General features: G+C 38.4%; 51 protein-coding genes and 1 other annotated feature (1 of these 52 only partly in view). Of the genes, 22 read left to right on the top strand and 29 right to left on the bottom strand.

The annotated features are described in order from the left end of the window. The 8 genes from A3H37_00645 to A3H37_00680 form a co-directional block, all read left to right on the top strand. Positions 1 to 84 carry the 3' portion of a hypothetical protein gene (locus tag A3H37_00645; GenBank protein ID OGL50247.1) on the top strand. It extends 1,086 nt beyond the left edge of the window, so only the last 84 of its 1,170 coding nucleotides appear in the window; its start codon lies off the left edge, out of view; the stop codon is at positions 82 to 84. 123 nt (positions 85 to 207) lie between these two features. Further along, positions 208 to 780 (top strand): hypothetical protein, encoded by a 573-nt coding sequence (locus A3H37_00650; GenBank protein ID OGL50248.1) that lies wholly within the window; start codon positions 208 to 210, stop codon positions 778 to 780. Positions 781 to 833: 53 nt separating this feature from the next. Beyond that, a complete protein-coding gene (locus A3H37_00655) occupies positions 834 to 2,738 on the top strand; it encodes a hypothetical protein (protein ID OGL50249.1) in 1,905 nt (634 codons plus the stop codon). A gap of 170 nt (positions 2,739 to 2,908) precedes the next feature. After that, positions 2,909 to 3,364, top strand: a complete 456-nt coding sequence (locus A3H37_00660) for a hypothetical protein (protein OGL50310.1) — start codon at positions 2,909 to 2,911, stop codon at positions 3,362 to 3,364. Positions 3,365 to 3,522: 158 nt separating this feature from the next. Continuing rightward, on the top strand, positions 3,523 to 5,007 hold the full coding sequence (locus A3H37_00665) for a cytochrome B6 (GenBank protein ID OGL50250.1): 1,485 nt from the start codon (positions 3,523 to 3,525) through the stop codon (positions 5,005 to 5,007). A 241-nt stretch (positions 5,008 to 5,248) separates the two neighbouring features. Continuing rightward, complete coding sequence (locus A3H37_00670; GenBank protein ID OGL50251.1) at positions 5,249 to 6,343, top strand: hypothetical protein; 1,095 nt, start codon at positions 5,249 to 5,251, stop codon at positions 6,341 to 6,343. Positions 6,344 to 6,535: 192 nt separating this feature from the next. After that, positions 6,536 to 9,325, top strand: a complete 2,790-nt coding sequence (locus tag A3H37_00675; GenBank protein OGL50252.1) for a hypothetical protein — start codon at positions 6,536 to 6,538, stop codon at positions 9,323 to 9,325. A 359-nt stretch (positions 9,326 to 9,684) separates the two neighbouring features. Then, positions 9,685 to 11,214 (top strand): hypothetical protein, encoded by a 1,530-nt coding sequence (locus tag A3H37_00680; protein OGL50253.1) that lies wholly within the window; start codon positions 9,685 to 9,687, stop codon positions 11,212 to 11,214. 197 nt (positions 11,215 to 11,411) lie between these two features. On the opposite strand, the gene A3H37_00685 is transcribed toward A3H37_00680, so the two are convergent. The 9 genes from A3H37_00685 to A3H37_00725 form a co-directional block, all read right to left on the bottom strand. Then, positions 11,412 to 12,338, bottom strand: coding sequence for a hypothetical protein (locus A3H37_00685; GenBank protein OGL50254.1), 927 nt, complete (start codon positions 12,336 to 12,338; stop codon positions 11,412 to 11,414). Between the two features lie 256 nt (positions 12,339 to 12,594). Beyond that, complete coding sequence (locus A3H37_00690; GenBank protein OGL50255.1) at positions 12,595 to 14,799, bottom strand: hypothetical protein; 2,205 nt, start codon at positions 14,797 to 14,799, stop codon at positions 12,595 to 12,597. Beyond that, positions 14,786 to 16,099, bottom strand: coding sequence for a hypothetical protein (locus A3H37_00695; GenBank protein ID OGL50256.1), 1,314 nt, complete (start codon positions 16,097 to 16,099; stop codon positions 14,786 to 14,788). The genes A3H37_00690 and A3H37_00695 overlap by 14 nt, the downstream gene beginning before the upstream one ends. Before the next feature lie 90 nt (positions 16,100 to 16,189). Further along, positions 16,190 to 17,581: a hypothetical protein gene (locus A3H37_00700; protein ID OGL50257.1), complete on the bottom strand. Its 1,392-nt coding sequence runs from the start codon at positions 17,579 to 17,581 to the stop codon at positions 16,190 to 16,192. A gap of 266 nt (positions 17,582 to 17,847) precedes the next feature. Next, positions 17,848 to 18,528: a hypothetical protein gene (locus A3H37_00705; protein OGL50258.1), complete on the bottom strand. Its 681-nt coding sequence runs from the start codon at positions 18,526 to 18,528 to the stop codon at positions 17,848 to 17,850. 314 nt (positions 18,529 to 18,842) lie between these two features. Beyond that, positions 18,843 to 19,100 (bottom strand): hypothetical protein, encoded by a 258-nt coding sequence (locus A3H37_00710; GenBank protein OGL50259.1) that lies wholly within the window; start codon positions 19,098 to 19,100, stop codon positions 18,843 to 18,845. Positions 19,101 to 19,112: 12 nt separating this feature from the next. Further along, a complete protein-coding gene (locus A3H37_00715) occupies positions 19,113 to 19,373 on the bottom strand; it encodes a hypothetical protein (protein ID OGL50260.1) in 261 nt (86 codons plus the stop codon). Between the two features lie 315 nt (positions 19,374 to 19,688). Beyond that, a complete protein-coding gene (locus A3H37_00720) occupies positions 19,689 to 19,889 on the bottom strand; it encodes a hypothetical protein (GenBank protein OGL50261.1) in 201 nt (66 codons plus the stop codon). A gap of 225 nt (positions 19,890 to 20,114) precedes the next feature. Beyond that, positions 20,115 to 20,735, bottom strand: a complete 621-nt coding sequence (locus A3H37_00725; GenBank protein ID OGL50262.1) for a methyltransferase — start codon at positions 20,733 to 20,735, stop codon at positions 20,115 to 20,117. Positions 20,736 to 20,816: 81 nt separating this feature from the next. Here A3H37_00725 and A3H37_00730 point away from each other — a divergent pair, with 81 nt between their 5' ends. Then, positions 20,817 to 21,026: a hypothetical protein gene (locus A3H37_00730; protein ID OGL50263.1), complete on the top strand. Its 210-nt coding sequence runs from the start codon at positions 20,817 to 20,819 to the stop codon at positions 21,024 to 21,026. Positions 21,027 to 21,112: 86 nt separating this feature from the next. On the opposite strand, the gene A3H37_00735 is transcribed toward A3H37_00730, so the two are convergent. The 14 genes from A3H37_00735 to A3H37_00800 form a co-directional block, all read right to left on the bottom strand. Then, positions 21,113 to 22,747 carry a hypothetical protein gene (locus A3H37_00735; protein ID OGL50264.1) on the bottom strand — a complete coding sequence of 545 codons (1,635 nt, stop codon included), beginning with the start codon at positions 22,745 to 22,747 and terminating at the stop codon, positions 21,113 to 21,115. Continuing rightward, on the bottom strand, positions 22,737 to 24,212 hold the full coding sequence (locus tag A3H37_00740) for a hypothetical protein (protein ID OGL50265.1): 1,476 nt from the start codon (positions 24,210 to 24,212) through the stop codon (positions 22,737 to 22,739). Before A3H37_00740 ends, A3H37_00735 begins: the two co-directional genes overlap by 11 nt. A gap of 113 nt (positions 24,213 to 24,325) precedes the next feature. Further along, positions 24,326 to 25,600: a hypothetical protein gene (locus tag A3H37_00745; GenBank protein ID OGL50266.1), complete on the bottom strand. Its 1,275-nt coding sequence runs from the start codon at positions 25,598 to 25,600 to the stop codon at positions 24,326 to 24,328. Positions 25,601 to 25,609: 9 nt separating this feature from the next. Beyond that, positions 25,610 to 26,851, bottom strand: a complete 1,242-nt coding sequence (locus tag A3H37_00750) for a hypothetical protein (GenBank protein ID OGL50267.1) — start codon at positions 26,849 to 26,851, stop codon at positions 25,610 to 25,612. Positions 26,852 to 27,023: 172 nt separating this feature from the next. Further along, positions 27,024 to 28,727: a hypothetical protein gene (locus A3H37_00755; GenBank protein ID OGL50268.1), complete on the bottom strand. Its 1,704-nt coding sequence runs from the start codon at positions 28,725 to 28,727 to the stop codon at positions 27,024 to 27,026. Between the two features lie 2 nt (positions 28,728 to 28,729). After that, complete coding sequence (locus A3H37_00760; protein ID OGL50269.1) at positions 28,730 to 29,899, bottom strand: hypothetical protein; 1,170 nt, start codon at positions 29,897 to 29,899, stop codon at positions 28,730 to 28,732. After that, on the bottom strand, positions 29,896 to 31,032 hold the full coding sequence (locus tag A3H37_00765; GenBank protein OGL50270.1) for a hypothetical protein: 1,137 nt from the start codon (positions 31,030 to 31,032) through the stop codon (positions 29,896 to 29,898). The genes A3H37_00760 and A3H37_00765 overlap by 4 nt, the downstream gene beginning before the upstream one ends. A 25-nt stretch (positions 31,033 to 31,057) precedes the next feature. Continuing rightward, on the bottom strand, positions 31,058 to 32,467 hold the full coding sequence (locus tag A3H37_00770) for a hypothetical protein (protein OGL50271.1): 1,410 nt from the start codon (positions 32,465 to 32,467) through the stop codon (positions 31,058 to 31,060). Between the two features lie 11 nt (positions 32,468 to 32,478). Beyond that, positions 32,479 to 33,270, bottom strand: coding sequence for a hypothetical protein (locus A3H37_00775; protein ID OGL50272.1), 792 nt, complete (start codon positions 33,268 to 33,270; stop codon positions 32,479 to 32,481). After that, positions 33,260 to 34,534: a hypothetical protein gene (locus A3H37_00780; GenBank protein OGL50273.1), complete on the bottom strand. Its 1,275-nt coding sequence runs from the start codon at positions 34,532 to 34,534 to the stop codon at positions 33,260 to 33,262. Before A3H37_00780 ends, A3H37_00775 begins: the two co-directional genes overlap by 11 nt. After that, on the bottom strand, positions 34,531 to 35,802 hold the full coding sequence (locus tag A3H37_00785; GenBank protein ID OGL50274.1) for a hypothetical protein: 1,272 nt from the start codon (positions 35,800 to 35,802) through the stop codon (positions 34,531 to 34,533). Before A3H37_00785 ends, A3H37_00780 begins: the two co-directional genes overlap by 4 nt. Positions 35,803 to 35,851: 49 nt before the next feature. Then, positions 35,852 to 36,547, bottom strand: coding sequence for a hypothetical protein (locus A3H37_00790; protein ID OGL50275.1), 696 nt, complete (start codon positions 36,545 to 36,547; stop codon positions 35,852 to 35,854). 35 nt (positions 36,548 to 36,582) lie between these two features. Next, complete coding sequence (locus A3H37_00795; protein OGL50276.1) at positions 36,583 to 37,935, bottom strand: hypothetical protein; 1,353 nt, start codon at positions 37,933 to 37,935, stop codon at positions 36,583 to 36,585. Further along, positions 37,932 to 38,900, bottom strand: coding sequence for an alcohol dehydrogenase (locus A3H37_00800; protein OGL50277.1), 969 nt, complete (start codon positions 38,898 to 38,900; stop codon positions 37,932 to 37,934). The genes A3H37_00795 and A3H37_00800 overlap by 4 nt, the downstream gene beginning before the upstream one ends. A gap of 261 nt (positions 38,901 to 39,161) precedes the next feature. On the opposite strand from A3H37_00800, the gene A3H37_00805 reads away from it, so the two are divergent. Further along, complete coding sequence (locus A3H37_00805) at positions 39,162 to 40,094, top strand: RNA pseudouridine synthase (protein ID OGL50278.1); 933 nt, start codon at positions 39,162 to 39,164, stop codon at positions 40,092 to 40,094. Here A3H37_00805 and A3H37_00810 read toward each other — a convergent pair. From A3H37_00810 to A3H37_00830, 5 genes are all read right to left on the bottom strand, one after another. Continuing rightward, complete coding sequence (locus A3H37_00810) at positions 40,080 to 41,042, bottom strand: hypothetical protein (GenBank protein OGL50279.1); 963 nt, start codon at positions 41,040 to 41,042, stop codon at positions 40,080 to 40,082. The genes A3H37_00805 and A3H37_00810 overlap by 15 nt on opposite strands. Positions 41,043 to 41,074: 32 nt before the next feature. Beyond that, on the bottom strand, positions 41,075 to 41,338 hold the full coding sequence (locus A3H37_00815; GenBank protein OGL50280.1) for a hypothetical protein: 264 nt from the start codon (positions 41,336 to 41,338) through the stop codon (positions 41,075 to 41,077). A 14-nt stretch (positions 41,339 to 41,352) separates the two neighbouring features. Next, a complete protein-coding gene (locus tag A3H37_00820) occupies positions 41,353 to 42,354 on the bottom strand; it encodes a galactose-1-phosphate uridylyltransferase (GenBank protein OGL50281.1) in 1,002 nt (333 codons plus the stop codon). A 189-nt stretch (positions 42,355 to 42,543) separates the two neighbouring features. Further along, on the bottom strand, positions 42,544 to 42,858 hold the full coding sequence (locus A3H37_00825) for a hypothetical protein (protein OGL50282.1): 315 nt from the start codon (positions 42,856 to 42,858) through the stop codon (positions 42,544 to 42,546). A 645-nt stretch (positions 42,859 to 43,503) separates the two neighbouring features. Then, on the bottom strand, positions 43,504 to 44,874 hold the full coding sequence (locus tag A3H37_00830) for a hypothetical protein (protein ID OGL50283.1): 1,371 nt from the start codon (positions 44,872 to 44,874) through the stop codon (positions 43,504 to 43,506). Between the two features lie 190 nt (positions 44,875 to 45,064). Here A3H37_00830 and A3H37_00835 point away from each other — a divergent pair, with 190 nt between their 5' ends. From A3H37_00835 to A3H37_00865, 7 genes are all read left to right on the top strand, one after another. Continuing rightward, a complete protein-coding gene (locus tag A3H37_00835; GenBank protein ID OGL50284.1) occupies positions 45,065 to 45,925 on the top strand; it encodes a hypothetical protein in 861 nt (286 codons plus the stop codon). Positions 45,926 to 45,968: 43 nt separating this feature from the next. After that, positions 45,969 to 46,074: a binding site (TPP riboswitch), on the top strand. Between the two features lie 124 nt (positions 46,075 to 46,198). Then, entirely contained in the window at positions 46,199 to 46,399 is a 201-nt protein-coding gene (locus tag A3H37_00840) for a thiamine biosynthesis protein ThiS (GenBank protein OGL50285.1), read from the top strand. A gap of 119 nt (positions 46,400 to 46,518) precedes the next feature. Next, positions 46,519 to 47,295 carry a thiazole synthase gene (locus A3H37_00845; protein OGL50286.1) on the top strand — a complete coding sequence of 259 codons (777 nt, stop codon included), beginning with the start codon at positions 46,519 to 46,521 and terminating at the stop codon, positions 47,293 to 47,295. A gap of 266 nt (positions 47,296 to 47,561) precedes the next feature. Then, positions 47,562 to 48,239, top strand: a complete 678-nt coding sequence (locus A3H37_00850; GenBank protein OGL50287.1) for a thiamine-phosphate diphosphorylase — start codon at positions 47,562 to 47,564, stop codon at positions 48,237 to 48,239. Next, positions 48,236 to 49,573, top strand: coding sequence for a bifunctional hydroxymethylpyrimidine kinase/phosphomethylpyrimidine kinase (locus A3H37_00855; protein ID OGL50288.1), 1,338 nt, complete (start codon positions 48,236 to 48,238; stop codon positions 49,571 to 49,573). Before A3H37_00850 ends, A3H37_00855 begins: the two co-directional genes overlap by 4 nt. A gap of 141 nt (positions 49,574 to 49,714) precedes the next feature. Continuing rightward, positions 49,715 to 50,995 (top strand): phosphomethylpyrimidine synthase, encoded by a 1,281-nt coding sequence (locus A3H37_00860; protein OGL50289.1) that lies wholly within the window; start codon positions 49,715 to 49,717, stop codon positions 50,993 to 50,995. 15 nt (positions 50,996 to 51,010) lie between these two features. Then, entirely contained in the window at positions 51,011 to 52,480 is a 1,470-nt protein-coding gene (locus A3H37_00865; GenBank protein OGL50290.1) for a hypothetical protein, read from the top strand. A gap of 3 nt (positions 52,481 to 52,483) precedes the next feature. Here A3H37_00865 and A3H37_00870 read toward each other — a convergent pair whose 3' ends face one another. Further along, on the bottom strand, positions 52,484 to 52,783 hold the full coding sequence (locus tag A3H37_00870; GenBank protein OGL50291.1) for a hypothetical protein: 300 nt from the start codon (positions 52,781 to 52,783) through the stop codon (positions 52,484 to 52,486). Between the two features lie 156 nt (positions 52,784 to 52,939). Between A3H37_00870 and A3H37_00875 the strand changes: the two genes are divergently transcribed. The 5 genes from A3H37_00875 to A3H37_00895 all read left to right on the top strand — a co-directional run bounded on the left by A3H37_00875 (position 52,940) and on the right by A3H37_00895 (position 57,619). Further along, positions 52,940 to 53,770 carry a transketolase gene (locus A3H37_00875; protein ID OGL50292.1) on the top strand — a complete coding sequence of 277 codons (831 nt, stop codon included), beginning with the start codon at positions 52,940 to 52,942 and terminating at the stop codon, positions 53,768 to 53,770. Positions 53,771 to 53,800: 30 nt separating this feature from the next. Continuing rightward, positions 53,801 to 54,763, top strand: a complete 963-nt coding sequence (locus tag A3H37_00880) for a transketolase (protein OGL50293.1) — start codon at positions 53,801 to 53,803, stop codon at positions 54,761 to 54,763. 12 nt (positions 54,764 to 54,775) lie between these two features. Then, positions 54,776 to 55,459 (top strand): cell division ATP-binding protein FtsE, encoded by a 684-nt coding sequence (locus A3H37_00885; GenBank protein ID OGL50294.1) that lies wholly within the window; start codon positions 54,776 to 54,778, stop codon positions 55,457 to 55,459. After that, positions 55,449 to 56,363 (top strand): hypothetical protein, encoded by a 915-nt coding sequence (locus tag A3H37_00890; GenBank protein ID OGL50295.1) that lies wholly within the window; start codon positions 55,449 to 55,451, stop codon positions 56,361 to 56,363. The genes A3H37_00885 and A3H37_00890 overlap by 11 nt, the downstream gene beginning before the upstream one ends. A gap of 62 nt (positions 56,364 to 56,425) precedes the next feature. After that, the gene (locus tag A3H37_00895; GenBank protein OGL50296.1) at positions 56,426 to 57,619 is read left to right on the top strand and encodes a hypothetical protein; all 1,194 of its coding nucleotides are present in this window, start codon (positions 56,426 to 56,428) and stop codon (positions 57,617 to 57,619) included. Positions 57,620 to 57,671: the final 52 nt, after the last annotated feature.

Below are 57,671 nucleotides of genomic sequence, written 5' to 3' on the forward strand. Positions count from 1 at the left end.
TATATGTATAGACCTGAAATCACTACCTACGGGGAAATGTCAATTGATATGTCTAAGGATAGTAAAAAATTAGGTGTTAAATAGAAAAGATTTAATATTTTTTTAAAAATTTGATTTATAAAAGAAGTTTAATAAAGATAAAGACATCAGGCAATAATAGGAATAAAGTTCTTATTTTAACAATATAAAAAATAAAAGGAGGAGATTATGAGAAAAAGAACAGCCTTGGTTTTTGTGTTTATATTTTTCTCTTTAATTTTAATTAGTAAAGTTCCAGGCGAAGAGACAAAATATAATTACATGGGTGTATTTAAATGCAAGACCTGCCATGCAAATGTAAAGCTTGGTGGAACTGAGCATCAGGTATGGGAAAAAAGTGCCCATTCAAAGGCATACCAGACTTTGGCAAGTGAAAAAGCTAAAGCAAAGGCAAAGGAGCGGGGCATTGATGATCCTCAGAAGAGTGAGAAATGCTATAAGTGTCATGTGACAGGCTATGGGGTTGATAAAAGCAGATTTGATAAAAAGTTTAAAATTGAAGATGGTATTCAGTGTGAAGAGTGCCATGGTCCTGGAGAGGGTTATTATCCCCGGTTTGTGATGCAGAAAAGAGATGAGTCAATAAAGAAGGGTTTGATAATTCCAGATGAAAAGGTATGTGTTAAGTGCCATAATGAAGAGAGCCCTTTTTATAAAAAATTTAATTTCAAAGAATTTTTTGCAAAGATGGATCACAAGGGCCTTGGAACAAGTAAAGTAGGAGGAGGGAGTAAGAAGTAGGGTAGAGGCAGGTCTCCTGACCTGCCATTTTCAAAGCAAAAAAATTTAATTCTATGAATGAAAAGAAATACAAAGTAGAGATTCCAGATTTAGAATATTACCAGCGTGTAATTAATTGCCAGTATGCCTGTCCAGTTAAAACTGCTGCTGGAAGCTATGTTACTGCAATTACAGATAGGGAATATGAAAAGGCTTATGATTTTGCAAGAATGCCAAATCCCTTTGTTTATGTCTGTGGAAGGATATGTGACCATCCATGTGAAACAGCCTGCAGGCGTGGTGCTATTGATGAGCCAATAGCAATATGCGCCCTTAAGAGAACAGCCACTGACCACCATAATTTGAGTTTAGGTCATTGGCTAGGCTTGCCTCTTGAAAAGAAAAGAGAGGAAAAGGTAGCTGTTATTGGCGCAGGACCAGCAGGTTTATCAGCAGCCAATGATTTAGCAAGGCTCGGTTATCAGGTTACTGTTTTTGAAGCATCACCTGTCGCTAGTGGAATGTTATATCTTGGTCTGCCAGGTTATCGCCTGCCAAGAGATATAATCAAATTAGAGGTTGATTCCATATTAAACCTTGGGGTTGAGCTTAAGACAAATACTCCTTTGGGTGAAGGGTTGAATTTAGAGGATTTAAAGAGGCAAAAATATAAGGCAATTTTTATTGCTACAGGATGCACAAAAAGCAGGGATTTAAATATAGAAGGAGCTAATCTTGACGGGGTCTTAAAGGGTGTTGATTTTCTCTTAAACATTAACCTCGGTTATAGGGTTGAACTTGGGAAGAGGGTCATTGTAATTGGTGGTGGAAATGTGGCAATGGATGTGGCTCGTTCAGCTATCAGAAAAGGAACAGAGCTTGAATCTTTAAGCCCTGAGGAGATGAAAGATGCTTTGGAAAAGGCAAGAAAGGCATTACAGCAATTGGTTGAGAGTGAAGAGGAGAGAGAAAAGGAGATGCACATTGCAATGGATGTTGCAAGGTTAGCTCTGAGAAAAGGGGCAAAGGATGTGCATTTAGTCTGCCTTGAATCAAGAGAAGAGATGCCTGCCCATGCTTGGGAGACAGAAGAAGCATTCGCAGAGGGGATTGTGTTTCATAATAGACTCGGGCCAAAAAGGATTTTAGGAAGAGATGGAAAGGTTACAGGCATTGAGACCATTAGATGCTCGTCGGTTTTTGATAGTGAGCATAGATTTAATCCAACCTTTATCAAAGGGACAGAAGAATTTATTGAGGCTGATTCAATTATTTTGGCTATTGGCCAGGCAGCAGATATCTCTTTTTTCAAGAAAGAGGATGGCATTTCAATAACTCGCCAGGGTTTGATAGAAGTTAATCCTGACACCCTCGCAACAACAGCAGATGGAATTTATGCAGGTGGAGATATAGCTTTTGGGCCAAGAAATGTTATTGCAGCAATTGCAGATGGACAGAAGGCTGCAAGGTCAATTGACTCTTATTTAAGAGGAGAGAGCAAGAAAAGGATTCGGGCAAGAATGGCAGTGATTAAGGATCATAAGATGCATGAAGGATATGAGAGAATCAAAAGGCAGAAAATGCCTACATTGCCACTTAATAGAAGGATTGGCATTGCTGAGGTAGAATTAGGTTTTTCTGATGAACAGGCAATAGAAGAAGGGAAGCGATGCCTCAGATGCAATATAAATACAGTCTTTAATGGTAATAAATGTATCCTGTGTGGTGGGTGTGTAGATATATGTCCTGAATATTGCTACAGAATGGCAAAAATTGAAGAGTTAGAAGAGAATGAGGTTCTTGAAAAGTTAGTTGAAGCAAGATATGGCATTTCTTTTGAAAAATTAAAAAGTGAAAGTGGTTTAAACAGGGCTATGATAAAGGATGAAGAGAAATGCATTAGATGCGGCCTATGTGCTGAGCGCTGCCCTACTGGTGCTATTACTATGGAGCTTTTTGAATATAGTGAAAGGATTTAAGCAGAAGGGTTCGAGGATTCGAGGGTTCAAATGAAAATCAAAGTTTAAAAATAAAAAATTAAAATTTTGGTATTTGAATTTTGATATTTGATTTTTATTTCACTTGAACCCTTGACACCTAGACCCCTTGAACCCTTTTTTGAGGTTAACTAATGTCTAAAGACGAAAAAATAGAGGAAATTTCACGTAGATATTTTTTAGCAGCAGGATGGTCATCTCTTGGCATTATTATGGCTGGCTCAGCCGGTGCAAGCATTCGCTTCTTGCTCCCCAATGTTCTTTTTGAGCCTCCAACTTCTTTTAGAATTGGAAAGCCTGAAGACTATGCTGATGGTTCAGTAAATTTTTTTCCTGAGAGAAAGATCTTTGTAATTAAAAAAGAGAATGGAATTTTTCAAACTATCTCTGCAGTATGCACTCATCTACGTTGTATTGTGAAATGGTCAGAGACAAACAAGAATTTTGAGTGCCCCTGCCATGGAAGTATATTTGATGGGAAAGGCAGAATTATTGGTGGACCTGCTCCAACACCACTTGACTGGTATGAGATAACACTTGGAGAGGATGGTAAATTGTTCATAGATACTATGAAAGTTGTGGATAGCGGATATTATTTAAAGGTATAAAACATTTCTCCTCATCCTTTATCCTTCTCCCCATAGGGGAGAAGGCAGGTTGAGGGGGAGAAGAAAAACATTCAACCCCAGAAGGGGTTTCCCACAGGAAATTGTGGGAGAGAATAAGAGGGACGACAGAGACGTCGTTCCCTACATGATAGGATAATATGGGGAATATATTAAGCAAGTGGACTGAAAGAATTACACAAAACAGAATCTGGAAATCAATTTTCAGACATGGCTATCCTGATACAGAGCTTAATCAATCCCTTGTCATGTATACCAATCTTTTTCTTCATATTCAACCTGTAAAGGTTCATAAAAATGTTTTAAGACCATCATATACCTTAAGCCTTGGTTTGATCTCTTTTATACTATTTCTTGTCCTTGTAATAACAGGGATATATTTAATGTTCTATTATGTCCCTTCAGTTGACAGGGCTTACAATGATATGAAGGAGCTTCAATTTGTTGTCTCCTTTGGCATATTTTTGAGAAACCTGCACCGATGGTCAGCTCATGGAATGGTGGCTGCAGTATTTTTACATATGTGCAGGGTTTTCTATACGGCTTCTTATAAACCTCCAAGAGAATTTAACTGGGTCTTAGGAGTTATACTTTTAATAGTGACATTTGGTTTAAGTTTTACAGGCTATCTTCTTCCCTGGGACCAGCTTGCTTTCTGGGCAATTACAGTGGGTACAAGCATTGCCAGCTATGCACCAATTATTGGGCAGAAACTACGCTATTTTCTGTTAGGTGGGAATATTGTTGGGCAGAATGCTCTTTTGCGGTTTTACGTTCTCCACTGCGTTGTTCTGCCATCAGTTGCTGCTGTCTTAATAGGAATACATTTCTGGCGGATAAGAAAGGATGGAGGGTTATCAAAGCCTGCAGAAAAATTAAAACAAGAAGAAAAGTTTGAAGAGCTGCAGGAAGAAGGGCTTTCCCCAAAAGGAACAAGTAAGACTTATGGTTTAATGGAACTTGTAAAAGGTGCTACTATTCCTGTAGAACAGGAGCCCGAGAATGAGATAATGTCATGGCCACATTTGATCTTTAGAGAGTTCCTTGTCGCCATAGTTGTTTTAGTAGTGCTTATTGCTATTTCCTTATTTTTTAATGCACCTCTTGAGGAGCTTGCAAATCCTTCAGAGCCTCCGAATCCAGCAAAGGCTCCATGGTATTTCTTAGGACTTCAGGAGCTTGTATCTTATTCAGCCTTTATAGGAGGTGTAATTACACCTTTTCTTGTTGTTTTTGCGCTCCTGATGGCAATACCTTATATAGATTACAGAGCAGAAGATGTGGGGATATGGTTTTCCTCTAAGAAGGGTCGTTTAATAGCATTAATTACAGCAACCCTGACATTAATAAGTATTCCTGTCTTGATTTTTCTTAATATGAAATACGGGATTAGAGTTTTCTACCCTGATGCTCCTTCAATTCTTGTGGATTTGATAAATCCTGGAACAATTCTGATTGGAGTTACAGCAGTTATCTCAATTATTATAGGGGTCCGCACTAAGTCATGGAGGTTAGCTGCCATGATGATATTTACCTCCTTTGTAACTGGTTTTATTGTGTTGACTGTTATTGGAACATTATTCAGGGGTCCTAACTGGGAGTTTGTTTTCCCATGGAAAGGATAAAAAAATATATAGGAGTCTGTCAGAGAACCCTTTTTTGTCATTGCGAGCGACTCCCTCGATATTGCTCGGGACAGGCTCCGGGAGCGTGGCAATCTCAAATCCCCCTATATCCCCCTTTTCCCTGCCTGCCGGTAGGCAAGTAAAGGGGGAGAAAAGAGGGATTGCTTTGGATTCGCCTCGCAATGACAAGAAAACTCATATTATTTAGAATTTCGAATTTAGGATTTTAGATTTTAAATACATGGTTAAATATTTTACATTTTTTAGTATTATTCTCCTGGTCTTTTTTTCTCTTGCCATCTTTAAGGATTATGATAGAGAGTGGAAGGATTTCCAGAAGAGGTTCTACGAGATTGAATCAGAGAGAGGAAAAAACGCTGAAGAGAAAAAAGTGATAAGAAATACTCCTTTGAGAATAAAACAGATAGTGTTAGAGGATTTGAATAGAGTTGATAGGTGCACAACCTGCCATCTCGGAATGGAATATGAGAAAAAGTCTTACAAAAAGAATCCATATAAGTCTCATCCCGACCCAACAATGCATCCCTTTGATCAATTTCCCTTTGATAGATTTGGATGCACCATCTGCCATGAAGGGCAGGGAAGAGCTACTACAAAGGATGATGCCCATGGTGATGTGGATTTCTGGGATAAGACCATGCTAAGGGGTATTTATCTGCAAGCCTCATGTCTAAAATGTCATGATGACCCTGACCTTAAGGGTGCTGAGATTGCAATGAAAGGGAAAAAACTTTTTGAGGAAAATGACTGCTATGAGTGTCATAAAGTAGGAGATAAAGGAGAAAGTGTAGGACCTGAGCTTACAAAGGAAGGATTAAAGACAAAACACCATTTTGATTTTACCCGTGTAAAGGGCAAGCACACTATTGCTAACTGGCAATTCGAGCATCTAAAAAATCCGGAAGCAGTTGTTCCTGATTCAGTGATGCCAAATTTGGAACTCAGTGATGAAGATGCAAGAGCCTTGACTATATATCTCTTAAGCCTTACTGATGAAAAGGTGCCAGAAGAATACATAGCGTCTCTAAAAAGAGGTCCTATCCTTGCATTAAGTAGAAAAGTTACAAAGCCTGAGATGAGTCCAGGTGAAAAGCTTTATATAGAGATGAACTGCTATTACTGCCATAAGATAAAAGGGGAAGGAGGTGATGGAGCACCTGATTTAACTGGAGTTGGCGCAAGGCATGATGAAGATTGGCTTATAAAACATTTTGACACTCCGCGGTCAATAAGTCCTCATTCTTTTATGCCTGACTATAAACTTACACCCGAGGAGATAAAGGCTCTGACAGATTTTATGTTGACTTTGAAATAGCTATGAGACAAAGGTTTTCATAAAACAATCAAGCCCAGAAGGGCTTTTCCACAGTTTTATGTGGGAGAGCCTTTTTAGGCTCGATAGCGAAGAAAAAAATAAGGAGGTGATGAGACAAGCTACATAGTAAGGGAAAGAGTTTAGATTTAAATTCTGTTAGCTACCGGATATATTTAAGAAAAAGGAGGAACTATGATTGAAGAAGTATTTTTGATACTGAAAAGAAAATGGTTTATATGTGCATTGGCTTTTCTTTTTGCCATTTCAGCATCCTATGTTTTTGAGAAAGAAGCCAGTGCAGCAAAAACTTATAACATAGTGGTTAAGATAAAGTCAAATAAAGCCACTAACAGAACAGGCGTAGCGGTAGAGGTCACAGGAGGAGATTTAACAACACCCAAGACTGCTACAACGAAAAAAACAGGTATTGTAAAGTTTACAAAACTTGCTAAAGGAACTTACACTGTTACTCCTGCAAAGGAAGGCTATACCTTTGACCCTGAATCAAAGCCTGTTACATTTGCAACAAGGAGAACAGTAAATGTTGTTTTTAAGTCAACAGAGGTTGTAATTCCTGTTACTGAAGAGGCTATAACTCTGTCAACATCTGCAAACGGGACTCACTTTGCTGCGGGTGAGAAACCAATAATCACCATTTCTCTGCCCGACCTGTCCAGCCGCAGTGACTATTCGCAGCTACGCCTGGTGGTTTATGGTCCACAGGAAACGACCAAGACTAAAACAGCGGTGAATCTGCTCAATGCGTCCACTGACCGTTCCTTAGCTAACACGGGCCCGCATCACTACATTGACCTCGTTACAGACACCAATGTTCAGCTCAATGATAATATTCTGACCTATACGCTCCAGCCAATCACAGATGAAGAAGCAGGGACATACACAGCAAGTTTGTGGGCTGTTTTGAAAGATGACCCTTCTGTGCAGTCGTTCCCGCTTGCTGATTTCCAGATTGGAACAGCTACTGCTGAGACGCAAATAGTAGAGAGGGAAAATTGTTCTGTCTGCCATAAGGGTGCTGATAGCGGGAAATATTACTTCCATCACATAGATCCTCGTACCGCCGGTTCATCTGGATACCCATCAATTGACTCGTGGGCAGTGAGAACGTGCAAGAGCTGCCATAACACAGATGGCTATGCAGCATACACTGATCCCGCTAATCCCTCTGCCACTGATGGCTCTAATAAAATTCCGGATCCGATTGTAAAGCGTGTACATGGTGTTCATATGGGAGAGGAGTTAAAGAACGCGCTCAACACTGACGCGACGACAGGTATTTTCAAAAACTACACAAGTGTGGTATTTCCTGCAAATGTCAAGAACTGCACTATGTGTCACGTGGATGATAAATGGAAGACCACACCTTCACGTCTTGCTTGTGGCGCCTGCCATGATAATATCTGGTTTGGTGATCCGGCAGCCCTTCCTTCAGGACAAGAGGCACATCCTGGTTTACAACAGGATAGCGATACCGGATGCTCTACCTGCCACCCTGCAGATGGTTCATGGACCAAGGGTTCGGCACCTGCACCCATTTCAACGGTTCACAAGGTTGATTCGCCAGCTTACAAGTATACTGTAGAGATTAGCCTAAGCGCACCGGCAAATGAGACTCACTATGTTGCGGGCGAGGCGCCTCAGGTAACAATAACAATCAAAGATGCTACCACTGGTGCCACAATTGACCCGAACACGCTAACAGAGACCGCCTTCAGCCGTGCCTCTCTCTACGTCTCCGGCCCGCGTGAAAATACAAAACCTGTGCTTACCACCTCGGCCAAGGGCCTTGGAGCCGTCCGTGCTTTGGCGACGAACAGCAAGGATGGACCCTGGGATCTGTCAGGCGACCCTACCTTTATCATTGGCATTGACGGTACCTCCCGCACGGTAACGGCTGCGGCAAGTAATTTCGCAAATCCGGCAGCTGCGACCCAGGCAGAGGTCATTACATGGCTGAAAAAGGCGCTTCCTGATGGCATTGGCGATGTGGCGACAGTCTCTGCGTCTGGCACAACAAAAGTCACGATTAAAAGCAATACCAGAGGCTCGACATCCAAGGTCGAGATCTTTGCAAGTTCAGTTGCAACGGCTATGGGGTGGACCGTTGGTGCGAAAACCCCTACACCTCGTTCCTATGCCAGCAATGACTTCCGCGTCCGCAAAGATTCTTTTGATGAGGATCCGAAGGTGAGTCGTTCCACCACTGCAGTTACGTACCAGTTAGACGATGTTGCCGGTCTGACCTCAGGCACCTATACTGCTTTTGCCCAGATGAGTCCGACATCTGGTTTTGGCGGCTCGGCGGTGGTCAATTTCCAAGTGGGTGGGGCTACAGAAGAAAAGAAGGTTGCTACAAACTGTACCAATTGCCATGGTGATACAACAATGCACAGCACCTCCTTATCAGTGCCATTCAATCCAGACATCTGCAAGAACTGCCACGATTACAATCGTGAGGGGACTGGATATGGTTGGGCCGGCGCTCCCCCGACCGGAACGAACGGGACCTCAACGAGCGGCTGGAGCGGTTTTGGTGCCAAGCCCTTATCAAGCAGAATCCACGGTGTTCACCGCGGTCGTTATCTGGAGCATCCTGAGGATGTAAAACCACTGTATAGGCTCGTAAGCGGGGTTGCCACGTATTGGCCTGAATACGATTTCTCTGAAGTGATTTTCCCTCAGGATATAAGAAACTGCACCAAGTGTCACAGCGCCGATACGACCGGGACTTGGAAGACAGAACCATCTCGGTTAGCCTGTCTTGCCTGCCACGACAACGATGAGGCAACTACCCACGGTAATCTGATGACGTATGATACGACACCTACAGATCCATGGAGCGGTGATGAGATAGAGACATGTGTTGTGTGTCATGGTTCTGGTAGGGACTTTTCTCCTGACAAGGTGCACAATATCTCGAGTCCCTATAAGCCACCGTATCTACGAGAGCCTGCAGAGTAAATAAAGCAAGGTGGATTCGTTAACAAGCCTATTCCCGATGGGGGGGGGTAGGCTTGTTATTTTATCAAATATTTCTAATTAGCCATATGAGATATTATAGGAGGAAGAGATAAAGGTTCTGATTAAATAGAGGTTGACTTTGAAATAGGTATAGGCTAAAAGTTTTTGCAAAATAATCGGCCCCACAGAAGGGGCCTCCCCTGCCTGCGGTAGGCAGGCACAGTTTTATGTGGGAGCGCCTTTCAAGGCTCGATATAGAAAAGAAAAAAATGGAAAGGGGTGATGCAATAGAATAGATAAAAACTGGAGAAGGTTAGATTTGAATTCTGTTAGCTACCGAATATATTTAAGGAGGATATATGAAGAGAAATTTATTTTTGACGACAATTTTCGTAGGAGTGTTTATCTCCTCGATTCTTTCCTTTTCCTATGCCACTGCTAAGGGGAAACCAGGAAAGAAGCCAACGGTTATAAGCATAACCCCGAAAACAGGAGCACAAGGGGAACCCCTTGATGTAACTATAAAAGGAAAGAATTTTGTTGACACACCTACTGTTAGTTTAGGCGCAGGGATAACTGTGAATGGAGTTGAGTTTGTCTCAGCGACAAAGTTAACTGCAAACATCACTATTGCCTCAGATGCTAAGATAGGACCAAAACCTGTAACTGTTACTAATCCTGATGGGAAAAAAAGCCAGGCAAAGAAAATTTTCAAGGTTAAGAAAAGCACATTACCTCAGGCTGATATAATTGCTAAAAAGGTAACAGATGAACCAGGTGAGGCTGATTGGGCAAAAATATCTGGTTCATTAATCCAGACAACAGGCAACCCAGCAACTGGAGGACATGGTGCTCTCGGTGAAGAGAATCTCGTTGCAGTAAAGCTTCAGGCATCTCATGACAGCACAAATATCTTCATGAGATTTGAATGGGATGACTCAACCCAGAATAACACCCATGAGGTCTGGACATATAGTGCAAGCAGTAGCACATGGTCTAAAGCTGGCAATGAGGACAGAATTCTTATTGCATGGCCAATTACAGACGTTGCTGGCAGAGAGGGAAAAACTTTTCAGGAGATTGGATGTGCAATGCTCTGCCACCTGAAGGATGCAAATGACCCAACTAAAACTAAGATTGTGCCTAACACCACTGACGCAGTCAATGATTGTTCAGTTTGCCATCCAAATTCTTCAGGTAAAGATACAACCTTTGTCCATGTATTACCTACATCAGCTCAAACTTGTATTAGCTGCCATGCTGATAGGGAGATTGAAGAGATTGCTGATATGGGTTCACCTTCTGGTGGTGCCTTTGACATCTGGCACTGGAAAGCTGGAAGAAGCGATGGTATAGGACTTGCTGAGGACCAGGAAGCATCTGACGGCAAACTTCGAACAAATGATGGTGCAGGGCTTACAAGCAATAACGATGGTCCTGCTGGATTCACGGACAGGCCAAAATATATCTGGACTGCTGCTTCAGGTAAAGGAGCTTCTCCTGTAACAGAGATAATAAAGAATAGCGAGATCGCATCCCTTAAGGCTTCAAATTACCTTGCTGAGATAAATGCTACTGATGGGAAATATTATCTTAGCAATGGAACAACTGAAGAAGTTCTAGGGGATGGTGCGCAAGTGAGGAGAAGAATCCTTAAGGATGGAACCAATATTACAGAGCCTGGCAATGGAGATATCAAGGCATCAAGCGGCTATTTAGACGGAAAATGGACAGTAGTACTTAAGAGAAAACTCAATACTACTGACACTAAAGACTATGTGTTCAAAACAGGTGAAACTGATATAAACTACTTTGGATTTGCTGTCACTGACAACAGCGGGAACAGCCATAAAGCAAAGGCTTTGCTGAAATTGAGGTTTGGGCAGTAAGAACAATCAACTGTGAGAGAGCCTTTCCCTGCCTACTGCAGGCAGGCTCGATAAATATTTTCTGGATTAAAGCCGTCAGGGAAAAATTCTCTGACGGCTTTAATATTTGCAATGAAAAATAAATCTGATATATAAAGTAAAATTTTTAAATCTTGTAGGAAAGACTTTTAGACTCGATGAATATTTTTTGATTAAACCTATTTCCCCTGCTGCTTAGCCATTGCAGCTTTTACCGCAGGGACTGCTTTTTTAACAAAGTCAGAAACGTGCTGGAATTCTATACCAAAAATATCCTTTATTCCTTTGTGGTCAAGGATTGTGTCATTCATAAAGTCCTTAATCTGTTCAGCAGTGAAGAATGACTTCTGCGGATTTGCTTTTACCATTTCAATTAACTGCTCCTTTGAAACACCCTCTGTATAGTTTGCCTTTATGCCTGCCTCTTTTGCAATCATATTGAGGAGGTCTCCCTGCGTAATGCAGTCTGGTCCGCCAATCTCAAGGCTTTTGTTTGCTGACTTTGGATTTGTGAGTGCATCTACCATGCATTTTGCAAGGTCAACATGGGAGAGAGGATTCATGTGGAAGGTCACCGGTCCAAAGGGCCATTTGGCTGCTTCACCCATTTTCAATACATTTGGGACATGGAAGAACTGGAAATCCTTGAACATTCCTGATGGTTTAAAAATCGTATAACCGATTCCTGAATTTCTGATTGTCTCCTCAGACTGGTGTTTTGCCATGTACATGTCAGATACGGATTGTGGACCAACTCCGACTGCTGTTACATGAATTATTTTTTTTACTCCATTTTTCTTTGCCACTTCCACAAGATTATTTACTCCTGTAAGCTCCACATCCTCATATTTCCGTCCTTTTTTAATTTCACCAGGAGTGAGTCTTATTGAAATAATAAGCGCATCTATTCCCTTCATGGCAGGTTCAAGAGAAGTCTTGTCAAGAATATCTCCTTCAAAAAATTCTATTTTGCTTTTTGCTTCTCCCAGTTTGTCCCTGTTAGAAGTGCTTCTTACCAGCGCTCTTACCTTGTGCCCTTTTGCCACAGCAATTTTTGCTGCTTCAGAACCAACATCTCCTGTTGCGCCTATGACTAAAATATTCATATATTAATCCTCCTGAGAATTCGTTGTAATTGTTTTTGATTGATTACCTTAGTAATTTTTGTTTATAGGATAAAGGTATTTTCATGTCAATTGGAAAGGCATCTTATCAGGTTGACCGAGAATCTCAAATCCCCCTCTATTCCCCTTTTCCCTGCCTGCCGGCAGGCAAGTAATGGGGGAGAAAAGAGAGATTGCTTTGTCGCCTGCCTGCGGTAGGCAGGCTTTGCTCCTCGCAATGACATTGTCGGGGAGATTGTTATTCTGGTTTTTCTGTCCAGAAGCAGATTGAATAAGTATGCTTTGTGCTTTGTGATGTGACGTCAACTTTGATTTTCTTTTTTTCTGACTGTTGAAGTGAAAAATCTATTGCTATGATTTTTTCTGAATGGGGCAACACTTTAACTGAACCTTGTCTGATGCCCAATTCTTCAGGATAAATATTGTAAATATAGTTTTCTTCAATATCAGCATGGTTTTTTATAGAAAAAGAAAATCTGTTTTTTTCATTTTTAATAATTATTGGAAGGAGAGTGGTTGTTTTATTATTGAAAGTCTCCGCAGGAGAAAGAAAAGAAGAAATATTCTGCCTTGCAGCTTGAAGCGGTTTTGGAACTGGATTGCTTTTATCAGTTTCAACAAACACTGTATCTTGTAAATCTGTTTTCAGGTATTTCTTGGCTCCTGATATCCGGAAATAGACTTCTGTTTTGTTAAATGCAAATGATTTGCCTGTCAAAGAGTCCAGAGAAATCTGTTTAAGTCTTAGCGGAAACGGCGAACTCTCTTCGTATGGATAAAAGAATATAACAATATTGCCATTATCATAAATTCTACTGATTGATTCTGATGATTCAAGTCTTGAATGAAACTCCGGGTCTTTCCCGGTAAACCTGCGGCTCATCTCCCTGTAAGTGTAATATATCCTGTCATCAGTTTCATGTGAAGGAACAACAAAAAACCTTATAAAATATTTTCTCGCAGTCTCCTCAACATCTCCCCTTATCATTCTGATTCCATCTGAGAGTTCAAGGTCTCTGAAGTTGTATGCCTCAAATCCCATTAAATTTGCAAATGGGGCGTTTTCATAGACAAGCAGGGAATCAGGGCTTTCAGGAATAAATTTTATTGCCTGAATATAACTGTTTATCCATCCGGTTAAATCTTTGGTCCTCCAATAGGTGTACCTGATGCTGTAGAATATAATCATTAAAATCAGAATTGAGGTTCCTGTATATGAAAATAGATTACTCTGAAATAACGATTTTGAGTTCAATGCCTTTGTTATGAGCAAAGAAGGGAGTGCCATTAGCAGGTATGATATGGAAACATAAAAGGTCATTTTCAGGATTCCGTCTAAGTTCTCAAGAGGAGTGTTAAAAGGACCTGTGAATTTTAAGAATAGATAAAATATACTTCCAAGAACAAGAGTTAATATTAAAAAGGGGCTATGATGTTGAGAAGAACTATTGAAAACAGAGTCAATGGCAACAGCCATAATAATACACATCATCGGAACTGCAGGCATGAGGATTCTCGGGAAATGATGCCCCGGATTTATTATCGCAAGAATTATGTAGGAAAGAGAAAAAACAAGAACCAGCAGGTTTGGGATATAAATTTTTTTATTACTGAATGATATGTAAATAAAAAAAACAAATGACGGGAGAAAAATGAAATAGATTAATGAATAGTAATCACAGATATTTGACCACAAACCACGGTAGAAATACTCCATTGATTGAAGCCATGCAGGCATTCCAAAGTCTCTGAAAAAATATATGCCGAGTTTATTTATGCGGTAGGCAAAGAAGGGAAGAAGGAATAAAACTGAAGAAATTAAAAAAACAGAAAGGTTTTTGCTCAGGAAATCTGTTTTCTCTTTCTTTTTAAGCTTAATAATTAAATCTATAAGGAGCCAGACAAAAATTCCAATAACGATTGCCATTGAAAATGTCCTGAAGAAGAAGGCAAGGGACGCAGTAATTCCTGCAAGAACAGCAAAAGAAAATTTCTCTTTCTCTATGCTTATCAGCAGGAGAAGGGCTGAGGAGATTATTAAAAGAGATGTATATGTGTATCCCTTGCACAGATATGAGAAGATTACATGGAGAGGGAAGATAGCCAGGAAAGTGGAAGACAGAAATGCTACCCGCGGATTATAAGCTTTTATGCAAAAAATGTAGGTTATAATGATTGTGATAAGCGCAACAAGGGATTCAAGAATTTTACCAACGACTAAATGCTCACCTGTGAAGCGGTAGATAAAACCCAAAATTATTCCTGCAAGACTCGAGTCTATGCTGATCTTTCCTGTATAGGCGAATTGCCGTGCATTTAAAAGAATTACTGCCCCGTCAGTTTCTATCAGGGGTGTGCTTAAGGAATAAAAAAACCTTATAATTCCTCCAAGGAGGAGAGGGATAACAAGAGGAAAATAAATATAAGATTTATTTGAAGTCATCAAATATCAGTTTAGTCGCTTTTCTGCCAAGGTCAATACTGTTTGAGATGGTCCTGTCATCAGGGTGAAGCTGTGATGAGTCTGTCATGTATAAGCCTTTGACAGGAGTTTTTATATCAGGCATAACTTTTGAAAAACCGACTTCACATATAGGCTGGGCATATTTGTCCCTGAATACATACGCAGATTTTATATCTTTTTCCTTAAAATCACTCCTTATTGTATGGAGGTATTCTGTGTACTGAGATATGATTTTTTTATCATCCCATGAGAATCTTTCATCAGTAGAAGGAAGATACTGGGGCAGATATATTATTTTCCCGCCGTTCAGAAAAGTACAAGGATTCAGATTGGTATATTCTATGACACCTGCAAGACTTATTCTCCTGTCATTGATATTAAGCCAGAAGGTTTCAGTCAGGGGCTTTTCAGTTTTCATAAGCACACAAACTACTCCTATGGAGTCGATCTTTTTCAGGTTTCCCCAATATGTTCCGGCAAGGGATGGCAGGAGGTTCAAAAAAACAGGGGAAGGCGCAGTTGATATAACAGCATCAAATTCTGTTATCTGAGAATCTATCTTGATTCCTTTTAGTGATAGAGCAGAGGATAACTCTATTCCGGTTGCTGCAGTTCCTTTGATTATCTCTCCGCCCTTGTTGATTATTTCTTTCTCAAGCTTATCTATGAGGGTTTTTGTCCCGCCTTCAAGATAACCAAGGGTTTCTTTCTGTGTAATCCTGCTTCTTGATTTCCCTATGCGGTGTATCCTTGCCCACATCCATGCAGCAGAGAGGTTTGAGGCATAAGCTCCGAATTTAAGTCTTATAAGAGGCTCATGAAGAATCTCATAAACATTTTTTCCAAATTTTGATATAAGCCATTCAGGGGATGGAATATTTTCAATATCCTTCCAGTCGTCAGCATTTCTACTTTTTATTTCCATGAGCGCAAACCCAAACTTTAACTTTTCAACCAGTGTAAGGTATGGAAATTTTAAGAGGTCAAATGGACTTCCAAACGGGTAGAGTTTCCCATCATAAAAAAGCCCCATCTTTGTTTTTATCCATTTCAGCCTGTTTTTAAGCCCTAATTCTTCAAGCAGAGGAAAAAGAGGGTCATCACCGAGGCAGACAAAATGGTAATATCTTTCTATAAACCCGTTATCCAACGGAAAAGAACTTGCAAGTCCTCCGAGGACAGGGTTTTTTTCAAAGAGAGTTACTTTAATCCCTTTTTTCGAAAGCTCATATGCTGATGACAGACCAGCAACTCCTCCGCCAATTATACCTACTTTCAATTCTGAATAACCTTTACCTTTCGTTTTTTGTCTGAAAATGCGGGGTTAGAAAGTCCCGCCTATAAATTTAATCTGTGTAATCTTGTCCTATCAATCAACAAACAGATAATCCCATCCTCTTTTCAAGATAGATTTAAAATGCTTGGGAGTTTTTATCTCAGAAAGCATTTTTAAAAGTATTTTAGGCCTTAGATGAAATGATAAAAAAGCCTTTCTCTGAAATTTTTTAATCTCCTTTTTTGATATTCCTTTTGGAGAATATGGAACCTTAGAATAAAATAAAGATTCCCATTGGATGTTACCTATTTCTTTGCTTTGCTGCAACTCTTCAGTAGCTTCAGTTCCCGGAAGAGGCAGAAAATTGGCAAAGTGGGCTCTTTTAAGCTTTAATTTTTTTGCAAATTTAATTGTTGCTTCTATATCCTCTTTTGTTTCTGCAGGATAGCCTATGATAAAAAAACCGCTCGGCTCAAGCCCCACTTCATTTATCAAATTGACCTTTTCCTCGATTAATTTCAGGCTCAGTTCCTTTTTCATGTGGTCAAGGACTCTCTGCGAGCCTGATTCAATCCCGACAGTAAAAGCATATGCTCCTGTTTCTTTCATAAGCATAAGCATTTCACGGTCAAGGGTATTGAGCCTCAAGCCATTCGGGAAGGTGTAGCTTATATTCATTTTTCTTTCTTTTACTCCGTCACAGAACTCTTTGACTCTGTTTTTGTAGAGATTGAACATATCGTCAATTATGTGGAATTCTCTGATTCCATAGTCATTATACAAAAGTTCCATCTCGTCCAGCACATTTTTAATATTCCTCAACCTTAATTTCCTTCCCATATTGGTATATGAGGCACAGAAGGTGCAGTGGTACGGGCAACCCCTTGATGTGCTGATAGGTGCTATTGGAAAATTTTTATAAAAAGCCCCCTGAGGGTTGTCAGGATAGGTGTCTGGCTTCAGTAAATCCCATGCAGGGAACTCAAGGGAGTCCAAATCCTCTATGAATTTTCTTTCATTAACCTGTATTTTATTCCCGTCTTTCCAGATTAAACCCGGAATGTCTTTGAATGCAATATCTTCACTATTTAAAGTTTTTTTCAGCAAGAGCGGAAGATTTTCTTCTCCCTCTCCCCAAACTCCGTAATCTGCCTTATCAAGCTCTTTCAGAACTTTTTCTCTTGTTGTTGAGACATGAGCGCCCCCAATGATTATAATAGTGTCAGGATTTGATTTCCTGACAATTTCTATTGATTGCTTAACTCTGCCAAAATCAAAGGAGAAGACCTGAAACCCTACGATTTTTGGTTTTTCTTTTCTTATAAAATTTTCAAAATCTTTAAAACTGAATTTTTCCTTTATGCAATCAAGGATTGAAATATCAGAGAAACCATTTTTTCTGAGAGCACTGGCTAAATATCCCAGCCCGATTGGCGGGACAACATAATGAGTGTTGCTTATAGGGGTTACAAGCAGAATCTGCATTTATTTGATTTATTAAATTATATCTTTCTTGTTTTTAATTAGTTTTCTTTTTCAATTTTTTTTATTGCTTTGCTTAGAGTTGCTTAGAGTAGTATAATGAGTGTGTAAACAATCTGCAATAACTTTTGGTGAGTATTAAGAACCGGCACCTTTATTTGAGGTTTAAACTATATAAGAGCTTTTGATAAGCTCCGAAAAGTTACCGAATTAGTGAGCATTAACAACCGTCCCCTTTGAAATTCTTTTAAAACTTCCAGATTATTGCCCTACTGAGAGACTGTGGTAAAATGTATAACCCGGCTAGTAATCATATCATTACCATTGCCGTCAGTATCTTTTGTTTCCAGACGCAGCTCATATTCAGTACCTGACTGAAGCGGGCTATCTAAAAAATCCAGCGATGTATCGCCTGTTGACAGCTCAAATTTCTCCTCCTCCAGACCCTCAGCTTTGATATAGAGAATCAAGCCATCTATGCCACTCAAAGAACTCCATTTAATCTCAGGAGTTAAAGAAACATCTGTGTCATTGTCCTGAGGGGAGGTGATGTCAGGGGTAGGTGGAAAATCGTGGATGACACCTACCTGAAGATTTCCATACTGCTTTGGATAGAGAATAATCTGATATTTCCCTTCAGGATACTTTCGCACAAATTCTTCCTTGCTCAGCCCATCAGCTTTCAGATTGATAGCGAAGTCATTAAAATTAAATGTATTTTTTAAAACCATTGTTTTACCGGTTGGAAGCCTCAACAGGGCTTTTTGCAGTTTCTTCGTATCCTCAGTAGCAAGCTGGAACTCAATTGCATATTCCTCTTTTGTGGGGTAAACATATTTGTAATGGTCAATACCCCATTTTATCTCTTCTTTAGCTACAAGCTCAGTATTTAAAAGACCTGTCAGGAAAAGAAAAACCACGACAAAAGCTATTACAAAATTTTTTCTCATAATTTTTCTCTCTCCTATTATAATTAAGATATAAACTTAGTTTCAGATATATTCCTTTCAAAGGGTTTGATTACAGTCATAATTTAATTTAGTATAATCCTAAAAAAAAGTGTAAGTCAATAATTAATTAAAGGGGACTAAGGGGACGGTTCTCTTTTTCAGTTGATATGGCTATGATATGATGATAATTAGAAACTCATAAAAAAAAGAGAACCGTCCCCTTTAGTCCTAAGTTTACAATTAATATGGTCCTCTTCATGAAATATTCTTTAATTAGGTAGGAAAACGGTCCTCTTATTTAAACCACATAATTATTAAGAGACTTGGCTTTCTTTTATTTTTTCCATGTAGGAATAAAGAAAATCAGGACAAAAATCTGCACCTGTATCCCAAACTATTGTTCCAAGTTGTTTGTCTATACGAAAATTTTTAAATTTTTTTAAACTATTTAAAGGTTCGAAAACTTCTCCATAGAGAAATTTTTTGAAATCAATCCTTTTTTTCTTACCATTTTCAAATTCTATTTCTATGATGTATTCTTTTATATAAAGTGCATTTTTTACTTCATGCATTTTACTCCTCCCTTATTCTAAAGGTTCTATACGGAATAAAGGTTTGTGTTCCTGAGCAAGTTTCCATTCTTTCCTTAACTCATTTCGATGTAGAAATGCCCACTCAAGGACAAGAGAGATTACCCTTCTTGACAATTTCCCTTCTAATATCTGCAAATCTTCAATAGAAAATTTTGCTTTATATTTTCCATATATTGCATGGAAATGTGGTGGATGATGATCATCATAAAACATTGCAATAATTATCCCAAAGAACTCACTTATTTTAGGCATTGTGAATTAGTTTTGTATAAATTGCAGAGAATCTTTTCAAAACGGAATTTTATAAAAATTTTTATTTGAAATATATTTTACTTAAAAACTTTATAATGTAAAGGAAAAGATGACTTACTATTCATTCCTTTAATTCAAAGCCAAGATTGAATCCTGTTGTAGAATCATCAAAAGGAATTGCTGAGGGGTTTTTTACTTATGCACATGGTATTATCTTGCCGGTACATTTCCGACAAATTTCCGATAAAATATACGCCCCCCCACGGTTGGAAGTATCAGCCACAATCAGCCAACCGTCATCTGTCCATTTCTTGCTTAACCCCGAAGGGGTGACATAAACCCTATTTCTTTCTCAGTGTTCTCTGTCTGCCTGCCGGCAGGCAGGTGTCTCTGTGGTGAAAAATTATTTGGTTCTAAGCAAGACCTTATTATGATTCCTGGGAACTTTTTATTTGAGGTAGTTGCTGAAAGAAGCATGGTGAATTGAAGTGAAAAGTAACTTTTGAGAAGAAGCAAAAAGAGACGGGATTAGTGAGGGAGGACGACCCTTCCTTTATTCTCTTCTTGATTTCGCTTGTCGCGGTATAAAAACCTCTAATCTTAACTCGTCATCAATTGTAAAGTGTTCTTATTCAACAACGTCCCTCTTCTTTCCAACTTTCAATCTAATCGGTTTTGTCTTCGCTATATAATAAGTGCGCGTCGTGCTTTTGCGTGTTAGGCGAAGTGCCGTTGATGTAATCATTTCACTTTCTTGAACAGACAGTAAACAAATTCCTGTATCGTATTAAATGGTGTTGTGTGATGTTCAACCTGACTTGACATGAGACTAAAGGCGTCTCCAAGAGTCCGTTGAAGGGAAGTCGGATCGTAGCGTACAATCTCAAGACCGCTGCACTTAAGCGGGCCATTAGGGCCAAAGGTCGCGATGATGACAAAACCACCCCGGCGAACGCTGGTCTCCATTGACTTGCAGTATCCTTTGCGCTCATTTTCCCGTACCAGAAAGTGAAATACTGCTCGGTCATGCCAAACATCAAAACTGGATTCCGATAGATCAACCGCAGTAATATCGCCAAGAACCCATTTGACGGAATCGGCTCGGGAAGCGAGTCGGTTTTTAGAGTACTCTAATGCTTGCGCTGAAATGTCCAAAACAGTGATATTTGAGTACTGAAGTGAAAGCAAGTCATCAACGAGTGTGGAGGCGCCTCCACCAACGTCAATGAGTGCAGCGCCCTTTGCCACGCCTGTTCTCAGAATCAATTCGATTGAGAGGCGTAGGGAGGGCTGATACCAACTCACCGAATCAGGCTTCTTTGTTTGGTAGATTGTTTCCCAGTGTGTGCGTTTGTCAGTCATATCTGATAACTGCATTTCACCTAACTATTTCGTATTGTCAATAAAAAATTTGAGGTCTTGGAAAAAGCTCAAGACCTCTGATTGAAAAGATTTCAAGAAAATTACACAGATTTTTCTCAAATTAAATCTGAGCAAACTGAAAGCAGGTTTCACCCTCCCCTTAATCTCCTCCCATCAACAGGTTGTGTCATAACCCCAGTTTTGGTAGGCGCAGGCTTCCTGCCTGTTGGCACCTGCCTACCGCAGGCAGGGACCTGTTTCTACTTTTTGTCAAAATCTTTAGGAGAGTAGGGCCGCCTCCGTGTGTGCCATCTGAAAAATAATACCTACATTAGGGGGCATGGACGGAGCCAGCCCCTACAATTTTTCAACAAAATCTATTTTGGGGAGTTTTCGTATAAATACAAATCTATTTCTTTAAACTTTTTGTAGCTTACCTGCCTGTAGTTTTTGTCCATACAGCCCTTTAATTCCTGCGATATGGGGTCGAGGTTTGAAAGAGGGTCCCACCATGAGAGGATAAGCCAGATTCTTTTGGCATCTTTTATTGCATTGGGAACAAGCTCAGGAACAAGGCTTGAGTGGGTCCATGCAGAGCTTTGAGGATAGTTTTCAAAATTCCTTACTGCAAGAAAGCGCTGTCTTTTGCCTGAGTAATATTCAAATGACAAAAGTGTTGACCTGCACGAATGCCCTATTATGTCACCGGGCTGAAAATTTTCTTCAATGAAGTTTACAACCGGTTTTATTGGAATACGTTCGTGTTCTCCCGGCGCCTGATGGAGATAGGGGATTTTTTCGTAGAGATTGATATAACCAAAATATGAGAAAAATGAGATTATTACCAGAAGAAAAACTATCAGGGATGTTTTGAATCTTGAGATTCCAATGGATATGATTAAACAGAACAGTGGAATTAAAAAAGATATATAGCGGTCGAGGTAAACAGGGGCATATTGGGAAACAAGAAAGAGTATTGCTACAGGAAGAAAAAAGATTGATGCAGTCAGAATGAAAATGTCTTTTTTCTTATAAAGTTTAAACAATCCTGCAATAAAACAGAAGGCAAAGATGATAACAGCAGGAAGATAATTCCATCTTGGAGAGCTGAATCCAACAGAGAAGTTTTTAAAGGTGTAGAAGAAAGTCTTAAGGTCTGGCTTTGGAATCCATGTTGTTACAAAGCCTGAGGTTTTAAAAAAATGTTCATTGAGCATTATTGGGATCCATGGGGAGAAGAGGAGAAGAATAAAGATATTGGAGATTAACCATTTTTTTGTTATACTTTTCTGAAAAACTCTATTTTTCTCGTGGTCATTGCGAGCCCATGAGCTTGCCGAATGGGCGTGGCAATCTCTTTCTCCATTGCTAACATTGAGATTGCTTTGTCGCTTCGCTCCTCGCAATGACAAGTCAGGTACTTTTGCGGAACTTTCCTTAAAGACTTTGAATATCAGAAAAATGATAAATGTTATGGTTTCAATAAGAATTAACAGCATGGCATAGTAATGGGTGTAAAGGGATAAAACAGTAGAAACAACAAAGCCAGCCCACCATGAGTTCTTGTTCTCTGTAATTGATAAGATGAAAAAGCTTATTGAAAGAAAAGAGAGAAGTATAAAGAGAGAATACATCTTTACTTCCTGCGAGTAATAGATGTGAAAAGGGGATATGGCAAGGAGTAAGGAGCTTATGAGAGATGCTTTTTCATCAAAGATATTTTTTGTGAATTTATAGAGAACAAAAATTGTACCCACTCCAAATATAACAGATGGGAGCCTTAAGATAAACTCTGATGCTTTTAGCGGAGTTAAAAAGTGCAAAATGAGAAAGTATAAAGGAGGGTTGCTATCAAGTATTTTCCCGTTAAGGATATTTCTTAAATCCTCTCTCTGAAAAGCGCATAATACCTCATCAAACCATAAATCATATAAGCCGAGCCTGTATATTCGTAAAAGAGCGGCTAAAACAAGGATGGAAGGGAGTAAGAACTTTGGAGGGTTATTTCTCATAACCTTTATCTACAAAGATTTTCCAGAATCTTTTGATCCCGTATAATGGATTTTTAAAACCCTTGATTATAAATCTCAGTTTATTTGATTTGATTTCCTTTTTCTTAAGGTGTTCTTCCCATGCACAGTTAGCCATTCTCAATCCCGCTTCAAGCTCATTTTTTGTCAGATTTTCTGTTCTTATAACCGCCCTGTTATATCCATCATATTCCTCCCAGTTTTTGCTTAAAAGAAATCCCTTTTGTTCCAAGTCGTTGTAGTATTTGCTTCCCGGGAAGGGTGTTATTATCGAAAACTGGAGGGAATCAGGGTCCTGCTCTATTGCAAACTCAATAGTCTTTCTTATGCTGTCCATAGTTTCTCCGGGAAGCCCGAAAGCAAATGTGAGATGGAATTTTATCCCAAGCTCCTTTGTAATTTTTATTGTCTCTTTAACTTTTTCAAGATCCAGTTTCTTGCCACAGTTATTGACAACTTCCTGTGACCCTGATTCAACACCGTATTTCAGCGCATGAAGACCTGTGTCTTTCATTGCTTCAAGTATTTCCCTGTCAGCAGTATCTGCGCGAGCCATTATTGCCCAGGGGATTGATAAATTTCTTTTTTTAATTTCGCTGCATATTTGAAGTATTCTTGGTTTTCCAATATTAAATGTATCATCATCAAAATAAACTGACTTAAACCCCATTTCCTTTACAAGCCATTCCATCTCATCAACTACATCAACAGGATTTCTTGTCCTGTAGGAATGGTTTCCGTACATTATCTGGGGCCAGGAACAGAAGATACACTGAAAAGGGCACCCGCGGCTTGCCCACATCTGAACACTTGGACAGGGAATTCCACCGGGTGTGTCGTTATATTTTTCCATTTTCAGCAGATGCCGCGCAGGCCAGGGAAGTATGTCTAAATTTGGAATAAGCTCGCGTTCACCGGCAAAGTTTGCTTTACCGTCAGAATCTCTGAAAAAGATACCCTTTACCTTTGACAAATTATTTCTGCTGTTATCTTTAAGGGTTTTTACAAGCTCAAGGAGTGTGAATTCGTATTCTCCCTTAAGGATAAAATCTACATCCGGATTTTGTTCAAGAAACAAATTGTTGTACATGTTTGTATCAGGTCCGCAGAAAGCAATTGCTCCGTCATTTTTTAAAATCCTTCTTGTTTCTCTTGCAAATTTCAGGTCTACAGACATTGAATTTGTTGATACTTCAAAAACAGCAAGGTTGGGCTGGAAATCGCTTATTCTTTTTAAAAACTCTTCATCTGACAGGTATTCTGCAATCCCGTCAACAAGAGAAACCTCTGTCCCGTTTTTTTCAAGAAGCGCTGCTGCATAAGCCAGAAAAAAAGGGAAAGGCATATAGCCAGCGCCAGTTTTTTCAAAATGTGGCCAGCGTGAACCAGCCCTTACTCCATAATAACCCTTTTTTTTCCATGGGGCATTTCCTAAAAAGACTTTCATTATTTTATTATAGTGAGTAATTGAAAATTAAGTTAATATATCTCATTCTCGATAGACGGGGTTTTCTAACCCCGTTTTGGCGGGACAAGAATGTCCCGCCTATCAAATCTACATCACACAAACAACGGCAAATAATATTTTTCAATTATATTGTCCCAGCTAAATAACTCTTCTGCTCTTTTTCTGCCTTCTTCTCCCATTTTATTTCGCAGATTTTCATCGTCAAGAAGAAGTTCAAGCTTTTGCATTAGTTCCTCAACATTGCCCGGTTCAAACAGGAACCCTGTTTTCCCGTCTTCAACTATAAGTTCAAGACCTCCTGTTTTTGAAGCAATTACAGGTTTTCCGCAAGCCATTGCTTCAAGAGCAGTTATACCAAAGGGTTCCCGCCATACGGATGGGACAACGCATATATCCGACTTTTGATAGAGCGAAGCAAGCTCTTCATGGTTTACCCAGTTTATCAGGGAGAATTTATCACCCTGAAACCTTTTATGAAAGAGAGAAAAATACTGGTCTGTTGTCAGACAGAGTTTTATGTCGTCTCTTTTTGCAAGCAGGAGCTTGAAAGCAAGTTCCAGCACTGGAACTCCTTTTGCGTATTCAGCGAGCCTTCCAACCATGAGGATTATTTTTTTATTATCCTCTTTTTTTATCTCTTCAGGATAAAACGATTCAGGGTCAACACCTGAAGGCACTACAAGAATATTCCTGTTAATTCCTGAAAGCAAGTTTTTTAAAAAATTATTATAAACAATTATCGCCTTTGCTTCTTTTAAACTCTTTTTTAAAATATCAGGGTATTTTTTTGAAAATGCAAGCGAGCTTATGAATTCCTGCATTCTGTGGAGTTTGATTCTGTTAAAAGGATGCTCATCTTTGCGATGATTAAGAATTACTTTTAGCAGCATTTTTAATGGTGTGTCTTGTGGAAACTGGCACTTTATGCATTTTCCCGAATTTGCGAGGAAGTTATTCTCGCAGTTTTCCATGTCAAAAAAAAGTTTGTTATTAAGGCAGATTAGTTCATAAGCATAAAATCTGAAAATTTTTGGATATTCCCTTAAGGCATTTGATAAATAGGGTTTCAGAAAATAGCCGTCAGATAAGAAAATGAAGTTGGGCTTGAAAACATCAATCTCTTTTTTAATTCTTTTTGTCAAAAAATAGGGATTAAATGTAAAGCGGTTAAAAGGGATTGTTGTTACCTGAAAAGGGAGAGTTCCTTCTATTTTGCCCCTCGGAAAATACTCATTGAAAAGCGGGACAAAAAGCTTTACGTCAAATCCTCTCTTTTTAAGACCTGATGCGATTTCTTTTACATCCAGCCACGAACCTCCGGTAGGAGGCCAGTGGAATAGTAAGTCTATAAAGGCGATTTTTTTCATATCTGTTGATTATATATTTTTAAATAAAGGCATATAAAAGTTATCAATGATTTTATCCCAGTCGTACTCTCTTTCAGCTTTTTTCCTTCCTTCCTCTCCCATTCTGATTCTCATATCCTCATTTTCAAGAAGAATCTCAAGTTTTTGCATTAATGAGCGGACATTTCCCGGCTCAATGAAAAATCCGTTTTTTCCATCTTCTATAATTTCTTCAAGCCCTCCGATTTTTGAAGCAATTACAGGTTTTCCGCAAGCCATTGCCTCAATTGCAGTTATTCCAAAAGGTTCCCTCCATGTAGATGGCACAACGCAAATATCAGAATTATTATAAAGCAGAGGCAATCTGCTCTGAGGAACCCAGTCTATGAATATAAAATTATTTTTTTCTTTTTCTTCTAAATTATTAATTTCAAATTCCGGGTCTGCTGTAAAATAAAGCAGAAAATCGTCTCTTTTCCTGAGAAGCTCTTTGCAGGCATTTCTCAATACTGAAAAGCCTTTGGGAGAATATGAGGTGCGTCCGGTCATCAGAATCACCTTTTTCCTGTTTTTAATTTTCTGCTCAGGCTTGAAGGTTTTTGTATCTACCCCTGAAGGAAAAACCATTATATTGTCATTTATTCCAGCTAAAAGCGATTTCAGATAGTTGTTATAAACAATTATCCCATTAGTTTTTTTAAGGATTGACCTTACTCTTTCCGGATAGGAGGAAAGAAATGAGAGGCTTGCAATAAATTCCTGTGAAAGGAGAAGATAAAAAGGGTCTGTTTTTTTATTCATCAATATTTTTGCAAAAGCCTTTATCACACCGTTATTCTGGAACTTGCACCTGATACATTTTCTGTAATCAAGGAAGAGGCTGTTATTGCAGTTCTCACCTTTTTCATTGATTAGATTGTATGTTATGCATAATATTTCATATGCATAAAAGCGGAAAAAGGTATTGTATCCTGAGAATGCTGAAAGAACCCACGGTTTCAGATTGTATCCATCAGCAATATATACGAAGTCAGGTTTGAATTTATCTACCTGTTTTTTTATTTTCTTTGGCAAATGGTAAAAATTAAAAGTGAATTTATTGAACGGAATGGTTTCAACCGGGAAGGATGGTTTTGCTTCAATTACACCCCTTGGCAGGTATTCTGTAAAATAAGGCGCAAATAATTTAACATCAAATCCTCTTTTGCGAAGCCTTGAAGCAACTTCTTTGATGTCAAGCGAGGCACCTCCTGAAGGGGGCCATCTGAACATCAGGTCGATAAAAGCTATTTTCTTTGCCATTTATAGTTAATTAATTGTGTAATATGAATAAATGTAATTTTCAAATTATACCAAATATAAATATTAAAGGGTGCTACTATTTTTATACTGCAGAATAAATGAATTGCAAAGAATCTTTTTTCGGATGGAATTATTATTAGAGCTAAGTTAACAAATCATAAACTTTGACATAAGACAGAAAAAGTGCCCGTTTTATTGCTCTCTTTATACCTTTTCCCCATGGGATTTTTATATATTTTCTCTTTGTTTCCATATCCTGATTATATATGGAACTGTGGATAAGTCCCATCTGGGCTAACACAAGAGCTGAGAACGCACAATACTTCAGGCTTTTCTTTAAGCTGATATTTAAAAATTCTGCAAGGTCATGCGCTATTTTTTCAAGAGTATCATTACCACTGCAACGGATATAAAAAGATGACAGGAACTTCATATACTCAAACTGTTCCCTGAATCTTTCCCTTCTTGGCAGGGAATAGGATGCAAAGTTCCACATTCCTCCCCACGCGGCAGTAACACAGACAAGATAATCGTTTGGTGTGAGTTTCCTGCAAGTTTTTTCAGGAACATCATCAAGAAGAGACCTTGGTATGAAATTTATGTTGTGGTGAAAACAATCATCCCAGCTATCAACAAGACTGATTCCAAGCTGGCTGCTTTCATCCATTAGTTGTGTTTTTGGATACGCAGTAGAGAACTGCCCGATGTAGACAGGGAAGGGGAGCGGATGAAAGTATTCAATCCATCCAAGGTTTGAGAGCATTTTGTCAATAAATTGCGCCTGCAGATAATATCCGGTAATCGTTTCGCCCGGATTGAAAGCCATGTACGTGAAAAGCGGATACATGCCTGCATCTTTCTGATACTTTGCAATATCTTCAATTACTGCTAAGCTTTCCTCTTTATGAATCTGCATGAATGTATTGGGATTTGCACTTTCAATTCCTACCTCCAATCCGATACAGCCTGATTTTGCCAGGAGCTTGATAAGGTCCTTATTTTTTTCAACATGAGATGCACGGGTCAAACCAGTCCATTTGATATTGAGATTTTCTTTTAATATTCCTTCGCAAAGCCCAACAACATAATTTCTGTTGAGTAAAAAATTATCATCCCAGAAATGGAATTGGGGTATCTGAAATTTTTTTATAATCATTTTCAATTCTTCAAGTACATTTTCAGGGCTTCTCCATCTTACCTCTTTTCTCCACATAATAGGGGATACACAGTATGAGCAATTGTATGGACATCCCCTTGAACCTATGACAGGCATCCTTTTGCCTCCAACAACGTGAAGGGGGGTTGTGTAGTATTCCATTGGAAGAATGTCCCATGCCGGAAAGGGGATGCTGTCAAGGTTTTTTATCATTGAGCGGTTCGGAGTTCTTTTCATTTTTCCATCTTCTTTATAGGCTATTCCCTCTATATCCTTGAAGGATTCTTTATTATTCAATTTCTTGATAAGCTCAAAAAATGTAATCTCACCTTCATGAAGTACACACGCATCTGCATATTCAACTGCCTCTTCAGGACATAGAGAAGTGTGAACACCGCCATAGGCAAGAAAAACATCAGGAAGTTGTGCCTTTATTGCCCTTGAAAGAGTGTAAACAAATGGGGCCTGGGCTGTCCAATAGGTAATTCCTATGAGGTCCCACTTTTCTTTGCAGATTTCACGCATAGTTTGTGAATAGGTAAGATTCTTAACATGGGAGTCCAGAACCTTTATTTCAATGCCGGGAAGATTTTTCAAAAGGAATGAAGCCAGATAACCAAGACTCAGAGGTAAAATTCTTTTGTGCCTTTCATTGCACGGCAAAGGAGGATGGATTAATAAGATTTTCATAATTAAAGCTTCCTTTCAAGCTCCTTGAACACATTAAAAAGCTGCTTGCCCAGAACATTCAAACAGTACTTCTGCTCTATCTTTTCTCTGGCTTTGTCTCCCATCTCTTTTCTGAGGGATGGGTTTTTTATCAAAGTCTCTATTTTGGAAATGAACTCTTCTTTGCTGCTTGCCAGAAAACCATCTTTACCATCCTCTATTACATATTTTATTTCTCCAACCCTGCTTGCAACGGTTGGAATCCCCATTGACATAAATTCAAAAAGCTTTGTCGGGCTTTTTGAATTAATCCAGAAATTGTCTTCCTGTATTAAAGGGATTAATCCAATATCAACTGAGGATAGAAAATCAGGCATGCTTGACGGTTCAATCCAGTCTATTACCTCAATATCATCATTTTTATAAACAAGGTTGATGATTTCTTTGACTCGGTGCATATACTGGCCGCTGCCGACTATTTTGAGCTCTATATCTTTATTAAATCTTTTAGCCTGAGAGAAGCAGTGGAGGAGAAAAAGCATATTGTCAAATATCACATCTCCCCAGACTATTCCGACCCAGCAGAATCTGATTTTTTCTTTTCTGGTGTTGTTATCTTTTTTCCTGAACTTGTTTTCATCTACACCTGTCGGAATGTAATATACTTTTTTTGAATATTTTGACAAGGAATCTTTTAATGTATTGCTCGAAGCTACACAGGCAATAGCATTAGATGCTACGGTTTTCAGAATATTTTCATAATCTGATGAATTGATATTTCCAAATTTATCAGAACCTGCTGCATAGCCCAGAAAAAACTTATTGAGCAGCCTGTTCCTGTAAAGAGAGCAGTACTGGGCATCCCAGTCGTCGCAGTCAAGGATGTACCTGTTTCTTCCAATTCTTGATAGAAACAGGGGAGCAGAGGCGTGAAAGAGCACTTTTTGAATATAGAAAACATAATCTTTTTTTTGCATTAGACTTAAAATAGCCTTCAATGTCAGATAGACCTTATTCAAATCTTTCAAATCATACATTATTTCTTCTGTGTAATGGGATGGAGCAATATGGTCTTTGAATGAGAGGACTTCGGCATCTATCCCCAGCTTTTTAACTGCTTCAGCAAAGTGATAACATCTTACTCTGACATGGGGATAACTGTATCCGCTATGTCCAATAAAAACTACTTTCATTGTTTAAGGCTTTCTATATCTTTTATTATTGAGAACAGTTTTTTACCCAGCGCAGGGAGAGAAAATTCTTTTTCTGCTTTTTTTCTAGCCAATTTAGCCATATTTTTTCTGAACTCATAGTCCTTTACAAGAATTCCCATTTTTTTTGTAAAATCTTCTTTATCATTTCCTAAAAAACCGTCAATACCGTCCCTGATGATGTTTGGAACTTCTCCAGAGTTTGTGGAAACTGTTGCAAGCTCCATTGCCATATATTCAAATAATTTTGTCGGGCTTTTTGCCTTCATCCAGATTTCATTGGGCTTGTCAGGTATAAGAGGAAGAAGTCCTATATCTACAGTTGACAGCACTTCCGGCATACGGTCTGGCGGTATCCAATCCAATAAATCGATTTTGCATTCTGAATATGTTTTTTTTACAACTTCTTTTACTTTGGAATACCATTCTCCATCAGCAACAATTTTTAAAGATACATTTTTATATTCCTTGCTGAGTACAGAAAAGCAATCGAGAATGAAAACAATATTATTGTAGATAACTTCTCCCCATATCAGCCCTGTCCAGATAAAATTCACTGAATTTGTCGAATTATGTGAGATTCTTTTAAATCTTTCCGTGTTTACTCCTGTTGGAAGATAGAAGACATTATTATTATATTGAGAAAGGTACTCCTGTAGATGTCTGCTTGCAGCAATGCAGGCTGATGCTTTTTGAGCAAAATTTCTTGTTACTGTTTCTGAATCATGTCCTTTAAAGAAAATATTGTTTAAAATTTTTCGTTCAAAAAGAGGGGAACGGTCAATATCCCAGTCATCATAGTCAAGGATGAATTTTGTTCCTGTTAAACGGCTTAAAAGGAAAGGAGCTCCTGAATGATAATGAACTTTCTGAATATAGAAAATAGATTTTCTGTCCTTGAAAAGCTTAGCCATCGCGTTAAAATTGAGGCGAAGTTTTTCCTTGTCGCCAAGATTTAGCATCTCTATTCCGGTGTATTGCGGGGCGAGGTGGTCCCGGAATGAAAGGACTTCTGTTTCCATGCCAAGCTTTCTGAGCTCTTCTGCAAAATGAAAACACCTCACCCTGGTATAGGGGAAATCATAGCCGTTAATTCCTATAAAAATTGTTTTCATCTGGTTTTAAGCCTTTGCGCCATAATTATTCAGGTTTGACTGAGAATTTTCCGGAAAAGTAATTGTATTTTCCGGGAGCGTATGTCTGTCTGCTGTAATTATTTTCCTTCAGGCACTGAAGGACTCTTCCCTTGTAAGCAGGATTGGAATTTATAATGTTGGCTTCGTATTCTTCGCTCAGTGATTCAAAATCAAAGGTAACTGACGGGTATTCTGTTCCGTCAGATTTAAAGCCTAATAATTTAATAAAAGATTTAGCAGCTTTTGTTGAATATACCTTTTCCCAGTCATCATTAATATTTTCGCGAAAACTCTCAGGCATAGTTCCTTTTTTTTCTCCTAGTGATTCCCATTCAGTATATTTATCAGAAAGCATTATGTTAGCCTGTTCTTTTGCAATATTAACCGGCTCAGTAACCTCCATCTCTATATTCCATGAGATTTCCCTTTCTCCGCAAATCTTCATTTCCCATGTCTGGGATACAGGAAGCCCTCTCCATTTGCCTCTTGCCAAGATTCTTTTTTCGTCCCTTTCCACTACTTTCCAGTCAACCTGAGTGGAATCAAACCATTTTACAAAAGAACGCAGTGATGTATATCCTGAGAGTCCCTTGGTTATTTCAACATCTTTCCAGAGGAAAATGATTCTTCCGTTGTTAAATATTAAAGTTAAATCTTCCAGCTCCATTCTTGCGATCCCTCTTTTTTCGCCTATGAATAGCCAGTATCTTGATATGACCTTATCCGGGTTTCCTTCTGCGGCTACTTCACCTCTGTCAATAAGTATAACCCTGTCACAAATATGGCGGACAATATTCAGGTCATGTGATACAAAAATGAGAGTTTTTTTCTGTTCCTTGAATTTTTCAATTGTCCTGAGACATTTACCCTGAAATGATTGGTCTCCAACAGCAAGCACTTCGTCAATAAGCAGAATATCAGGGTCCACGTGTATAGCCACTGAAAATCCGAGTCTCACAAACATACCTGAAGAATATTTTCTCAGTGGCATGTCAATGAAATCTTCGATTCCTGAGTATTCAACTATCTGGTCAAATTTTTCATTTATTTCTTTTTTTGATAATCCCAGGATGGTTCCGTTCAGATAAATATTTTCCCTTCCGGTAAGGTCATGATGGAAACCTGCTCCAAGCTCTAAAAGTCCTGCCACCCTTCCTTTTACTGATACACTTCCACGGGTTGGAACAGTTACACCACTTAACACTTTAAGTATTGTAGTTTTTCCGGAACCGTTGTCTCCAATAAGCCCCACAGATTCCCCCTGTTCTACCTTGAAGCTTATATCTTTTAAGGCAACAAACTCCTTAACCTTTTTTCTTTTTAAAAAACCGAAGATGATATCTTTAACAATCATTTTTCTTTCGTGATGGATAAAATAGCTTTTCTTAATATTATTTAGTTCGATTGCGGCCATATTGACTTCTTTCAGACAAGGTCAGCAAAGACCGGTTCAATCCTTTTAAAAATTACATATCCTATCAGACAAACAGCCAGAGTTGTAAAAGAGGTTTCCAAAAACATATAGAAATCAGGCGGTAATCCTTCAAGAAGAACCCTTCTATAGGATGTAATGATACCCGCCATAGGATTTAAAAAATAATAAGTTTTTAACCTTTCAGGGACCATGGTTACCGGGTAGAATACAGGTGTTGCATAAAACCACATGAGGAGGGCAGCTTCAACAATATATCTTATATCTCTGTAGTAAACATTTAAACTTGAAGTAAGCAATGATATGCCAATGGTGAATAACACCTGAAGGGCTATAGTAACAGGAAGGAATAAAACCATATATGTCAGTCTTATTTTAAAAAATAATAGAAATAGAAAAAGAATTATAATCGAAAAGAAAAAATTTATCAGGTTTGCAGTTACAATAGAAATTGGAATTATCTCTCTTGGGAAATAAACTTTTTTAATCAGGTTAGAATTGTCTACTATGGAATTGGTACATGAGGAGAGAGATAGATTAAAGAAAGCCCAAGGGATTAAACCTGTTAATACAAAAACGGAATAGGGCTGGTCTGTTTTAATTCTGAAAAAAATTGAGAATATAACTGTTAATACTATCATCATGAGAAGCGGGTTCAGAATAGCCCAGAGAAAACCAAGGGCAGCAGTTTTATACCTTACCTTTAAATCTTTTTTTGCAAGATTGTAAACAAGTTCAATATAGTGAAACTTTGATACTGTTTTAATCGGGTTGTTAATTGTCATTGCCGTAATTTCTGAAAAGAGGGAGATAATCTCTCTGGATTATGATATCCCATTCATATTCAGCTTCAACTTTTTTTCTCCCTTCCTTGCCCATTTCGGTTCGCAGTTTATCATCTCTGAGAAGAATATCAATTTTCTCAGAGAGCTGGTTATTGTTGCCTGGCTCTACAAGGAACCCTGTTTTTCCATCATCAACAATGTCTTTGAAAACCCCAATATCTGATGCGATTACAGGCTTTCCGCATGCCATCGCTTCAACAGCCCTCAATCCGTTGCTGTCAGGCTTTACATTGGGATGAACTGTAATATCCGACATCTGATAGAGTTCCGGCTGTATTCCTTTTCTTGACTGAAAGAAAAACAGGTAATTGTTGCTTTTGAACCTGTCTGAACGAATCGGCTCGAAAAAATCATCATGAATCAGAAGTATTTTTACATTGTTATTTAATAACGCCTCAACTGCGCTGACAAATGCAGGGAATCCATGCTCTAATCCATCAAGTCTCTCAGGCATAAATATTCCTTTATACTTTTTCATAGCTTCTTTGCCGGGATAAAAGTATTTTGAATCAACTCCATGATGTATTATTTTTATATTTGAACTATATCCATCCAACAGGTTTTTTGCAAAACTATTTGAAACTATCACAGATTCAGCCTTTTCGAAACTTTCTTTTATTGTTCCTATATATGAATTCCTGAAAGCAAGGGATGAAAAAAATTCATGGGCTAAGTGATAAAAACGGGTGCTGACATTGGGGCGAAAAAAAGTGTTTATAAAATTTTTAAAAATATTCCCTTTGAAATAACATTCAATACACTGGTCTGGATTTTTTAAAAATAAATTGTTGCATACGGACATATTGTTATTAAACAGAGTTGTTTTGATACATAGGATTTCAAATGAGCAGAGCTTTAGAATAACAGGGAAATCCTTAAAGAATTCCATTACAATGTGCGGTTTTAAAGAATATCCATCCCATATAAAAACATAATGAGGGCTGAATTTTTCAATTTCTTTTTTCATCCTTTTTGCCAGAAAATAAAAGTTGAATGTGAACCTGTTAAATGGAATGGGGGTTGTTGGAAAAGGAAGGTTTGATGTTATGACACCTCTCGGAAGGTATTCTGTAAAACAGGGATAAAACAGATTTATTTTATATCCGTGTTTCTGCAAACGTGAAGCAACTTCTTTCAGTTCCAGAGATGAAGGAACCCATTGGGGCCAGCAGAAAGTAAGGTCTATAAAGGCTATTTTAGTCATATAAAAAGTGGCAGATAGTTTTTTTCAATTATTCTATCCCAATCATATTCTTTTTCTGCTTTTTCCCTTCCGGCATTTCCCATTTTTAGCCTCAGTTCCCTATTATCCATCAGGATTTCAAGCCTATTCATCAATTCTGTAGTGTTCCATGGCTGGATAACATACCCTGTAATGCCATCATCAACGATATTCTGAAGCCCTCCAACTCTCGTGGCTATTACAGGCAGTCCTGATGCCATTGATTCTATAGCCATAATTCCAAATGGTTCCTGCCAGACAGAGGGCACAACACAGATATCAGACTGGGAATAAAGCTTTGTTATTGAGTTCTGACCAAGCCAGCCTGACAGAACAAAGTTATCATTCCTTAAACGGATTCCGTGAAATTTAGCAAAGGAATCATTAGATGTAAGAAGAACTTTAAAATCATCCCTCTTGATAGACAAAAGCTTTACTGCTGTTTCAAAAAAGGGGAACCCTTTGACAAGGTCTACCATTCTCCCAGGGGCAAAGATAGTAATTTTGTCAGAATCTTTTTTCCCTTGCCTCTCAGGAATGAAGCTTTTGGTGTCAACGCCTGAAAGTGTAACCCTGATATCGTTGTTGAAGCCGGATATCAATCCCTTAATAAAATCATTATAGACTATAACGGTTTTAGAACTTCTCAATGCGTTTTTTACAAGCTCTGGATATGATTTTTTAAAAGCAAGAGAGAAGAGAAATTCGTGCCTGTGATGGAAATCTGAATCTCCCATATTGTAATTTAAAATTATTTTAGCTGTTTCTTTGTAGATTTCAGATTCCGGGAATTGGCACCTGAGACACTTTTCTCGGTCAAGGAGGAGGTTGTTTTCACATAGATTTTCATCTGTGCAGTAGAGCCTGTACATGATGCAGAGAATTTCATAGGCGTAGAACCTCCAGATAACCGGGAATTTTTTGCTCAGCGATGAGACTATGTGAGGCTTTAAATAATAACCGTCTCCAAAAAACACATAATCAGGTCTGTACTCTTCAACTGCCTTTACTATCCGTCTGGCGGCAGTAGAAAAATTGAAAGAGAACCTGTTAAACGGGATTTTTACGACAGGGAAAGGAAGCTCTTCGCTTATGACACCGCGCGGATAATAGTTGGTAAAAAGCGGAACGAATAGTTTTACATCAAACCCCTTGTTTTTAAGCCTCTCTATTATATTTTTGATGTCAACAGAGGAACCTCCTGTTGGAGGCCAGCGGAATACAAGGTCTATAAAGGCTATTTTAGTCATATGATGAAATCAGGCAGTTAATTATTAGCTCATAGTGATGTTCATTTAATCAGAGAAATATCTCTTTCAAAAGCCTTTTTGTGAAATATTTCCCAAGCATCAAGTCAAGGAATTTATTGCTATTCTCTGAGAATGAAAATTCATTTGCTAATTTTTGCCTGTTTGATTTAATCTCCTTGTCATATTCAGGAGAATTTATCGGCATTGCATTTTCAAGGAAATTAACCCAAAGCCCAAGGTACCTTTCCAGTGCAACTCCTACTGAAAACTTGTGATGCCTTTTGAAGAAGCCTGAAAATGAATATGGAGAGCCGAGGGACTCCCTGAAGGAATTATTTCTTCCCGGAATATAGGCAAGGTCTTTGCTTATAGGTTTTAGAGGTTCAATGTATTTTTCCTGATACTCTGAGGTTTTGCTTAAGGGGATAAAATCAATATAAGTAAATGTGATTATTCTTGGCAATTCTGTTTTTTCAAAAATTAAGACTGGTATGTCATAGCAGCTTTCAGAGCAGGCAATTCCTAAAGTGGTATTAATGATTCCGTTCAGGGTTATGGATGAGAAGGCGAGTTTTCCGATTCTGCTATCGCTTCTGAACAGACAGCTTTCCCCTCTGACGTATCCTGCAATAGTTAGAAAATTAAAAGAATTTAAATTATCCAGAGGTGAAATTTTCTCCAGAGGAAACTTACCTGCAAGATATTCTCTGACAATCTGGTTGAAGTCTACTACTCTTTCTTTCATTTTTTAAAATTACAATAGTCCGCAAAAGCTGACTCTCAGGCATTCAAATAAGCTTTTATCACGCTTTTTGCTTTTTGTAAATCTGCTTCTTCCCATCTAAAAAACTTTCTGAAGAAAACACTGTTATTATGCAGCAGGGGATCAATATTCTCTTCAATAATTCCTTTTTTTACAAGGTTATTCCATTCAACTGTTCCGGGGATGGGAGAGTATTCAACAATAAATGGCATGACCCCGTTTTTTATAACATAGCTTATGCTGTTCATTACATCATTCTTGGTTTGGTTTGGATGTCCTATGAAGATATAAGCACCCAATTCTTTACTTGTGAAACCTGTTTTTTTTAAAAACCCGACAGCCTTTTCAAACTCATCGTTGGTAACTTTCCCGCCTGTTATTTTCTGAAGCTCCATATCTGCTGTCTCAAGGCTTAATCTCAGAGTTTTGAATCCTGCGCTGTACATTTTTTCAGCCAGGCTTTCAGTTATGTACTTGGGGTGCAAACCGTTTGGGGTATGGAAATAGCAGGAGATATCAAGCTTGTTAATGCCATCCATGATATTTTCAAGATGGTTGACTGGATTGACAAGCAGAGCATCATCATAAAATGCAAAATTGTTAATGCCAAAATTCTTATGAAGATTTCCTATTTCAGAAATAATCTTTTCTGGCTTTATCTGTATAAATGACTTGTGGAGAATACGTGAGGCACAGTAAGTACAATTGAATGGACACCCGTATGAGGTCAGAATACAGGCATAATCAAGGCGCTTATAAAGACTGAATGCAGGGCTTGGGAATTCATCTATTGAAGGAATAAAACTAATATTACTTTTTGCCATGCCGCTTATCAGTTTGATTATTTCATTTAAATTGCTGCCTTTAAATACAAAATCAGCACCAGAAAATTTCAGAGCATGTTCATGGCATAGGGTTGCATATATCCCGCCAAGGATTACAGGGACATTTTTAAAATTATCTTTTAAAATTTCAATTGCCCTGAAAACACCCGGATACCAGTAGGTCATAGTTGATGTGACAAGTATAGCATCAGGCTTTTTAATCTTCTTCAGCTCTTCAATGAATATTTCTTCTGTTATTCCATACCTGCAGTATTTTTTTGGAATATCTCTTAAAATTTCAGGCTTTTTGACTTCGGAGCGGAAAAAGTTCCCGCAACCGTATTTCTTATTCTTGGGCTTATCAAGTTTCTGGAGTTTAAGAAGCTTTTCGTTATTACGGTCGAGGCAATCAATGAAACTTATCTCATAGCTATTTTTTAGTAAAATATCTGCAATATATAGAAGCCCCAGAGGTTTGAGCCAGAGGTCAAATGCGGCGAAATCGAAAATCCATGGATTAACAAGAAGAAGATGCGGTTTTTTCATAGTCTTAGCAAGACTTTCAGTACACTGTTTTTTCCTGCAGCTTCAAGTGCTTTTAATCCATCTTTGAGAGGGAAAGTTTTGTAAATTAGCGGCGAAATTATTATCTTCTTTCTTTTTAAAGCGTCTATTGCTTTTTTAAAAGGTCCGCAGCGTGAGCCGATGATTGAAATTTCGTTTATTACAACAGGAGATAAATTAAGAGGCATATTTGAGGCGTAAGTGCTTTTTAAAATAATCTTTCCCTTTGGCTTGGTTAGATTTATTGCTAAACTCAGACCTTCATGGGAGCTTGTGCAATCTACGACAATAGCAACCTCACCAGCCTTTAATTTTTTACCATCTAAAATCTCATTCAATAGAACCGTTTCAATCCCAAAACTTCTGGCAACTGATAGTTTCTCTTCATGTTTGCCAATCAGATAGGAGATGCATCCTGTAGTCTTAATGACCTGAGCCATTAAGAGTCCGAGTTTCCCATCTCCTAAGACTACTACTTTGTCCGAAGTTCCAATCCTTACCTGCTCTAAAACCTCAAAGCAGGCTGCAAGGGGTTCTATAAAAACTGCTTCTTTGTCAGAAATGCTTGAAGGTATAATATGGAGGTTTTTAAGCGGAAGGGTTAAATATTCTGCAAACGCTCCATCTTTATTTAGAATCCCCAATACTTTTCTGTCAGGACAATGATTCCTTAACCCTGTTTTGCAATAACTACATCTATTACAACCGATATTAATTTCACCAACAACTCTTTTACCAATCCATCTTTTATCTTTGCATTGCTCAACAATCCCTACAAATTCGTGTCCTAAAATTCCTCTGAAACCCATATAGCCTTTTACTATTTCAAGGTCGGTGTTGCAGATGCCGGAAATGAGAACTTTAATTAAAGCTTCATCTTTAGCAGGAACAGGAAGGGGGATATTATTTTTAAAAATTAATTTTTTATCAAAAATTAAGCCGAGCATTTAAACTGTCTCACTTTTAGATAATTCTTGCAAAATCATAATATGTGATGTGTAATAAAAATGTTTTTACCGGTATTGTCAATTGGTTTTATAAAGGTTTCTGAAAAATTTCGTTTGTCGTCATTGCGAGGAGCGAGAGCGACGTGGCAATCTTGCATTTTGCAGTGAGATTGCTTCGCATTCGCTCGCAATGACAGATTTGAACTGCCAAAATTTCCAGCTACATAGCAAGGAAAGTATTAATTCTGATGGTGATATTCATTGAAAAAGTTTTCATTTTCAATTTTAAAGACGGATTCTGGAAAGAGGCTTGATGTTTTTCTTCATGAAAAGATGTCTGGGTATTCACGCTCTTTTATCCAGAAATTGATTAAGGATGGTGCTGTTCTTGTCAATTTCAAACCCGCAAAGATGAGTCATAGAATTTCAGCATCGGAGAGTATTACAGTATCAGTTCCTGAACCCAAATCTGCCACTCCAAAACCTGAAGATATTCCATTAAAAATAGTTTATGAAGACTCCTCTATGCTGGTGATTGATAAACCTGCTGGAATGGTCGTGCATCCTGCAGCAGGAAATTATTCCGGTACGCTTGTTAATGCAATTCTATATCACTGTAAAGACCTTTCCGGGATTGGAGGAGAAATGAGACCCGGCATAGTTCATAGGCTTGACAAGGAAACATCAGGGCTGATGGTAGTGGCAAAAAGCGATAAGGCTCATATTTCTTTAAGCAAACAGCTCCAGAAAAGAACTCTTACAAGAGAGTATATTGCAATTGTAAGGAAGTTGTTGCCAATGGAATCAGGAGAGATTTCAAAACCACTTGGACGGAGTGAAAGAGACCGGAAAAAAATTTCAGTGCAGACAAAAAGGGGGAGGGAAGCTGTTACACAGTTCCAAGTTCTTGAACGCTTCAAGAACCATACGTTTGTTAAGGTGAAACTGAAGACAGGAAGAACACACCAGATTAGGGTTCATTTCCAATCTCTTGGATTCCCTGTGCTCGGAGATAAGGTTTATGGAGGGGTTTTAACACAGGAAGAAAAAAATATCGGGATAGAGATTTCAAGACAGGCTCTTCATTCGCAATATATAAAATTCATTCACCCTGAGACAGGGAAGGTGATGGAGTTTAAGAGTAATCTGCCTGAGGATATTGAAGAGGTTTTAAGGATTTTAAGAGGGTTGTGATAAAATAGTTTTCAGTACATTTATCAATTCCTCCGGCAGTTGCGAGGAGAAATTAACCAGCTTACCGCTTGATGGATGATAAAATTCAATATCTGAGGCATGGAGAAACTGATGTTCTAATCCTGTTGAATCAAGACCTCTGATTTTTTTTGTCTGGTAGAGCTTATCTCCGGCAATCGGGTAGCCAATATCTGACAGATGAACTCTTATCTGGTGCATCAGCCCTTTTTCAATTAGTACTTTTAAAAGGGTGTATCCGCTGTATCTTTTATAAATTTCAAAGCTGGTTATGGCTTTTCTTGCCTTAAATTTTCTAATCTTATCATCAGAATAAAAAATTTTCATTTTTCTTTTATTCTTTGGATGGTGTCCAATATGGCTTTTTATTATACCTCCTTCTTTAACCTCTCCTATTACAAGAGACATATACTCCTTTTTTATTCTGCCATCTTTCTGCTCTTTTTTGAGTTTCTCGAATATTTTATGGTTTCTTGCAATCAGAAGAAGCCCTGAAGTCCCTATGTCCAGGCGGTTGATCATTCCTGGTTCAAGAGGTTTTTTCCCAACATCTTTTATTTCCGGAAATTTTGCTATCAGAAAATTTGCAGCAGTATCTTTTTCTTCAGAATCAAGCGGATGCGATGGAATTCCTGAAGGTTTATCAAGCATGATAATATCTTTATCTTTATAGATAATCTTTACAATGAGCAAAGGATTTGGCTTAAGTTCAAGTTTATCAGGGGAGGGGATATTTTTTATATGAATTAAATCTCCCTGTCTAAGAATATCTCCTTTTTTCCCAGGGGTTCCATTAATCATGACATTCTTTTCATTGAAGATATTTTGAATGGATTTTCTGGAGAAAAAAGGGAATTCTTCTCTGAGGAATTTATCAAGCCTTACAGTTCTGAAATCTTTGGAAAAAATAATTCTTTTTTCTTTAGCCACAAATTATATTTTAAGTGTTAATGGTGATATTTCTATTGGCTTAGGTTTAAAAAAATCAATTTCTCTTTGAGAGAATTATTATTCTTTTTCCTCCATTTGAAATTTTTCTGGTAAGGTTTTGAAAAGAGTTTTTTGGTAAGTTTTTTTGAAATTCTTTTTTGCATACCTATCTTAAACCTCCTTATTAGAGACAAATTACATATCGGAAGGGAGAGAATATTTTCTAAAGCAGAGAAATTTAAAATAAGGGTTGAAGCAGAAGTTTTAGTTTTATCTGAAACCAGTATATATGCCATGTTGTCCCTTTTATTTATGGTTGGTAGGGAGTTTCACGTAAAAACCTTGCGCTTTGTTCAGGAAGGGTTGTGTTGATATACATGCCGGAGCCGAGTTCAAAGCCTGCTAATTTTGTCACTCTTGGTATTACGCTTATGTACCAGTGGTAGTATTCAAGCGAAGGACCGACTTTTGAGTAAGAGCGGATAACATAATTGTAATCAGGGTTATCAAGACAGTAATAGAGTTTGCATAGTATTCCTTTAAGAATTTCTGCCATATCATCAATTTCTTCCATTGGTATAAGCCCAAAGCAAGAGGAATGGTTCTTGGGGAATATCCAGATATGAAAGGGTGAGAGGGCAGCGTAGGGAATAAAAGCAACAAAGTTTTTGTTTTCAAGTACGATTCTTTCACCGCTATTAAGCTCATCTCTTAACACCCTGCAGAAAATACATTCTCCTGTGTCATCATAATATCTCATTGCTTCTTCAACCCTGTAGCGGATATCTTTTGGAGTAACAGGGGTGCCAATTATCTGGGAATGGGGATGTTCAAGTGAAGTGCCTGCACCCTCACCATGGTTTTTAAAAATTGTGACAAGCTTGATTCTCTTATCATGGTAAATAATATTATATCTCTCTTTGTAGGTTCTGAGTATATTTTTTATCTGTTCTTCAGTAAGCAGGGCAGGAGAGAGATTATGCTTTGGAGTTTCAACAACAACTTCGTGGATTCCAACGCCTGAAATAACTCTTTTCATTTTTTCCCATTTTCTTTCAACAATTCCTTCATTGGAAAGGGCTGCAAACTTATTATGGAAGACTCTAACCTGCCATTGTTTTTCCTTTTCAATCCTGTAGATTTCAGGAGGAGTTTTGTCCTCATTGCCGGGACAGAACGGGCAATCGTTTCGGTATTCAGAGAGTTCTTTTTTTACTTTTTCCCTTTTTGCAAACTCCTCAGGTCTTTTTGCTCTTTCAGTTGCAATTATGACCCAGTCTCTTGTTATGATGTTCTGTCGTATTTCAGGCATATAGAATTAACCTATAACTTATGACTTGTAACCTATGACTTAGTAAAATGACAAATTTTTAAGCATCAAATTCCAAATGAGCACCAAATCACAATTACCGAATAACCCAAAAAACCACTAAGTGATATTGGGATTTCGATCATTGTTTAGGATTTAGAAATTAGGATTTAATACGTATAGTATACTCCTTTATAATTTTCTTGCTGACAAGTAGGCATCTACAATTCCTGCAATCCAGACAATAATGAGCAATAAAACCCATACTCTATTTTCTGCATATACCTTTGCTTCTATTTTTGAAACAAAATCCTCAGAAATGGTTATCTGAGAAGGAGATGAAATGCTGGATATAATAATAGCATAGATTTTATAAAAAAATATGATGAGGAGGATTGTTGTTATCAGGATTAAAATAATACCTTTTAGATAATTGCGATTTTTTAGCTGACCAGCACCAGGAAACACAAAGGCTGAAAGTAGGGGACTAACAATAGTTTTTTTCATTTTTAAAATATGCTAACTTTTTTTAATTTATGTTAATTGGCTATGCCAGTCAAGACAAATATTGGGGTTTGTGTATCAGGAAAATAAAAAACCCCGATTTGATAATCGGGGTTGGAAGAAATCAGGATTTTGTAATCTGTTTAGTTTTTTGTTTTCTCAAATTTATACATTATATAAAGGCAAGCTGTCCCAATGGACACTATGCCGGCAATAATAAGCAGTGAAAAAACCAGGGTCTTAATCAGTTCCATCTAATCCTCTCTCCTTTCAATACATTTATTTTACGCGCACCCAATATAGCAATCGGATGTAGATGTCAAGGGTAAAAAGTTTATTGTCAGTTAAGAATTAAAACCGCACTCCTCTATGGTAGTCTGAAAGGATATTTTCTGCATCCGTGAGGAAAGGACTACTAATGCTTATAGAAGGGTATCTATTGATGGAATTGAACTAAAGGTGCCGGGGGGTGTTAACCCCTATGAAAAGGTGGAACTCAGGATGGTTCCAGATGAAGAAACAGGACTGACAGAGATTCGATTCTGGCATAAAGGCAAACTGGTTGGAACACAAAAAATCAAAAGCAATGACCTAAAAAGGGTGCACTTATGAGTGCGGTTTTAATTTTTAGCTAACATCAAAAAAATTTTAAACCATGAACTTTAAAAACACTTCGTTTGAGAAAAGAATTCCTCTATGGGTAAGCTTTAGCTTTATGTTTTTTAATTTCAGGAGGTTGTTTTTTATTAGCTCCTTTATTTCTTTACTGTATTTATCTTCTATTGATACTCCATGAATATTAAAAAACTCTTCTGTATCTATCCCGTCAATCAACCTCAAACCCAACATCATAGCCTCTGATATGAGTTTCTCCCTGTCTAAAAATTCCTCTCCCTCAACTACACTATGAACTTTATCAGTTGCTCGTTGCTCGCTGTTCATCGCTCGTTCTTTTGAATCCCCCCAGCCCCCCTTTAGCAAAGGGGGGTTAGAGGGGATTTGTCCCTCAAGGCTGAAGGCTGAACGCTGAACGCTATCTTCCACTCCCTTACAATACATCTCAACATCCTTCACATTCCACCACCTTTTCCCTATTACCTTTGCCCCCTTGCTGTTTTTTCCATTACGCAGAGCAGAGCAAGGCTCTGCAGCTACATTTTCACTCTGAACTCTGATAAACGAATGAGCTCCTGCCCCGAAACCCAGATACTCCCCTCCTCTCCAGTAATTCTCATTATGCCGGCATCTTTTCCCTTTTACTGCAAAATTTGAAATCTCATAATGCTCATAGCCTTTTTTGCTGATTGTCTCTATTCCATATTCATACATCCATACCTGTTCATCCTCATCAGGTAATTTTAATTCCCCATTCCTGATTAACTGGTAAAAATGCGTGTTCTCTTCTATTGTAAGGTTATAAAGAGAAATATGATGGGGTTTGAGAAAAATTGCCCTGTTCAGGCTTGACTTGAAACTTTCTAAATTCTGTCCCGGAATACCAAAGATTAAATCAATGCCCACATTCTCAAACCCTGCCTCTTTTGCCATATCAAGGCTTCTGTATATATCTTCTGCACTGTGAACTCTTCCGATTTTTTTTAACTCATAATCATTAAAGCTCTGGCATCCAAAACTTATGCGGTTAATCCCTGCCTTCAGATAACTTTTCAAAAAATCAGGTGAAACTGTTCCCGGGTTTGCTTCAATCGTCACCTCTGCGTCATCTGCGATTTTAAATGTTTTCCTGCAATACCTCAGCGTTTCTCCAATCTCCTCTGCACCAACAAGGCTTGGAGTCCCGCCTCCGAAAAAAATGGATTTGACCTGATAGTTTTTCCATGCCGGGAAAACCATGTATTTTTCAATTTCCATACACAGGGCATTCATATACCTTTTTGTCAATTTCTGTTTTTCAATATCTGCTGCAACAGGAATTGAGTTGAAATCGCAATAAAAACACTTCTTTAAGCAGAACGGAATGTGGATATATAAACCTATGGGAACCATTAAATTTAACATATAACCTATGACTTATAACTTTTGAACTTTGCCTGCCTGCCGTCAGGCAGGGATTTTGTCATTTGGATTTAGCATATATTATAATCCTCTCATCCCACCTTTAGAAAAGGGGGGACAAGGGGGGATTTGATTTTCCTTGTATTTTTTTTATTTTAGAATTAAATCAAACCTTAATAAAGGAGAATCTTTGATGTCAAAAATAGATCTTCATATGCATACTACATATTCTGACGGAACCAAAACTCCTGAAGAACTTGTAACCTACATAAAAAGCTTTGGAGTCAGAATTGCCGCTGTTACAGACCACGATATCACTGACGGAACAAAAAAGGCAATAGAGGCCGGCAAGGGGCTTGGAGTTGAAATGATTCCTGGAATTGAAATCAACTGCCTGCACAATGGCAACAGAATGGAGATTCTTGGTTACTATATTGACCCTGACAACAAGCCTCTTAATAATAAAATAAGTGAAATGAGAAACTTCAGGGAAACCCGTCTGGACAGGATAATTGATAAACTGAAAAGCCTTAATATGGAAATTTTAAAAGAAAGGGTAATGGAAATTGCAGGTGAGGGAAGCATTGGAAGGCCCCATATTGCCAGAGCCCTTCTTGAAAAAGGATATGTAAATACTCAGGCAGAGGCATTCGACAAATACCTTGCAGACGGAAAATCCTGCAATGTTGACAGAATGAAACTTTCAGCACAGGAGGCAATAAGCCTTATAAGAGGCGCCGGAGGAGTCGCAGTCCATTCCCACCCCGGATTTTTCAAAGGCGGTAATCTCAAAAAACATTTTCATGAGCTCGCTCAGTCCGGCTTAAGAGGAATTGAAGTTATATATCCATACCCGGATTCATTCCGCTATCCTGACAACTCTTCAAGAGCAGAGTCATTTTTCAATTTTCTAAAACAGGTTGGAAAAGAAAATAACCTTCTTCTGACCGGCGGCACAGATTTTCACGGAGACAATGACTACAAAGAGCTCCTGGACTGTGTTGACATACCTGCTGAGTGGATTAACAGGCTCAAAGAAGCTGTAAACAAGTGAAAACTAAAAAACCTCTTGACTGTTTCTATAAGTTTAATAGAATTAAAAATAACGGGGGAGCCTGTGGCTGAGAAATCCTTAAATAATAGGATGACCCTTGGAACCTGATCTGGGTAATGCCAGCGAAGGGAAATAATATTTAATATTATAAATAGTATCTTTTTAGCCGGGATACATCCCTTAGGTCCCCGGCTATTTTTTTTGTTTCACCACAGAGGCACAGAGCGATATTACTCTCTGTGACCTCTGTGTCTCTGTGGTAAATCTAAAATAATGAAAATTATAATAAACGGCAAGCAAGAGAAAGCAAAGGAAGGAATAACAATAAAAGAATTTTTTGGAAATCTCGGACTTGACTCTACCAGAGTTGCTGTTGAGCTTAATAAAGAAATAGTCAGAAAGAGTGAATATTCAGAAACTATCTTGAAAGATGGTGATACGCTGGAGATTGTCAGCTTTGTTGGCGGAGGATGAGTAGTTAAGTTGTTAGTGAGTGAATGGTGAATAGTAAAAATTACCCACAAAAATGAAATACAATTTCCTAGACACTATTCACTGACTGTTCACTATTCACTAATTTAAGGAGTATCGCAATGGAAAATGATTATTTAAAAATAGCAGGGAGAAAATTCAAATCCCGTTTGCTTATTGGCACAGGCAAATATGCATCTTTTGAAGAAACCAGAGAAGCCTTGGAAAAATCAGGAGCGGAAATAGTTACTGTTGCTGTCAGAAGAGTAAACATCAGTGAGAAGTCAAAGGAATCCCTCTTAGACTATATAGACAGGAAAAAATATACCATCCTTCCAAACACTGCCGGATGCTACAATGTTGAAGACGCAGTAAGGACTGCAAGGCTTGGAAGGGAAGCAGGGCTTTCTGATATGGTTAAGCTTGAAGTTATAGGTGATGAAAAAACTCTTTTCCCTGACAATGAAGGACTTCTTCAGGCAACAAAAATTCTTGTAAAAGAAGGGTTCATTGTTCTTCCATACACAAATGATGACCCAATATTTGCAAAAAAACTTGAGGATGCCGGTGCAAGCGCAGTTATGCCCCTTGGAGCTCCAATAGGTTCAGGACTTGGAATAAGAAATCCTTATAACATAAGGATTATACTTGAGCAGGCAAAAGTCCCTGTCATTGTTGATGCAGGGGTTGGAACTGCTTCAGACGCAGCAATTGCAATGGAGCTTGGATGTGATGGAGTCCTGATGAACACAGGAGTTGCAGGAGCAAAAAAGCCGTTGCTGATGGCAGAAGCAATGAAGCACGCAGTTCTTGCAGGAAGAATGGCATATCTTGCAGGAAGAATTCCAAAAAAACTTTATGCCTCAGCATCAAGCCCTTTGACAGGGATGATTGAGTAAACCTTCACCCATCACTCTTTCTCAAGGGGAAAGCGTAAGAAATACCTGGCAATGGTCAAATGTAACCGCAGGTTTTATAACCTGCATAAGTAGAAACAGACCTTTACAGGCTGACCGAGAACTCCCTTTTTGTCATTGCGAGCGACCAAAGGGAGCGTGGCAATCTCTTTATTTTCAGTACCATGTATGAGATTGCTTCGTCGCTTTGCTCCTCGCAATGACATTCTCGGTCAGTCTCTAAAGACCTGTCTCTACATTTGTTATTTATGAAAAAAGAGTTAGCTGATAAGTTTCGTATTTACTTTGTAACAGATAGAAAAATCGCAAAACAACCTTTTCTTAAGGTCATCAAAGAAGCTTTAAAAGGAGGAGTTAAGGCTATTCAGCTAAGAGAAAAAGACTTATCATCAAAAGAAATGTATGAACTTGCAAAAAAGATAAGAAAGATTACACAGGAGAATAATGCGTTGTTAATAATCAATGACAGGATAGACATAGCCCTTGCAACAGGTGCCGACGGAGTTCATCTTGGCTGGCAATCAATGCCTCTAAGAGAGGCAAGAAGAGTCTTGGGGGGAAAAAAGCTGATTGGTGTTTCAACACATTCTTTGAAGGATGCTCTTTTTGCACAGAAAAACAGTGCAGATTTTATTACTTTTGGAAATATCTACCCTGCTCCGTCAAAGCAAGGCGTGACTGGTTTTAAGGGTCCTGAAGCAATAAAAGAAATCAGAAAAAAAATCAAAATCCCGCTGATTGCAATAGGCGGAATCAAGGAAGAAAATATAAAGGATGTAATTTTAAATGGTGCTGATGGTGTAGCAGTAATTTCTGCCATAATGGGAGCAGAGAAGCCCTATGAAGCAGCAAAAGGGCTTGTTTGCAAGTTGGAAAGTTTGAATGTTGAAAATCAAGACTTAAAACTTAAATCTAAAAACTTATGAAAAAAATTTTAACCATAGCAGGCTCTGACTCAGGGGGAGGGGCAGGAATTCAGGCAGACTTGAAAACCATAACCTCTCTTGGCGGATACGGAATGAGTGTGATAACAGCCATTACTGCACAGAACAGCAGAGGTATAAGCGGAATAGAACCTGTTTCATCTGAATTGATAAAAAAACAGATTACTTGCATCTTTGAAGATTTTGGCGCAGATGCAGTTAAGACAGGAATGCTATTTAACAGCGAGATTACCGGAATCGTTGCAAAAATGTTAAAAAAGTACAAAGTAAAAAATCTTGTAGTTGACCCTGTAATGGTTGCAAAAAGCGGGGACTTCCTTTTACATAAAAAAGCAGTAGTAGCTTTAAAAAAAGAGCTGATTCCTGTTGCATTTCTCATAACTCCAAATCTCTATGAAGCCTCAGAGTTAACAGGAAAAAAAGTCAACACAATTTCAGATATGAAACTGGCAGCAAGGAAAATACATAAAGCCGGTGCAAAAAATGTTCTCATCAAGGGAGGACATTTAAAGGGTGATGCAACTGATATTTTATATGATGGTAAAAATTTTCATCAATTCAGAAAAAAAAGAATAAATACACGCCATACACACGGAGCAGGATGCACCCTTTCTGCTGCAATTGCAACATTCCTCGCAGAGGGGTATGACCTCTGCAGCTCAGTTGAAAAAGGGAAGGATTATCTTACTGAGGCTATAAAATCTGCTGTTTCTGTTGGTAAGGGAATCAATCCGGTAGACCATTTTGCTCCGGTAATTAATCGTCATAAGAAATCTGAGGTTTTAAATGAGTTAAATAAAGCCTTAGAAACTTTAAAAAAAGAAAACATCTGGAAACTCATACCTGAAGTCAGCTCAAACATCGGGTACTGTTCCGCTTGTGCAAAAAGCCTTGATGATGTAGCTGCAATCCCGGGAAGGATTATAAGGCTTGGTAAAAATATATTAACATTAGCAAGCCCTGAGTTTGGAGCTTCTTCCCATGTTGGCAAAATAGTTTTGACTATTAACAGGTTTGATGAGAATTTCAGATGCGCAATGAACATTAAATTTTCAGACCAGATACTGAAAGTATGCAAATCACTCGGGTTTGACATTGCAGAGTTTTCAAGAAAGAGAGAACCCGGAAAAATCAAGGCAAGGGAAGGTTCAAGCCTTGCGTGGGGAGTCAGAGAGGTTTTAGAAAGAAAAAGAAAAATACCTGACATAATTTTTGACAGAGGAGATATCGGGAAGGAAGCAATGATACGGGTTATTGGGAAAAATCCGTCTGATATTGCAGGCAAAGTTGTCAGGATAAACAGGAGGCTGGAATAGTATTAATGATTACACAGATTATAAATTAGGAAATGCGGGGTTAGAAACCCCGCCTATAGGTGAAATGAAATATTTTTTGTCATTGCGAGCGAAGCGAAGCAATTTCAAAAAAAGCTTACATCTAAAAAGAGGTGAAATAAAATGACTCTGCTCGAAAAGGCAAAAAAAGGGGAATTAACTCCTGAGATAGAATCAGTAGCAAAAAAAGAAGGTATTCACACCGACGAGCTTTTTAAGAAAATTTCTGAAGGAAAGGTCATAATACCTAAAAATATAAACCGAAGACCAATCATACCCTGTGGAATCGGTGAAGGGTTGACAACAAAAGTCAATGCAAATATCGGAACCTCTCCAGAGCACGCTGACCTTAACGAAGAACTTCTAAAGATAAAAGCAGCAGTCTCTGCCGGCGCTGACTCCATAATGGACCTAAGCACAGGAGGAGATATTGAAGAAGCATTAAACCAGCTCCTTGACAACTCAGATGTCATAGTTGGAACTGTACCTATATATCAGGCTGCAGTAGAGGCTTACAGAAAAAAAGAATCCATTGCCGGAATCAAGAAAGATGACTTTTTTAAAGCCATTGAAAAGCAGGCAGAGGCAGGGGTTGATTTCATGACCATTCACTGCGGAGTCACACTAAAAGCAATTGAAATGCTTGAAAAGGGGAAAAGGATAACAGGAATCGTTAGCCGCGGAGGCTCAATTATTTCACAATGGATAAAACATAATGGAAAAGAAAATCCCTATTTTGATGACTTTGACAGGCTTCTTGAAATACTGAAAAAATATGATATAACCTTAAGCCTTGGAGACGGATTGAGGCCCGGATGCTTAAATGATGCGACTGACAGGCCTCAGATTCAGGAACTGATACTCCTTGGAGAACTGACAGAAAGGGCATGGGAATGCGGAGTTCAGGTCATGATAGAGGGCCCGGGACATGTACCGATAAACCAGATAGAGACAAACATAGTTCTCCAGAAAAAGTTATGCAAGGGAGCTCCTTTTTATGTTTTAGGTCCGCTTGTAACCGATATTGCTCCGGGATATGACCATATTACATCTGCAATTGGCGGAGCACTTGCTGCAAGCTATGGTGCTGATTTTCTCTGCTATGTGACCTCTTCTGAGCACCTTCGCCTGCCAACAGTTGAAGATGTAAGAGAAGGAGTTATGGTTACAAAAATCGCAGCCCATGCAGCAGATATTGCAAAGGGGATAAAAGGAGCAATTGAAAGAGATAACAGGATGTCTCTGGCAAGAAAAAACCTTGACTGGGAAGAACAGATGAGGCTTTCAATTGACCCTGAAAAAGCCGGGGCAATAAGGAAAACCAGCATACCGAAAACCCCTGATGTATGCACAATGTGCGGAGTATTCTGCTCAATGCGGGGAGAGATGATAAATAAACCTTAAATTAAAGGAAACATCATGGCAAAAAGAGGGGCTACATTTTTTGGATTTATCTTAATCATACTGATTGCTGGCGGAGTCTTCATTGCCTCAAAAATTGACTTTCCGGTAAAATCAAAAAAAGTTCTCTGGATGGAAAAATCCCAGCAGAGCGCCAATAAACCAAAAGCTGACAAGTTTGAAAGACCTGATACTTTTGTTAAACTGATAAAAAGGGAAAAACCATCCGTTGTAAATATCAGCACAACACAGATGATAAATCAGCGCAAATATCATCCGTGGGATTTAAAGGACAAAAGAGGCAATCCCTTTGATGATTTTTTTGAAAAGTTTTTTGAAGAGATGCCAAGAAGCGAGCTTAAACGCCAAAGCTTAGGCTCAGGTTTTATAATAAGCAGAGATGGATACATCCTTACCAATTACCACGTGATAGAGAATGCAACAAAAATAACAATTACCTTATCCGATGAAAGAGAATACGAGGCAACAGTTGTTGGAAGAGACCCGAAAACTGATATTGCTCTCATTAAAATCCCTTCTGATGGAAACCTTCCTGTTGCATACCTTGGAGATTCTGACAGCCTTGAAGTCGGGGAATGGTTGATTGCTATAGGAAACCCATTTGGCCTTGCCCATACAGTAACAGTTGGAATAGTAAGTGCAAAGGGAAGGGTCATAGGAATAGGAAATTACGACAATTTCATCCAGACAGATGCCTCAATCAATCCGGGAAACAGCGGAGGACCTCTTTTTAATACAAATGGAGAGGTTGTCGGTATAAATACAGCAATCGTTGCTGCGGGTCAGGGAATAGGGTTTGCAACTCCAATAAATATGGTTAAGGAAATCTTAAAAAGCTTAAAAGAAGAAGGCAGGGCAACAAGGGGATGGCTTGGAGTAAACATCCAGCCCATAGATGAAACAATTGCAAAGACATTCAATCTCGCAGGCACAAAAGGCGCTTTGGTCGGGGATGTAATTGCAGATACACCTGCCGAAAAGGCAGGAATTAAAAGAGGAGATGTAATAGTCCGGTTTAACGGGAAAGACATAGATTCATATCACGACCTTCCAAGAATAGTTGGCAATACAAAAGTCGGGAAAGTTGTTGATGTTGTGGTAATAAGAAACGGTGAAAAAAACATTTTAAAAGTTCTGATTGAAGAGCTTAAAGATAGCCCTGTTATAAAATCCTCTGTACAGATTTCTGATAAGCTCGGCTTGATAGTTTCAGACATAGAACCTCTGGAAGCTAAACGGTTAAATATTCCGGCTGAAGGAATAGTTGTAAGGGAAGTGAAAAAAGGAAGCCTTGCTGATGAATACGATTTAAGAGCTGGTGATATAATACTTCAAATCAACAAGGAAAAACTTTCCGGAGTTGAGGATTATAAGAGAGTTTTAAAGAAACTGGAAGATGAAAAACATCTTGTAATGCTTGTAATTAGAGAAGGAAGAAGTTTTTATCTGAGCATAAAACTTAAATAAAAATTACTTGGCTTTTGGGCTAACATTTACTATTGCGTCTTCCTTGAAAATCTTAACCCTGATAGGTTCTTCTTTTTTTGGATGCTTATCAAGGTATGGTTGGATAATAAAAACCCACAGGACCAGGAAAATGACAAGCGAAAGAAAAATTAGCCTGAGATTATACTTCTGGGGTCTGACTTCAAATCTTTCTTTATCCTCTCCAGTATCAAACCTTTTATAACCCTTGGGCCAAATCCTTTTAACCTGTTGGGTTTTTCCTGTAAGAGACTTAAAATTCTGTGTTTTCTTTAAAACTTTCACCTCTACCCCCTGCTATTATCTGCAATGCGTTATTTTATTTTTAACAATATCAAAAGCTTGCGTCAAGAGAAAGAATCGAGAAAAAATCCTCTTGCATAAAAGTAAAATCTAAAATATAGTTACTCAAATTTGAGTTATTTAAGAGGTCATTGAGAGATGAGTTTAGAAACAGAAATTTCAAGGCTTGAAAATATTGCAAGGGAAACCCGCATTAATATTTTGAAAATGCTCACAATTGCCGGTTCAGGACATACAGGCGGCTCCCTGTCTGCAGTTGAACTGCTTGTCTCCATTTATTTCCACAAGATGCGCCATAAACCGGGAAACCCCAAGTGGGAAGACAGGGATAAATTTGTCCTCTCAAAGGGACACGCTGCCCCTGCCCTTTATGCTGTTCTTGCTATGTCAGGATATTTCCCAAGAGAAGAGCTCATGAACCTGAGAAAAATGGGAAGTATGCTAAGGGGACATCCATACAATGAAGTAACCCCTGGTGTTGAAGTTCCAACAGGCTCTCTTGGACAGGGAATTTCGATGGCAAGCGGGATGGCACTGGCTGCAAAACTCGATAAAAAACCAATCAGGATTTACTCTCTTCTTGGTGACGGGGAATGTCAGGAAGGACAGGTTTGGGAAGCAGCCATGAGTTGCGCACATTACAAGCTTGATAACCTGTGCGCTATGGTAGACAGAAACGGATTTCAGATTGACGGAAAAATAAAGGATATTATGGAAATTGAACCTTTTTCACAGAAATGGAAATCCTTTGGATGGGAAGTTTTTGAAATCGACGGGCACAGTTTCAGAGAAATACTGGATGCGCTTGAAAAAGCAGAGGCAGTAAAAGGAAAACCATCAGTAATAATAGCCAGAACAGTAAAAGGAAAAGGCATTAGTTTTATAGAAAATGTAAATAAATTCCACGGCACATCACCTACAAAAGAGGAGCTTGAAAAGGCTCTGAAAGAACTTGGCGAAAATGCATAGTTGGCTATTTTCTTGATTAAGGAGGATTCTTTGGAAAAACTTCTTGGAACAAGAGAGGCTTATGGTGAAGCCCTTGTTAATCTTGGAGAAAAATACAAAAATTTAGTAGTTCTTGATGCAGACCTCTCCGGTTCAACTAAAACATCAATGTTTGCAAAAGCATTCCCTGACAGGTTCTTCAACATGGGAGTAGCCGAGCAGAATATGGTGGGAACAGCAGCAGGCCTTGCAGCATCAGGAAAAATTGTGTTTGTAAGCACTTTCGCAATATTCCTCACAGGAAGGGCATGGGAACAGGTAAGGCAATCAATTTCATTCCCAAAACAGAACGTGAAACTTGTTTCAAGCCACGGAGGAATAACAGTTGGAAGCGACGGAGCATCACATCAGTCAGTAGAAGATATAAGCCTGATGAGATCTCTCCCGAATATGAAAGTGGTAGTCCCTTCAGACGCTTATGAAGCAAAAAAAGTTATTGAATATGCTGCTGCATTCGTTGGACCAATTTATATCCGCTGTTCAAGAGAAAAATTCCCTGTTCTCTTTGATGAAAATTATGTTTTTGAACTTGGAAAGGGTAAAATTCTGAAAGAAGGGAAAGACGCAACAATTTTTGCCTGTGGAATTATGCTGGCTGTTTCTCTTGAAGCAGCTTTTGTGCTCGAAGAAGAAGGGATAAATGTAAGAGTTGCAAATATGCCTTCTGTCAAGCCAATTGACACAGAATTAATAATCCGCTGTTCAGAGGAAACAGGGACAATAATTACTGCAGAAGAACATTCCATAATCGGAGGGCTCGGGTCTGCTGTTGCTGAGGTGTTGGTTGAAAACTCTCCATGCCCTATGACAAGGGTTGGGATAAAAGACAGATTTGGAATGTCAGGAAGCGTAAAAGACCTCCTTCACGAATACGGATTAACTTCAGAAAACATGGGTAATGCAGTAAAAGTGGCTCTGGAAAAAAAAAGGAAAAAACTCAAACCTGTATACTGAGTTTGTAATCAAATGATTCAGCTTTCTAATGTTGACAAGGTCTATAGCGGAGGCAGATGGGCTTTAAAGGACATAAACCTCCATATAAAAAAGGGGGAGTTTATTTTCATTACTGGTCCAAGCGGTGCAGGCAAAACCACAATTCTAAAGCTTATTTACCTTGGGGACAAAGCCTCTATCGGAGAGGTAATTCTATTTGGGAAAAACTTAGCAAAACTTAAAAAAGGAAGTATTCCCTATTTGCGCAGAAACATGGGCATAATCTTTCAGGATTTTAAACTGCTCCTTGATAAGTCTGCTTATGACAATGTAGCCTTTGCCCTAAGAATACTTGGATTCAAAAAAGGAGATATAAGAAGCAGGGTGCTTGATACACTTAAACTTGTCGGATTGGGAAAAAAATCAGGAGAAATAGCCGGAGGTCTGTCCGGAGGAGAGCAGCAGAGAGTCTGCATAGCAAGAGCTGTGGTCAATGAACCTGCTCTGATTCTTGCTGATGAGCCCACAGGCAATCTTGATGAAGGAAACGCAAACCATGTAATGGAAATTCTCCGTTCTTTAAATTCAAAAGGAACAACAGTTGTTGTTGCAACACATAACAGGGCACTCGTTGAAAGATCTGATGGAAGAAATATCTTTATTGACGGAGGAAAAATAACAAAAGAATGCCTTTTAAGGGAAGGGAATGTTTCTTAAAAACTTAAGCTTCTTTTTTCTGGAAGCATTAAAAAATATCAGAACTAATTTCTATCTGCATCTCACAATAATTCTCATTATATCAATTTCATTCTCTGTTTTAGGAATAATTTTAATATTTGAAACAAATATTGAAAACATTTTAAGTTCAGTATCAGAAGATATGACTTTGGAAGTATTCCTTAAAAATGAAATTAAAGCAGACTCTGAAGATTTTTTAAAGCTTAAAACATTTTTACAAAGCTATCCCCTTGTCAAAAAGATTCATTATATATCACGTTCTCAGGCATATTTTGATTTCAAGAAAAACTTCAGGCAATACAGCAACCTCCTTGAAGAGCTCGGAGACAATCCCTTTCCTGCCTCCTTCCGTTTAGCCCTGAAAAAAGGTTTTGACAACAAAAAGGAACTGATAGATTTAATATCAATCCTGAGCAACTGGAAAAGCATTGAAGACCTGAGCCTTAACAAGGAATGGGTTAATCATTTCTACTCGTTCGTTTCATTAATCAGGATGTCTGTATGGCTTCTCATAGCACTTATAACTGCTGGCATGATTTTGATTATTTATAATGGCATTAAACTGACTATCCATTCAAAATCCCCACAGATAGAAATAATGAAACTGGTCGGAGCTACAAACTGGTTTATACGCGGGCAGTTTATATTTGAAGGAGTTTTGGAAGGGTTGATTGGCGCATCTGTTTCTCTCTTGATTCTTTTTTTAACATATCAATTATTATTCCAGAAAATCACTGATGCATTTTCGTTCCTTTTCCCTCAGCATTCATTTTCTTTTTTACCGGTTGAATATATATTCATAATCATTGTCTCAGGAACAATCATGGGTCTTTTTGGGGCAATTTTGTCCGCTTCAAAATTCCTGAAAGACATCTATGGTTAATATGATTAAAACACCGTCTATTCCTGTTGTTAGCAGGAAGATATAATTTTTGCTTTTTTAAAATGTTAATCAGAACCTGTACAAAATGGCTTTTACCACTCCTTGTTTTTTCATTCTTCTTTTTTATCGTTGAAGCAAAGTACTCCTTGCTGTACAGCTCATCAGAAGATATAGAAAAAAACATTTCTGAAAGCCAGAAAAAATTAAACGACTACAATAAAAAACTGCTCCTGGAAAAAAGTAAATTAGAAAAGCTGAAGGAAAACAAGGCTGATATCCTTTACGGAATAGAAAAACTGAACAATCTGATAGCCGCAAGGAAAAAAGAACTTGAAACGTATAAAAAAGAATATGAAAAAAACCTGCTGCTTCTGAATGAACTTCAGGAGAAAATTGACCAACAGGCAGGCAGGCTTTCCTCTGCCAGGGAAAGACTCGGGAAAAAGCTGAGAGCTGTCTACAAAAACGGAATGTTTCGCCGGATGGAAATCATTTATAACTCAAAAAACTATCTTGATCTCATCCGGAAAATTAAACTGCTTCAGATAATTTCGAAAAATGATGCAGGACTCATAGAAGCCTTCAAGGATGGAATCAGGGAACTGGAAGAGACTAAAAAAAACCTGACTGATTCAAAAAATAAATCTCTTGAAATAGTTGAAAAAATAAAAACAGCTGAAAAAGAAATCCTGATGCGCAAGAGCGAAAAAGAACGCCTTCTTGCTGAAATTAATTCTGACGAGAAAAGGCGCACAGCCTCCCTTGAAAAACTTGAAAATGATTCAAAAAATCTTCAGGATTTGGTTAAAAATCTTTTAAAGAAAAAAACTTCCTCTCAGGAAATAGCAAAGGGAAAAAAGAATTTAGGGAAACTCAAAACAGTTAAGGGAAGCCTCCCCTGGCCTGTGCAAGGAAGAATTATTAAGCTTTTTGGAAAACAGCTCAATCAGGAGCTTAACACATATCTTTATAACAGAGGAATAACAATAAGCGTAGAAAGCGAAAGGAAATTCACTTCAATCTTTGCCGGAACGATTTTGTTTGCAGATAATTTTTCAGGATACGGTAAGCTTATAATAATAGACCATGGAAGTAGTTTGTATTCTGTATATGGCAATGCCGGTGAAATTTACGCAGGAGTCGGAGAGAAAGCAACTCAGGGCAAAATACTCGGGAAAGTTGACGGAGAACTATATTTTGAAATAAGGTACAGGGGAAGCCCACAGGACCCGCTTATGTGGTTGAAAAAGGAATAGACTAATATTATATTTGTAATTTCAGTGTTATTATTTTAGATTTAAAATTGTA

Source organism: Candidatus Schekmanbacteria bacterium RIFCSPLOWO2_02_FULL_38_14 (genome assembly GCA_001790855.1).
GTDB lineage: Bacteria > Schekmanbacteria > GWA2-38-11 > GWA2-38-11 > GWA2-38-11 > 2-02-FULL-38-14-A.

Excerpts from the sequence above, each read along its gene's own strand:
- A3H37_00650 (OGL50248.1), top strand. The coding sequence starts at position 208 with ATGAGAAAAAGAACAGCCTTGGTTTTTGTGTTTATATTTTTCTCTTTA.
- A3H37_00655 (OGL50249.1), top strand. The coding sequence starts at position 834 with ATGAATGAAAAGAAATACAAAGTAGAGATTCCAGATTTAGAATATTAC.
- A3H37_00665 (OGL50250.1), top strand. The coding sequence starts at position 3,523 with ATGGGGAATATATTAAGCAAGTGGACTGAAAGAATTACACAAAACAGA.
- A3H37_00670 (OGL50251.1), top strand. The coding sequence starts at position 5,249 with ATGGTTAAATATTTTACATTTTTTAGTATTATTCTCCTGGTCTTTTTT.
- A3H37_00675 (OGL50252.1), top strand. The coding sequence starts at position 6,536 with ATGATTGAAGAAGTATTTTTGATACTGAAAAGAAAATGGTTTATATGT.
- A3H37_00680 (OGL50253.1), top strand. The coding sequence starts at position 9,685 with ATGAAGAGAAATTTATTTTTGACGACAATTTTCGTAGGAGTGTTTATC.
- A3H37_00685 (OGL50254.1), bottom strand. The coding sequence starts at position 12,338 with ATGAATATTTTAGTCATAGGCGCAACAGGAGATGTTGGTTCTGAAGCA.
- A3H37_00690 (OGL50255.1), bottom strand. The coding sequence starts at position 14,799 with ATGACTTCAAATAAATCTTATATTTATTTTCCTCTTGTTATCCCTCTC.
- A3H37_00700 (OGL50257.1), bottom strand. The coding sequence starts at position 17,581 with ATGCAGATTCTGCTTGTAACCCCTATAAGCAACACTCATTATGTTGTC.
- A3H37_00705 (OGL50258.1), bottom strand. The coding sequence starts at position 18,528 with ATGAGAAAAAATTTTGTAATAGCTTTTGTCGTGGTTTTTCTTTTCCTG.
- A3H37_00710 (OGL50259.1), bottom strand. The coding sequence starts at position 19,100 with ATGCATGAAGTAAAAAATGCACTTTATATAAAAGAATACATCATAGAA.
- A3H37_00715 (OGL50260.1), bottom strand. The coding sequence starts at position 19,373 with ATGCCTAAAATAAGTGAGTTCTTTGGGATAATTATTGCAATGTTTTAT.
- A3H37_00725 (OGL50262.1), bottom strand. The coding sequence starts at position 20,735 with ATGACTGACAAACGCACACACTGGGAAACAATCTACCAAACAAAGAAG.
- A3H37_00735 (OGL50264.1), bottom strand. The coding sequence starts at position 22,747 with ATGAGAAATAACCCTCCAAAGTTCTTACTCCCTTCCATCCTTGTTTTA.
- A3H37_00740 (OGL50265.1), bottom strand. The coding sequence starts at position 24,212 with ATGAAAGTCTTTTTAGGAAATGCCCCATGGAAAAAAAAGGGTTATTAT.
- A3H37_00745 (OGL50266.1), bottom strand. The coding sequence starts at position 25,600 with ATGAAAAAAATCGCCTTTATAGACTTACTATTCCACTGGCCTCCTACC.
- A3H37_00750 (OGL50267.1), bottom strand. The coding sequence starts at position 26,851 with ATGTTCAGATGGCCCCCTTCAGGAGGTGCCTCGCTTGACATCAAAGAA.
- A3H37_00755 (OGL50268.1), bottom strand. The coding sequence starts at position 28,727 with ATGAAAATCTTATTAATCCATCCTCCTTTGCCGTGCAATGAAAGGCAC.
- A3H37_00760 (OGL50269.1), bottom strand. The coding sequence starts at position 29,899 with ATGAAAGTAGTTTTTATTGGACATAGCGGATACAGTTATCCCCATGTC.
- A3H37_00765 (OGL50270.1), bottom strand. The coding sequence starts at position 31,032 with ATGAAAACAATTTTTATAGGAATTAACGGCTATGATTTCCCCTATACC.
- A3H37_00770 (OGL50271.1), bottom strand. The coding sequence starts at position 32,467 with ATGGCCGCAATCGAACTAAATAATATTAAGAAAAGCTATTTTATCCAT.
- A3H37_00775 (OGL50272.1), bottom strand. The coding sequence starts at position 33,270 with ATGACAATTAACAACCCGATTAAAACAGTATCAAAGTTTCACTATATT.
- A3H37_00780 (OGL50273.1), bottom strand. The coding sequence starts at position 34,534 with ATGACTAAAATAGCCTTTATAGACCTTACTTTCTGCTGGCCCCAATGG.
- A3H37_00785 (OGL50274.1), bottom strand. The coding sequence starts at position 35,802 with ATGACTAAAATAGCCTTTATAGACCTTGTATTCCGCTGGCCTCCAACA.
- A3H37_00790 (OGL50275.1), bottom strand. The coding sequence starts at position 36,547 with ATGAAAGAAAGAGTAGTAGACTTCAACCAGATTGTCAGAGAATATCTT.
- A3H37_00795 (OGL50276.1), bottom strand. The coding sequence starts at position 37,935 with ATGAAAAAACCGCATCTTCTTCTTGTTAATCCATGGATTTTCGATTTC.
- A3H37_00800 (OGL50277.1), bottom strand. The coding sequence starts at position 38,900 with ATGCTCGGCTTAATTTTTGATAAAAAATTAATTTTTAAAAATAATATC.
- A3H37_00815 (OGL50280.1), bottom strand. The coding sequence starts at position 41,338 with ATGGCATATATACTGGTTTCAGATAAAACTAAAACTTCTGCTTCAACC.
- A3H37_00820 (OGL50281.1), bottom strand. The coding sequence starts at position 42,354 with ATGCCTGAAATACGACAGAACATCATAACAAGAGACTGGGTCATAATT.
- A3H37_00825 (OGL50282.1), bottom strand. The coding sequence starts at position 42,858 with ATGAAAAAAACTATTGTTAGTCCCCTACTTTCAGCCTTTGTGTTTCCT.
- A3H37_00830 (OGL50283.1), bottom strand. The coding sequence starts at position 44,874 with ATGTTAAATTTAATGGTTCCCATAGGTTTATATATCCACATTCCGTTC.
- A3H37_00835 (OGL50284.1), top strand. The coding sequence starts at position 45,065 with ATGTCAAAAATAGATCTTCATATGCATACTACATATTCTGACGGAACC.
- A3H37_00840 (OGL50285.1), top strand. The coding sequence starts at position 46,199 with ATGAAAATTATAATAAACGGCAAGCAAGAGAAAGCAAAGGAAGGAATA.
- A3H37_00845 (OGL50286.1), top strand. The coding sequence starts at position 46,519 with ATGGAAAATGATTATTTAAAAATAGCAGGGAGAAAATTCAAATCCCGT.
- A3H37_00850 (OGL50287.1), top strand. The coding sequence starts at position 47,562 with ATGAAAAAAGAGTTAGCTGATAAGTTTCGTATTTACTTTGTAACAGAT.
- A3H37_00855 (OGL50288.1), top strand. The coding sequence starts at position 48,236 with ATGAAAAAAATTTTAACCATAGCAGGCTCTGACTCAGGGGGAGGGGCA.
- A3H37_00860 (OGL50289.1), top strand. The coding sequence starts at position 49,715 with ATGACTCTGCTCGAAAAGGCAAAAAAAGGGGAATTAACTCCTGAGATA.
- A3H37_00865 (OGL50290.1), top strand. The coding sequence starts at position 51,011 with ATGGCAAAAAGAGGGGCTACATTTTTTGGATTTATCTTAATCATACTG.
- A3H37_00875 (OGL50292.1), top strand. The coding sequence starts at position 52,940 with ATGAGTTTAGAAACAGAAATTTCAAGGCTTGAAAATATTGCAAGGGAA.
- A3H37_00885 (OGL50294.1), top strand. The coding sequence starts at position 54,776 with ATGATTCAGCTTTCTAATGTTGACAAGGTCTATAGCGGAGGCAGATGG.
- A3H37_00890 (OGL50295.1), top strand. The coding sequence starts at position 55,449 with ATGTTTCTTAAAAACTTAAGCTTCTTTTTTCTGGAAGCATTAAAAAAT.
- A3H37_00895 (OGL50296.1), top strand. The coding sequence starts at position 56,426 with ATGTTAATCAGAACCTGTACAAAATGGCTTTTACCACTCCTTGTTTTT.